Source organism: Streptomyces sp. NPDC033221, assembly GCF_055577005.1.
On the sequence record NZ_JBVIQN010000024.1, the window covers coordinates 1 to 56,100 of the forward strand.

The window sequence follows — 56,100 nt, forward strand, 5'->3', positions numbered from 1 at the left end:
CGGTGCAGGTCCGAGCCCGCCACCCGCTGCGCGGTCCGGGTGATCCGGCCCAGCGGCGACAAAACCCGGCCCGCCATCGCGTACCCGAAGGCGAATGCCACGACGGCCAGGCCCAGCAGCGCCAGCAGGGAGCGGTGGAGGAAGGTCTGCAGCACCGAGGCACGCTGGTCGTGGAGGCAGTTGCTGATGGCGTCGTTGATCTCGTCGATCGAGCCGACCGACGGCAGCGTCCGGCAGTTGACGTTGCCCACGCTGATGTCCGTGCCGAAAACCTCGAACTCCGGAGTGCCTTCCTTGAGGGTGTTGGCCGCGAACATGTAGATGATCGCGAGCAGCACGACCCCGGCCATCAGGAACATACAGCCGTACAGCAGGGTGAGCCGTATCCGGATGGTCGGCCGGAGCCATCGCACCGGGCGGAGCGCCGGCGCGGGGCTCGCGGACGGCTTCGGGGGCAGGTTCACCGGCAGGTGCGGCTCGGCGGGGGCAGCCACGGCGGTCAGCCTCCGTGTCCCGACGAGACGGGCACGGCGACCGGTACCGGGACAGGGAACGAGCCCACTGATGATCCTCCCTCAGGTGTCGCGCCCTGCGCGACCGACGTCAAAGCCCGCCCATCCTGCATGGAAGTGCGGTAAATCGGAGGTAAGGGTGGGCGCGCTCGCCGGAGCCACGGCCAGAATACGCCACTTTTGCCTGTTTCCGCTGGTCAGCTACGAGGTTCCGGGTGGTGGGGGCATCGGGCGGTACGCGGGGGAAGACTCGGTGGCCGGTCCGTGCTATCGCTCCAACAGCAGGTCGGCGGTGACGGGCAGGCCGTCGATGTGCGGATTGGTCACGACCGCCAGTTCGTAGTCATGGCGGCGGCCGGGCTGCCACTGTCCTCCGGCGAGCGGCACGGTGGCGACGTTTGGCACCGGCCCCGCCGTCCAGTCCAGCGGCCCCGCGACCGTGTCCAGGCGAGTGCGGCCGACCGCTTCGGCGACCGCCGCCGGGTCGGTGGGGTCGTCGGCGGTCCGCAGGGCGTGGGCGGCGACCTCGAACAGGGCGTGGGCCAGGCCGAGGGGCTGGAGCCACTGCCTGCCTGTGGCGTGTTCGTACGCGTCGGCCAGCTGGGCGGCGGTCGTGCCGTCCAGCGAGGAACGGTGGGGGTGGCCGGGTGTCCAGTAGACCAGGGTCGCCACGTTCGCCTGCGCGGGCCGCCGGCCGGCGCCGGTGGTCGAGGGAGGGTAGGCGAGCCAGCGCGAGCAGGTGATGAGCCGGGGCGTGGCACTCTGCTCGGCGGCGGTGGCGCGGAAGAGTGCCAGGTCGCGGCCGGTGGCCGCACTGGTGACGAGGTCGGCGCCGGCGGTGGTGAACGCCGTGACGTGGCCGGACAGGTCTGCGGCGGGTTCGGTGTAGGCAGGCGGGTCCACCAGGTGGTGGCCACGGGCCCGGGCGGTGGGGGCGAAACCTCGCTCCGCGTCGCGGGACCATGCCCCCTGCGGCCCGTCGTTCCACAGGCAACCCACCGTGCGTCCCGGGCCGTCGGCCAGTTCCCACAGATCCGCGAAGGTGCCGGCGATGGCGTCGAGTCCCCAGCAGAAGTGGTACGTGTAGCGGAACGGTTCGGTGTCGCTCGCGCCGCGTCCGTAGTAGTAGACCTGCCACGGGAACGCGCTCGACACGCACGGCACACCCGCCCTTTCGCAGGCGTCGGCGACGGCCGGCAGCACCTGGGTACCGGCCAGCGTCACGACGATCCGCGCGCCCTCGTCCACCACCAGCTCGCGTACCGCCTGCCGCGCGCCGTCCGCCGTGGACCGGCTGTCCCGGCACTCCAGGCGCACACCGTACGCGTGGCTTCCGTTGACGAGCCGGGTAAGCCTGGTCCGCAGGAACGACGCCGCGAAATCGAGGGGGTCGCCCAGGCTCGCCAGTCGTCCGGTACGTGCGGCGACGACTCCCACGACCAGGGTCCGGCGGACCGGATCTTCCGTACGGTCCTTCAGCTCCACTCGTGCCTCCATGCTCCCGTGCGCCGCTGCTGCCGTGCTCCGCTGCTTCGGAGCCTCGGCGCGTGTCCCGGACAACCGGGGGTGGGGCACGTGGGGCACGTGTGCTCACCCGACCAGCGGATCCACGGGGCGGGCGGAGGGGGCTTCCGGCAGGGAGCCGGCGCCGATCGGTGCGTGAGCAGGGCGGGATGGCCGACGGGTGGCGGATGATCGTGGTGGCGGCGACCGCGAGGATGGCCGGCATGGATTGCGAACTCGAAGCATTCATCCCCTTGTTCCCCCGGGCCGACCTGACCGACCCGATCGCCGAACGCAGGAACTTCGCCGGGTTGGCGGCCTCGGTGCCGGCACCGGACACCTCGGGCCTGGACGTCGAGGACCGTACGGTGCCCGCCGACCCGGACGTACCGGTACGCGTCTACCGTCCGCGCCGGGCGCAGGGCGCCATCATCTGGCTGCACGGCGGCGGCTTCGTCATGGGCGACGTGGAGACCGAGCACCCATGGGCCGCCCGGCTCGCGGACCTCTCCGGTGCGGTGGTGATCTCGGTGGGCTACCGGCTGGCCCCGGAAGACCCGTTCCCGGCCGCGTTGGACGACGCCTACGCCGTACTGACGTGGGCGGCCGGGCGCGCGGCCGAACTCGGCATCGAGGCGCGGCGGATCGCGGTCGGCGGCCACAGTGCCGGCGGAGGCATAGCTGCCGCGCTGGCCTTGCGGTCGCGTGACCGGAAGGGGCCGCCGATCTGCTACCAGCTGCTCAACCAGCCCGAGCTCGACGACCGGCAGGAGACCTGGTCGCAGCGGAACTTCACCTCGACCCCCTGGATGAACCGCGACAAGGTCGCCGCGACGTGGCGGCACTACCTGGGCTCCGCGCCCGCCACGCCGTACGCCGCTCCGGCACGGGCCACCGACCTGTCCGGCCTGCCGCCCGCCTACATCGCCACCGCGGAGCTGTGTCCGAACCGTGACGAGGACATCGATTACGCGCTGCGCCTGCTGCAGGCGGGCGTGTCGGTCGAGCTGCACCAGTGGCCCGGCACGTTCCACGGGTCGCAGGCGATCCTGTCGGCCGAGGTGTCGCAGCGGCAGCTCGCCGAGCTGGGTGCCGTGCTGCGCCGTGCTCTGGCCGGGTGAGGCACGGGTTTCGGCAGGCGCAGCGGCCGGTGCCGGTCAGCCGCCGGTGCCCGCCGGCGGTTGAAGATCACGAAGATCACCCGGACAGGTCGGCAGCTGGGGGAAGCCGGTGGCGGGCGGCGGCCGATGACGGCGGTGGCCGGTGACCGCCGCCGTCACTCGTCGTCGACCTGCCTCTGGAGTACGTCACAGGTGTACTGGAACTCGTCCATCAGCCGGGTGGCCTCCACCACGAGTACTCCGTAGGGGTAGGCCGGATCGGTGAGCGGCAGCTCGTCCTGCTCGGCCTGTTCGGTCACCCGGCGGCAGCACTCCTGCGCCTGGTCGGCGAGCCCGCAGAGTTCGCGGGCCTGGTCGGACAGCGATTCCTCGGTCAGCTGCCCCAGGACCTGGGTGATCCGGGAGAGGGACTCCAGAAAGTCGGCGTAGCAGCTCAGGAAGCGCCGGTCCCGTTCGCCGCCGTCCTGGCGCCACTGGTCGAGGCTGCGGGTGAGGGAGGCGAGCTGATACATGGTCCGCTTCAGCGCGTTGAGCACCGTGCCGTACCCTTCGAACCCCGTACGGCCGCGGTGGCGGCCCAGGCGGTTGCGCGGGTTGTAGTAGAGGCTTTCCCGCGCCGTCCGCAGCCCGTTCTCGGCCTGGGTGATCAGCCCGCCGGTCTGCTCGGCCCGGCCGCGCCAGTGGCTGATCCGCTCCTCCTCCATCTCGCCCTCCCGCATCGCCGGGTACATGTCGCTGACCAGGTCGCACAGGGCGCGGGCGAGGGTGTGGATACCGTGTTCGGCGCTGCGGTAGCGCAGTGGGGGCACCAGCGCGATGTTGACGATGACGCCGACACCGCACCCGATGAGGACCAGCAGGATGATCTGCCCGAGGTGGGTGATCTTGCCGAGGCCGGCCGGCGCCGAGACGTAGGTGGAGAAGGCGAAGAACGCCGCCGTCGCCACCTGGGATCCCTGTGAGCCCAGGGCCGGCCACCGGCCGATGGTCAGGGCCACCACCGCCACCAGCGCGAAGGTGAGCAGGTCCGGACCGGCCAGGTAGCCCAGGGCCGCCTGCACGGCGACCCCGGTCGCCACGGCGCCCACGTAACGCAGCGACTGCAGCAGGGACTGGTACACCGTCACCTGCATGATCAGGACGGCGGAGAACGGCGCGAACGCCGGGGACTCCGCGTCGAGCAGGTTGTAGGAGAGCACCCAGGCGACGGTCGCCGCCAGTGTGCTCTTGCCGATCAGCAGCAGTGTGTGGCGTTCGTGCCCCGCCGAGCCCCAGGCCCGGCTCCACCACTGCCGCACGCGGGCGACGCGTCCTTGCGCGGCGGGCTGCTCACGGTGCCCACCCGGGGACCGCTGCTTTCCGGACCTGGTCTCCCGTTGGTCCGTTCGACCGTTCTGCTTGCGCGCCGGAAGCTCCTGCTTCCGCGTCTGACCGGCCATGCACGCTCCGTTCCTCATCCGGTCCGCTTCTGTCGGTGGACCGTACGCTTTCACTCGGTACCCCGTCGGCGCGGCCACACCTCATGCCGGAACCCTTGCTCAGGCAGCCTTGCTCAGGCCGCCTTGCGGTACTTCTCCGCCGGGGCCCGCGTCGCCTCCGCCCGTATCCGGGACAGGGCCCGGTTGAGCAGGCGGGAGACGTGCATCTGCGACACGCCCAGCTCGGCCGCGATGGCGCTCTGCGTCATGTCCTCGAAGAACCGCAGATACAGGATGCGGCGGTCCCGCTCGGGCAGCCGGGCCAGCACCGGCTTGACCGTCTCCCGGTCCTCGACCAGCGCGAAGGCGTCTTCGAGCGCGCCGAGGACATGCATCAGGGTGTGCTCGTCGCCGCTCTCGCCGCCGTGGTCGAGGGCGGCGTCCAGGGACAGGGACCGGTAGGTCTCCAGTGCCCTCAGCCCGAGGGCGACGTCCTGTTCGGGCAGCTGGGTGTGCGCGGCGATCTGCTCCGCGCTGGGCGTGCGCCCGTCCAGTGTGGTGCTCAGTTCCTTGACCGCGGCCCGGACCTTGTTACGCAGTTCCTGGATGCGGCGCGGCACGTGCACATGCCAGGTGTGGTCGCGGAAGTGCCGCTTGAGCTCACCGGTGATGGTCGGCACGGCGAACTGTTCGAACGCGTCGGCGCGGTCGGGGTCGAAACGGTCGACGGCCTTGACCAGCCCCAGAGCGGCGACCTGCTTCAGGTCGTCGAGGTGCTCGCCACGCTCCCGCAGCCGGTACGCCAGACGGTGGGCCATCGGCAGCCAGGCAGTGATGATGCGTCGGCGTATCTGCTCCTTGACCGGCCCGTCCTCCAGCGTGGCCAGCAGACGGAACTCGTCGCTGGTGTCGACATCGTTGGCACCGCGCTCCCGGGGGCGCGCGGTTGCGGGGGTGGCCATCGCCGGCTCTCCTTTGCCGCTCAGGGGTGGGTGGTCCGCAGGCAGGCGAGAGGCCGGTCCGGAAAACGACAGACGGGCCCCTCGGCCGAAGAAGGGAAGGGTGCCTACGGATCCGAAGCACTGCCGCTCGTGTGTCCCGGGCGGAGACCCTTACACCCGGCATTCCGGCGTTGACGCTGTGGTGTGAGTCACGGGCCGGAACGGGGACGAGCGGGGTGGGAAGGGCCGGAGGGGCGGTCGAGCGGGGTGGGAAGGGCCGGAGGGGCGGCGCCGACCGCGGCCACCGGCCCACCGGTCACCGGTCACCGGTCACCGGTCACCGGTCCAGCAAAGCCTCCGCGACGATGGTCTGGGACGGGGCGAGTGCCGTCGCGCCGTCCTCGATGTCCCACAAGGAGTTCTGCAGCAGCCGTCCCAGCGTCCAGCCGGCCGCCCGCTCGCGGTCCAGGCCCAGTGCGTCGGTGAGCAGGTCGAACCGTCGCCGCACCACGCGGTGGGCGTCTCCCGTCGCCACGACGTCCTCCCACTGGCTGTCCAGGGCGGGCCACAGGTCGAACCCGGGGTCTCCGGACAGGGGTTCCGGGTCGATGGCGAGCCATGGTTCGCGCTCCCCGGCGAGCACGTTGCCGTAGTGCAGGTCCCAGTGCAGCAGCCGGTCCCCCGGCTCGCCGGCCAGGTCTGCCACCACCGATGCCCAGGTCCGCAGGTGTTGCTGGTCGGCGGGGCCGGGCAGCGCCGCCAGCGCCGTGGGCACCTGTTCCAGCATCTCGGCGGCGATGTCACCGAGTCCGCGCAGACCCTCCGGAGCGGGGACGGCGACCAGCCGCCGCAGCAGCCCGGCCAGGATGGTCATCGCGGTGTCGTCGTCCGCGACGGTCGCGAGCGTACGGGATCCGTCCAGCCGCTCCAGCAGCATGGCGCCGCGCGCCCTGTCGTGTGCGAGCAGCCGCACGGCGCCGTCGCCGTTCCAGGTCCGCAGTCCGATCAGCGCGGCGTCGGTCTCCTCCTCGGGCCGCTGGAACCGCATTGCGGCACGCGTCCCGTCCGTACGCACGACCGGCAGTACGAGTGACGCCATCCCGGAAGCGGTCTCGCCGTCCCGCCGCAGCTCCCAGCGGTCGAGGAATTCCGCGACCTGGGCGGGCAGAGCGGCGAGCCATGCTCTTCCGGCGTCACTCTTGTCGTACGTCGCGGACAGTGCGTCCGGGATGCCGATGTCCTCCGACGTGTTCATGGGGATCGTTCCTTCACCGGGTCCGGGGATCGCCCCGCGAACCTACCGGAGTTGTCCGTACGGCGATCATGTGTGGTGATTTTCCGGCCACGCGTCACGAGCCCTGCGCCGGGGCCGCCGAGTGATCCGAACCCGCTGTTGCGGAGGTTCGAACGCAGTGACTCCTCGTCACGCTCTGGCGGCCGGCCGCCGTACGGCATGGTCCGGCGCTCCGGTTTCCGGGGCAGACTGGGCCCGCCGCAACGGGCCACGAGGAGGCAGCATGGGACATCACCGGGGCGAACCGTCCGACAAGCCGTGGACGCCGCCGCCCGAGCCGCCCAGCCCGGACGGCGACAACCCGGGCAAGAAGAAGTAGCCGGTGCGCTGGCGAGACGTGGCACGCACCGCACTCGCCGCCAAGGGGGGCTTCCGCCAGCCGTGGCTGGCGGAAGCGTTCGACGTGGTGGACCGAGAACGGTTCGTGCCCTCCCGGTTCTGGGGCCTGCCCGCTCAGGACGACGGCCGGTACCCGCTGCTGGACCGCGACAAGGACGAGGAGCGGTGGCGGCGGGCCGTGTGGGACACCCACCGTTCCGCCATCGTGCAGATGGACGACGGGGCCACCGCCCCCGACGGGCCGGCCCGCGGCGACTTCACGTCGTCGGTGTCCGCGATGGACATCGCGTACGAGAAGCTGTGCCACCTGGATCTCGCACCGGGCCACCGCGTCCTGGAGATCGGCACGGCGTCCGGCTACAACACGGCGCTGCTGTGCGAGCGGGTCGGCAGCGCGCGGGTGACGACCGTGGAGGTGGACCCGGCGCTGGCCGCGTGGGGCGCGGGCAACCTCAAGCGGGCCGGGTACACGTCGGTGCGGGCCGTCTGCGGTGACGGGCTGGCGGGCGGCCCGGCGGAAGACCGGGCGAAGTCGGGGCCGTACGACCGCGTCATCAGTACGGCGTCGGTACGGCGCGTTCCGGCGGCGTGGCTGGAGCAGACCGCCGAGGGCGGGATCGTCCTCACGCCCTTCGGGACGGCGTACGCGAACGCGGGCCTGCTCAAGCTGCGGGTGGCGGGCGGCCGGGCGCAGGGGCGGTTCGTCGGCAGCGCCCACTACATGTGGGTCCGCGGCCAGCGTACCCGCCGCGTGCTCGACGTACCGGACGGCTCCCGCCTCCGTGCCTCTCCCCTCGACCCGGCGGAAGTGCTCAAGGGCAGTTGGCAGCAGGACTTCGCCATCGGCCTGCACGCGCGCGACGTCGACTACACCCACCGCGGCGAAGGGGCAGACGAGCAGGTCCAGCTCTGGGACGAGTCCGGTACGTCGGTCGCCGTCGTCTCGTACGACGCCTGGTGGCGGCACGGCTCGGTGCGCGCCTGGGGGCCGCGCGATCTGTGGCAGGAAGTGGTCACCGCGTACACCTGGTGGCGTGCGAACGGCCGCCCGGACCTTCCCCGGTTCGGCGTCAGCGTGGAATCCGATGGCAAGCACAGCATGTGGCTCGATGAGCCCGGGCATGGGGTCGGGTGACCGCTCGCCGTGCGCAGCCCGCCGTACACCGCACGCTGCCCGCCGCCCGAACCGTCGGCTTTGCCTGGGCCGCCCTGTCCGTCCGGACCGCCCGAACGGCCGGCCCGTCCGCAAGGTGCCGTGTACGCCAGATTCGGCGGCCAGAAGCACGAGTTGACTGGCCGGGGTCCGGCTCTCGGACACGCCCCACGGGCCTGTCGGCGGCCCGGCGCGAACAGGTTTCCGCCAGATCGCCCCGCCCTCCGGCGCCGCAGCCGGCACAGCGGGCCCTCGCCTCCCACCGGGAGGCGGCTTCGGGCACTCCCACGCGAGAACTTGGCGGACGGCGGCGCGCGGCGGCGGGTGGCTGCTTCTCCGGGCTGCGCACCGAGCGATTCAGACGGCGTCATTCCCCCTGCGGCCCCGTGCCCCCACCGGGCTAGCTTGACTGGCGGCCCGGGGAGCGGCCCCGAGGCCGGACCGAGGGGAAGACATGGCGAACGCGGACTTCCGGCCCAGGACTTCGATCCGCCGGAACCAGGCCTGGACATCCGGTGACGGCAACACCCTTCTGCGGCTGCAGGAGGACGGCAACTTCGTCGTCTACCGCCACGGCAAGGCGGCCTGGCAGGCCGAGAACGTCCACCCGAACGGCGAGACGGCCGCCTTCGAGATGGACGGCGACCTCGTCGTCTACGACTCCAACGGCAAGCAGATCTGGCACTCCGACACCACCGGGAACCACGGGGCCACGTTCTCCGTGCAGGACGACGGCAACGTCGTCATCTACAACACCAACGGCCGTCCGATCTGGGCGACCAACACCGCTGGCTGAGCCCGACATCACCCGGGGTGCCCGCCGGAGCACGTGCCGCGCCGGTCCGACCCCATGGCGAGCCCCTGTCGACGGTCCGCGACCGAGCGGCGGCAGGGGCTCGCGCGCGTGACGGGCCACCCCCTCCCCCAGGCCGTCAGGGGCGGTCGCCGAGCGCTTCCGCCATCCGGTCGAGGTCGGCGAGGAGGGCGGTCAGGCGCTGTTGCGGAATGGCGTCGATCATGCGCCGTTCGATGGCGTAGACGGCGCCGCGGGCCGCGTGGAGACGGTCACGGCCCGTTTCGGTCAGGGTGGCGGGGAGGGCGCGTCCGTGGTCCGTGGTGCGGGGCCGGGCGACCAGTTCCGCGTCCTGCAGACCGCGGAGCACGACGTTCATGGACTGCCGCGTGACGAACGTGCCGCGGGCGAGGTCGGCGTTGGACAGGCCGGGCTGCTCGTCGAGCAGTTCGAGACAGGCGTACTGCGGGACCGTCAGGCCGTACTCGCGCAGCGCCCTGTCCATGGCGCCGCGCAGGGCGGCGGCGGAGCGTTTGAGGCGGTACCCCACGTGCTCGGTGACGTCCTGGGCGGGGTGCGGCGGTGCCACGGGCTTCCGGTCGTTCATGTCAGGAGTTTGACACAGGTTCCCGTCGTACGTACATTCTCGACGCCGAAGCCCTGCCACACGACACCTCGTGCCATTCCCTATCACCCTATGTCACCACGTGACGCTGTGATCGTGCCGCGCGCGGGCCGCCGGTCCGTTCGCAGGGCCCGCCGCCGCCCTGGCGTACCGCTGGGCCAGTTCCTCACATGCCGCGGTGAGTTCCGGCGGGCCGATCACCTCGATGTCGCAGCCGAACGTGCCGATCAGGGCCGCCAGCCCCGGCCAGGACCACGCGCCGAGGCTGAGCCGGCAGCGGCTCGGGCCGACTTCTTCGACCACGGCGCCACCGGGTGCCCAGCGGGCGACGACCGCGGCGGGGGCGTCGAGGATCACTTCACCGTGGCAGCACCACTGGTCGGGGGTGTCTCCGCGGTCCAGCTGGCCGATGACGAACGTCGTGACGTCCGTGCCGGGCAGCTCCCGTGACGTGAAGCGGAGACCGGTGGGGGCGTGCGGCGTGATCCGGTCGACCCGGAAGGTGTGCCAGTGGGAGCGCGCCACATCCCACGCGACGAGGTACCAGCGGCCCGACCACATGACGAGGTGATGCGGCTCCACACGCCGCGACCGCTCCGGGCCTGGCCCACGGCTGTCCGCGTAGTCGAACCCGAGCACCTCGCAGTGGCGGACGGCGGTGCCCACGGCGAGTAGTACCCGGGGGTCCACCGGCGGCGCCGCGAGGTCCCAGGCGTTGTCGATCGAGGTCACCCGTACCGCGTCGACCCGTTGCCGCAGCCGCTGCGGCATGACCTGGCGGACCGTGGCCAGGGCACGCGCGGCCGCCTCCCCGAGACCGGCCACCGTGGAGGGGGCGGTCTGCAGCGCGACGGCGACCGCCATGGCCTGTTCGTCGTCGAACAGCAGGGGCGGGACCTTCGCCCCCGCGTCCAGGCGGTACGCGCCGCCCGGCCCCTTTCTCACGCGTACGGGGTAGCCCAGTTCCCGCAACCGGTCGATGTCCCGGCGCACGGTGCGCGGGCTCACCTCCAAGCGCTCCGCCAGCACCGATCCCGGCCATTCGCGCCGGGACTGGAACAGGGAGAGCAGGAGGAGCAGCCGTGCCGACGTCTCTGCCATGGCGCAACCCTGTCAGAGCCTGTCTTTGAACCCCCGCCTGCGCCCCGACGCCCGGCACGCACGCTCGCCGCACGGCGTCCCAGGACAGGTGGCTCCGCCACATGACCTGGGGCGCCGCACGCCGATCGCACGCACCGACCGCCGCTGCGCCCGCCCTTCGGGCGGACGACGGGGGTTCAAAGACAGGCTCTCAGGAATAGCGGCCGTTATGTGGCCGGTACTCCTGTAACGCTGACCTTCATGACCACTCCTTCCGACATGGGCGGCGGCGCGACGGCGGCCGCCCCGACAGATCAGGCGGCGTTGCCGCGCACTCCACACCCCTCACGAACGTCACCCCGGAAGGACGCCTCGGCGTCCGGTCCGGGAGGCGGGCGAGGACAAGAGCCGCGACCGGATGCGGGGGCGGCCGTCGTCTCCGGTCCCTCGGCGGTGGTCGCCCTCGTCGTGGTGCTCGTCGCCTCGTTCATGGAACTGCTCGACGCGACGATCGTCACGGTCGCCGCCCCGGCGATCGCCGAAGGGCTCGGGGCCGGCGAGGCCACGCTGCAGTGGACGGTCGCCGGGTACACCCTCGCGCTCGGCGCCGGGCTGATCACCGGCGGGCGCGTAGGTGACCAGTTCGGGCGGCGGCGCGTCTTCCTCATCGGGCTGGCGGCGTTCGCGGCCGCCTCGGCGGCCTGCGCGCTCGCGCCGGACCCGGTGGTCCTGGTCGCCACCCGTGTCGGTCAGGGCCTGGCGGGCGGCCTGATGGTGCCGCAGGTGTTCGGCATCATCCGGTCGTCCTTCGCGCCGGCCGCCCGGGCGAAGGCGTTCGGCGCGTACGGTGCGGTGCTCGGGCTCGCGTCCGTGGCGGGTCCGCTGCTCGGCGGCCTGCTCGTCGACGCGGACGTGCTCGGTCTGGGCTGGCGGACGATCTTCTGGGTGAACGTTCCCGTCGCGGTCGTCGGTTTCGTGCTCGGCGTACGGTTCCTGCCCGAGTCGAACGCTTCGTCGCGGCCCCGGCTGGATCTCCCCGGCGCGGCGCTCGCCGCGGCGGCCGCGGTGTGTGTCCTGCTCCCCCTGGTCCAGGGCCACGACTGGGGCTGGCCCTGGTGGGGCTTCGCCCTCCTGTCCCTGTCCGTGCCGGTCACGGCCCTCTTCCTCCGGCGGGAACGCCGCTTGGTCGCGCGCGGTGACCAGCCCGTCCTCGATCCGGGGCTGTTGCGCGTACGGGCCTTCCGCAGCGGTCTGGCCGCCTCCGCGCTGTTCTTCGGCGCCCTCGGCTCGTTCTTCCTGCTGCTGTCGCTCTATCTCCAGTACGGCACCGGACGCTCGGCCCTGGAGGCCGGATTGATCATCCTTCCTTACGCGATCGGCTCGACCCTCACGTCCGGGATCGGTGTACAACTGGCCGCTCGCGTCGGCCGTTTGCTGCTCGTGACCGGTTCGCTGGTCCTCGCCGCCTCGCAGCTGTTCCTGCTGCTCGTCGTACGGGACGGGGCCGCACCCTCGTACTGGCACCTGGCGTTGCCGCTGTTCATCGGCGGACTCGGGCTGGGCCTGACATCGCCCTCGCTGGTCAACGTCGTTCTCGCCGGCGTCCCCGCGCGGGACGCCGGTGCCGCCGGCGGCGTGCTCACCACTGTCGGCCAGGTCGGCAACGCGGTGGGAGTGGCCGTTCTGGGTGTGGGGTTCTTCGCCGAACTGGACGCATCGTCCGCGGCGAGGGCCTCGCCGCTGACGGCTTACGGAGACGCGTTCTCCTCCGTCCTCCCCTGGCAGATCGCGTTCTATGCGGCGGCGGCAGCGCTGATGCTGCTGCTCCCGAAGCACACGGACGCCCTGGGATCTCCCACGAAGGCGTAAGAGCCTGTCTTTGAACCCCCGCCTGCGCCCCGACGCCCGGCACGCACGGGCGGAGCGGCGGTGGCCGGGTTACGCGTGGGAGCAGCACGCGCAACCCGGCCGTACGGCGTCTTGTGGGGCGGCTGGCCAGGGGCGGGGTGCGCCGTCGATGATTTCTGCGCCCCCCGATGAGCACTCGTGCTCCGGTACGCGCATCGTGCGCCCGCTCTACGCGTCAGAGGCTTCGACGTAACCGTTCCTAGGGGGTTTTGTGATGTTTTTGTAGGCGCACCCTGTCCTCGGGGGTGTCATGTACTTCAGGGGCCGGGGGGAAGGGCATCATGAGTGGCAACCGGTACGGCGCCCAGGCCATCCAGAGGCCCGACGGCAGCTGGTCGTGCAACTGCGAGGCATCCGGATGACAGAGAAGCATGGTGTCCCGACGGAAGAAAGTGCGGGGGCGGCCGAACCGCTGTCCGTGTACTTCACCTCCGCCACGTGTCCGGAATGCCAGAGCGCGAACGACGGTCTCAACGGCCGTTTCGCCTGCGGCGCCTGCGGCACCACGTACGCACTGGAGCCGCCCACGCTCTGACTCCCGGGGCCTCAGGACTTCCGCCAGGGCCCGGCGCGGGCGGTGCGTCACCCTTCGGCCCGCTCCTGAGTGATGCTCCAGGCGTACTGCAGCCAGTCGGAGATCATCACGGTACTCAGTCCGCAGGCGACCAGCCGCGTGGCGCGCGGGGCGACGGCGTAACCGCAGACCAGTGACGTACCGATCCAGGCGGCGAGGCAGAAGGGGCAGGCGAGCAGCTCGCCGGTGGCCAGGCGCAGGCCGTGACCGCGGGGCTCGTCCATGACCTCACTGGCACTGACGGCCTCCTTGCGCCGGGTGAACGGCGCCCGCAACAGGCCGGTGATCTTGTCCTTCGCCAGCAGCCGCGACGCCTTGTACGTCGCCGCGCCCAGGAGCAGCACGTCCCACGGAGGGACACGGGAGGGCAGCGTACGTCCGGACTTCCGGAAGCCCAGCGCGAACAGGGCGGTGGCCGTCGTGTAGGTCCCGGCCAGCACGGCGTAACCGCGCAGGGGAATCTCCTCCCCCTGTGCGTACGTCCCGCCCACCGATTCCGCCCGGTCCCCGTGCCCGTGATCATCGCCGCCCTGCCGGCGCCCTTCCGGCGCCGGGCCGCCGCCCGCCGCGCCGACGCGGCCGGCCGTGCCGCCGGGTTTGCCTTCTTCCGGGAGCGGATTGAATGCCATGCTGCCTCCTAGGACGACGTCGCAGGCTGGACCGGTACCCCCGGAACCGCCCGGCGCACGTCGATGAGGCCGAGATCCGACCGAACGTGTCACCCGGGGGCGTACGTCCGCCCTAGAACCGGCGACGGCACGTCCACCCGCGGGCCCGGCGAGCGCCGCGCGACGCCCTTCCCGCCCCTTCGCCTACTGGGCCCACGGGGGCGGGAACGTCGCGTCCCCGAGCGTGGCCTGCATCCCGGCCGACGTGATGACATTGACGGTCGCGGGCGCATCGCCGTTGCGCAGGCACAGTTCCGTGTGGGCGGGCACGATGACGGCGTCACCGGGCCCGGCGGCGATCTCCTCGCCGCCCACGGTGGCCGCCATCCGGCCGTCCAGGACGACGAAGACCTCCTCGCGGTCCACACGGTGCGGCTCACTCGTGGCGCCGGGGGCCGCGTGCAGCGTCCAGACCGCCAGTTCCGTACTGCCGCGTGAGGGCACCGCGAGCGGGCGGAAGGTGAAGCCGGGGCGTTCAAAGGTCGGAGCGTCGGCTCCGGTGGCCAAAGGCATGGCAGATCCTCCACGGATGCGGTCGACAGGGGTCGGGCAACGGGGTCGGACAGGCTGATGGTCAACCCGGTTGACCACCTGAGGCTATGGCACCGCACCTCACATGGTCAACCACGTTGTCTACCGCTGTCGGACTGCCGCCGCCGTCGGTCGGCCGCGTCTGCCTGCGGACGGAGCGCCTACCGCTCCGGTGGTGGCCCGGCGTGAGCAGACGTCAGGAGGTGCGCGCCTTCATCTGGGCGCTGAGGTCCTTGAGCATCTGTATCAGGTCGGCGGTCTCCTCGGCGGGCGGCGCCTTCACCGACGCCTTGGTGCCGTAGTCGGAGTACTTCGAGGACATGCTGGTCGTGCCCTGCGGCGTCTGCACCCGCGTGTCCATCTTCACCGGGTACTCGTTCTCGTCGACCCAGACCTCGTAGTCGTAGCCCTTGATGCCGGTCTTCTGCATGTTCGCGAGCAGCTTCTCGCGGTCCTGGGGCGAGAGGGCTTCCATGCTCTTGCGGCCCTTGAGGGCCTCCTGGACCGTCAGCGATCCCCGGTAGTGCTCGACCTTCCGGCCGTCCACCTCGGCGGATCCCAGGTTCTTGATGTCCCGGGAGTTGAGCAGCATCGCGAGCTGCTGCGCCGGGTCCTGGTTCATGTCCTCCAGGCCGGCGGTCATCTGCTTGGCGAGCTTGCCGTCACCGGCCCCCGCCGCGGCCGCCTTCAGATCGATCTTGGCCCACTTCTTGTCACCGAGACCGGGCATCTGCTCGCCCATGCCCGTGCTCAGGTCCATGTAGGCGACGTCATCGGCCCAGATCACATGGTTCTTCTCGGCGCCATCGGCCGACGCCCCGGGCTTGCTCTCGCTCACCGTCACGTCCATCACCAGCGGGCCCCAGCCCATGACGCCGTTGATCCGCGTCTCGCCGCCGCCCTTCACCGACGCGGGCATCGACATGGTCATCGAGACCTTCGCGGACTTCGCCGCCGCGGTCTTCTTGTACGCCGCCGTGAGCGCCTTCACCGACGCGTCCTTGTCCTGGACCGGCTCGGCTTTCTGCTCGGCACCCTTGGCCGCCTTGGTCTTGTCGCCGCCGTCGTCGCAGCTCGTCAGACCCGCCACCACGGCCACAGCCGCCAGCGTCACTCCCACACGCCGCGCGATGTACTTCTGCACGTCCCACCCCTGTTGCTCCGCCGCGGCGTTTCTGTCGACCACGCCACCCAGGCCATTCCTGTCACTTACGCAACGCACAGTAATGCATAGGTCTGACATTCCGGTCCCCGCAGGGCAGACCCTGCCATCACTCCCCCGAGGGACGGCGGCGGCGATGCACGGGAGGACGGCGTCGCGAAGGACCACACGCCGCAGCCGCTCCGACGCTCCGATCAGGACCGCAGTCGCTCGGCCCAGGGGTGGGCCCCGTACGTATCGGTGATCGCGTCGGCGAGCCACCGCCGCTGCCGGTCCGTGAGTACGGGCAGCGCCGCGTCGAAGTCCGCTTCATTCTCGGGAAGTGGCGTGCGCGCCTTGGAGAAGAGCTGCACGTCCGGGGTCAGGAAGGGCACCCCGTCGGCGGAGCGGACACCCAAGGCGCCGATCGGTCTGCGTACGCGCGGGTTCCGGCTCGACACCCACTCCCGGCCCTGGCACGCGTCGAGCATGACCTGGACACGCCGGCTCACCGCCTGCCGACGGGTGCGACTGCGGGTTCGCGTCGGGCCGAGGCCATGGGGCTCGATGAATGTTCGGCACATCGGGACCGGCGCATCCGGCCCTCCGCCCGGCTGCTGCCGATGCTCCGCACGCTCCCGGTGCCGCCGGCGCCAGGGGCGTGTGTGCGGCAGCACAATGGGAACTGATTTTTGCGTACGTCGGCGGGGGCATGAGGCGGGCGTTGCCGGAGCACCCGGGAATTCGCGTGACCCACCTCCCGAACCGCTCCGACGAAAGGTGGCCGGCCATGACCTCGCCCGCCGCGGGTTCCCACTACCATCTGCTCGCCCTCCCCGGGCACGCCCCGACAGCCGCCGCACGCCTGGGCAGGGCCGTCCGGTTCGGCGCGACGACCCCGATGATCCTGGTGGACGTGGCGTCGGCCGCCGATCTGGACGTCGAGGCGCTGGGCGCGCTGGCCCGCCTGTCGATGCTGCTGCGCTCGACCGGGGGCGGGGTGGTGCTGATCGGCGCCGGTGCCGCGACCCGCCAGCTGACCGCCCGTACCGGTACCGCCTGGCTCCTGCCCGTCCACCGCGATGTCGAGTCCGCGGTGGCCGCCCTGCCCGCTTCCGGACAGCCCTGGACGGTCACCGAACTGGCTCCGGGGTGCGGCAGCGCCTTACCCGAGGCCGTGGAGGGAGGCTGAGAACCCGCCTGCGAACCTCCCTCGGCCTCCCGCCTCGCTATACGCCGTCGTCGAGGGCGTACAGGTCGCGGCTGCGCGGCAGGCCTTCGACCAGGTCCAGCATCGCCTCATGGAGCAGGCCGTTGGTGGCCAGCACCGTCATGTCGCCCTCCAGCACGGACCCGCCGCCCAGGTCGGTCACCCGGCCGCCGGCCTCCGACACGATGACCGGCATGGGGGCCACGTCCCAGTAGCCCATCGGCGGCCCGGCGATCACCAGGGCGTCCGCGCGGCCGGTGACGAGGTCCACGATGCAGCCCATCGAGGCCATCAGGAAGACCTGACGGTGGAGCGCGGTGAGGAGTTTCTCCGGCCAGCCGGCCGGGTTGAGCGCCTGGGTCCTCGCGCCGCGCACGCTGGTCCGCTCGGTGACCCGGGCGCGACGACCCGACTTCAGGTCCGGGTTCTCCCCGGTCAGCACCCAGCAGCCCAGGCCCCGCCCGGCTACGACCAGCTGCCGGCTCATGGGCATGTTGATCACCCCGACAGCAGGACCGTGCTCGTCCTCGTACGCGATGTCGTTCGAGAACAGTGGCCACCGGCGGGCGAACCCTGTGGTGCCGTTGATGGGATCGATGATCCACCGTCTCCCTGACGTCCCGGCCGTCGAGCCCGTTTCCTCCCCGTAGATGCCGTCCTCCGGCAGCCGGCGGGCCAGCTCGTTCCTGACCAGCTCCTCTACCGCGAGGTCGATCTCGGTGACCTCGCTGCCGTCTTCCTTCCGATGGCTGCCCCACTCCCCGAAGAATCCCCGCGCGGACACCTGCCCGGCACGCGTGGCCAAGTCGACAACGAAGGAAAGGAGCTCTCGATCAGCGGGCGGGGCGTCGAATATGTGATCCATCCGGTGAGCCTGCCACGACTCCCGGCACCACAACGCATTGCCCCTCAACCGACCGGTGCAGAACGGCGATCGGAGTCGCCCACGTCGGCGCAAAGACGGGTTCTGAGCGGCGGCGGCCCCGGAGAGTGCAGGGTCGCCCGGGGCAAGGTAGACGCGCGCGGGTGAGAATCGGCGGATGGACATCCGGCAGCTGGAGTACTTCCTCGCGATCGTCGACCAGGGCGGCTTCCACCGGGCCGCCGCGGCCCTGTACGTCTCCCAGCCGTCGCTGTCCCAGTCGGTCCGGGCACTCGAACGCGACCTGGGCAGCGACCTCTTCCACCGGATCGGCCGACGCGCGGTGCTCACGGAGGCGGGCCGGGCCCTGATCGAACCGGCCCGTGCGGCGGTCCGCGGCCTGGCGAGCGCGCGGGCCAGTGTCACGGCGGTGCACGAACTGCGTACCGGCCGGGTGGACGTGGCCGCGATGCCGTCCCAGGCGGTGGAACCCCTGACCACGATGATCCGTGCCTTCAGCGGCCGTCACCCGGGGGTGTCCGTGGTGATCAAGGCGGCGTTCACCTCCCGGGACGTGGTCGAGATGGTCCGTACCGGCGCGGTCGAACTCGGACTGCTGGCCACCGCGGGCCCGTTGCCGGACCGGGAGGTGGTGTCACTGCCCGCCGGGGAGCAGCGCTTCGTGCTCGTGGCCTCCCCCGACGGGCCGTTCGCCGGGCGGCGCGAGGTGGCCTGCGAGGAACTGGCGGGACAGCGGCTGATCGTGGGGCAGCGGGGCACCGGGATGCGCGCGTACGTGGACGGTCTGTGCGAACGGGGTGTCGCGTGCACCATCGCCGCCGAGACCGAACACCGGGTCGCCCTGCTCCCGCTGGTGCTGGCCGGGGTGGGGTCGGCGGTGGTGACGGAGTCCTGGCGGGCCATGGCCGAACGGGCCGGCGCCCGGGTGCTGGACATCGAGCCGCGGACCACGCTGAACATCGGGCTGGTCAGCCGCCGCACCGGGCTGTCACCGGCCGCGCGGGCCTTTGTGACGGCGGCCCTGCCCGGGGCCGCCGACTGACGCCCGCGCACGTTCCCGCCACCCACCGTACCCGGCCCCGGCCGGGTCCCACGTCCGCTGATAGTCCCGGCTGATCAGGCAGATCACCACTACGTCTTGGACGCTCCACCAACCCCGTTGCTGCAATCGGACGCATGACGAACCACCGCATTGCCCTGATCCCCGGCGACGGCATCGGCACGGAGGTGCTGCCCCCGGCGCGGCAGGTGCTGGACGCCGTCGGCCGCCGCCACGGCTTCGCGTTCTCCTACACCTCGTACGACGACTGGTCCTGCGCGCGCTACCTGCGCGAGGGCGCGATGATGCCCCCGGACGGCCTGGACCGGCTGCGCGACAAGGACGCCGTGCTGCTCGGCGCGGTCGGCAGCCCGGACGTACCGGACCACGTCTCGCTGTGGGGGCTGCTGATCCCCATCCGCCGCGGCTTCCGCCAGTACGTCAATCTGCGGCCGGTGCGCGTCTTCGAGGGGATCGACAGTCCCGTGCGGGGCGCTGCGGCCGGGGAGGTGGACTTCGTCGTCGTGCGGGAGAACGTCGAGGGTGAGTACAGCGAGATCGGCGGGCGCCTGCACCGCGGGTTTCCCGAGGAGGCGGCCGTGCAGGAGTCGGTGTTCACCCGGGCCGGGGTGACGCGGGTGCTGGACTACGCCTTCGAGCTGGCCGCGAGCCGCCGGGGCAGGCTCACCTCGGCCACCAAGTCGAACGGCATCGTGCACACGCTGCCCTTCTGGGACGAACTGGTCGCCGAACGCGGTGCCGCCCGCCCGGAGGTGGCGTGGGACCAGGAGCACATCGACGCGCTGGCAGCCAAGTTCGTGCTCGAACCGGCACGTTTCGACGTGGTGGTGGCCTCCAACCTCTTCGGCGACATCCTCAGTGACCTGGCGGCCGCCGTGGCGGGCTCCATCGGCATCGCGCCGGCCGCCAACCTCAACCCGGAGCGCGAGTTCCCCTCGATGTTCGAGCCGGTGCACGGCTCGGCGCCCGACATCGCGGGGCGCGGCATCGCCAACCCGCTGGGCGCGGTCTGGTCCGCCGCCCTGATGCTGGAGCACCTCGGACACCCGGGAGCGGCCAAGGAGGTCACCGACGCCATCGCGGCGGTCCTCGCCAAGACGGACGTCCGTACGCCCGACCTGGGCGGTTCCGCCACCACCGCGGAGTTCACCGAGAAGCTCCTCGAACTGCTCTGATCCGCCCGCCCTTTCGCGGGTTCGTTCTTTCGCGGTCCTGCCCCCGCATCCTGCTGTGCCCGTTCCCCGACGAGGTGATACGCCATGGCACCACCCGAGCCCGCCACACCGGCCTCCCCTCCGATCGCTGCTCCCGGTCCGGCTCCGACCAGGCCCTGGTACCGGCAGCTCTACTTCTGGGTGCTGACCGCGATCGTCACCGGCATCGCGACCGGCTGGCTGTGGCCCGCGGCCGGAGCGGCGCTGGGCCCGGTCGGCACCACCTTCGTGGCGGCGATCAAGATGCTCATCGCGCCGATCGTCTTCCTGACCGTCGTGGCCGGGATCGGCAGCGTCGACAGCCTCGGCCGGGTGGGCCGCGTCGGTCTGAAGTCGCTCGCCTACTTCCAGGCGGGCACCCTGCTCGCCCTCCTTTCGGGCCTGCTCGCCGTCAACGTCTTCCGGCCCGGTGCCGGCGTGCACGCCCACCCCGGCGATCTGCGTCTGGAAGGCGACGCCGCCCGGTACGCGGAGAGCGGGTCGGGGCAGAGCTGGTGGCACCTCCTCACCGACCTGGTGCCGTCCAGCGCGGTCGGCGCCTTCACCGAGGGCAACATCCTCCAGGTCATCTTCCTCTCGGTGCTCTTCGGTGTGGCCTTGAAGACGGTGGGCCCCGTCGGGCAGCCGATCGTGGACGGTGTGGCGCGGCTCAGCGCCGTGGTCTTCAAGATGCTGCATTACGTCATGCTGGCCGCCCCCGTCGGCGCGTTCGGCGCGATGGCGTACACCATCGGTACGTACGGCATCTCCACCCTCACCAGCCTCGGCCGGCTCATCGCCCTTTTCTACGGAACGTCCCTGTTCTTCGTCGTCGTGGTCCTCGGCGGTGTCACCACGCTGCTGAGAATCAGCATCTTCCGCCTGCTGTACTACCTGCGCGAGGAGTTCCTGCTGGTCCTGGGCACTTCGTCCTCCGAGAGCGCGCTCCCCCGGCTCATGGCGAAGCTCGAAGGGCTGGGCATCCGGCGCGACATCGTCGGGCTGACCGTCCCCACCGGCTACTCCTTCAACCTCGACGGCAGTTCGATCTACCTCTCGCTGGCCGCCGTGTACCTCGCCCAGGCCACCGACACCCCGCTCGGCCTGGGGCAGCAGCTGGGCCTGCTCGCGGTCATGCTGCTGACCTCCAAGGGCTCCGGCGGCGTCACGGGAGCGGGCTTCATCGCCCTGGCCGCCACCCTTTCGACCGTCGGTACGGTCCCGGCCGCGGGCATCATGCTGATCTTCGGCATCGACAAGTTCATGTCCGAGTGCCGGGCCCTGACCAACCTCGCGGGCAACGGCGTCGCCACCCTCGTCGTCGCCCGATGGGAACGTGTGCTGGACAGCGCTCGGGTCAACCGGGTCCTGCGTACGGGCAGGCCGCAGCCGGCGGCCCCGGAGCCGCGGCGCGCAACTGAGAGGGCCGCCCGGTCCCGGGCGGCCCTCGGTGTGCGGAAATCCTGACGCATGTGCTGATCGGACTCGTCATGGCTACGGTGCGAGGCGCCTTTCCATCAGGTCAGCGAGTTTGCCGGTCTTGGGGGGGGCGGCGTCGGCCGGTCGCGGTGCTCAGCAGGGCCGGGCGAACCAGACCGGCGTCCAGCCGGCGGTGCCGGAGCTGAAGGCGCCGCCGGTGTTCCAGCGCTCGCTGCGGTCCTTGTTGTAGAAACGGCCGACGGTGCCCGGCGTCTGGTTGTTGACCCAGGTGCCGTCGCCGACGAGGTTGGGCAGCTGGTAGAAGCCGCAACGGTAGTAGTCGAAGCTGTTGCCGTTGCCGCCCGCGCCGTTGGCCCAGCCGCACAGGTGTCCGTAACCACACGCGGGCTTGACGTCGCCCTTGGACGGACCGGCCGCCAGGTCCTGCGCGTACTTCTGGCCGGGGGCCCGGACGAGCATGCTGCCGCCGGGTACGAGGATCTTGTTGGCGGAGACCTGCTTGCCGCCCAGGTCGGCGACATAACCGTCGACCTGCGACTGGAGCCGCGCGGACTGGGCGTCGGTCAGGCCGGCCCGCTCGGCCTGCGCGGCATAGGTGGTCGGCGCACCGGTGCCGGCGGAGGCCGTGCCGGTGATGCCGAAGACCGATGCCGCGGCGAGTGGCCGGCGGCGAGGAACATCGCGGATCTTCTGCGTAAGGCCATGGGGGATCTCCTACGGGGTCCGGGTGGGCGAGCCGGTACCGTCCGGCTCTCCCGACCAAGGTGCCCCGGAGGGCCAACGGCGGACCACCCGATTCAGGTCCACCTCCCGCACCCGTGCCACCACGTCACGACCGTTCCCGGGAGCGGGTGCTGACCAGTCCGGATGTGCCGGGCGCCGTCGGGGGCGCGGCTGCCCGGCGCACCACGCCGCCCACGGTGACCAGCGGTACGTTACGCCGCACCGACGCCCGAAAACGTCACTTGCGGCATCCCGGAAATTCGGTCACAACCCGGTCGGCGGTCTGTACGCCGCCTGATGTTCACCCCGGCGGCATGCCGTGGAATGCCGTGGGGCGACCTTGAAGTCCGGCCGTCCGTCGTGCCGTTCACTCGAAGCCCAGGCCCGGCTCCACTCCGGTCAGCTCGCAACTGGCGTCCCACAGCCGTGACGCGACGGCGGTGTCCTTCAAATGGTCCCACAGCGACTCGGCCCGCGGCTCGCCGCGCAGCCCGAAGGCCCGGGGCCCCCACAACTGACCGCCCGTCGCCCCCGGGTCGAGCACGGCCCGCACCACGGGCCACGCGCCGGCGTCCTTGCCCTGGACGAGCAGTCCCGCGGGCAGGGCACGCAGCCGCTCGCCGGATGTCCGCACGTGCACCGGCGGGCGCGAGGGAGTGAGGGAGTCCAGTGCGCCGCCGGGATGGGCCACCAGGCTGCGCACGGGGCTGCCGATGGCCCGCAGCCGGCGGTCGAGGGCGAAGCCGAAGTGCATCTGCGCCAGCTTCGAGCGGCCGTAGGCCCGCTTCGGCCGGTAGTCCTCCCCGGCGGACTGCAAATCGTCCGGGTCCAGCCGTTCGGACTTCGCCGCGAAGCTGCCGACGGTCACCACGCGCGCGGCCGGCGCGGCCGTGAGCAGGGGCGCGAGCCACCGGGTCAGGGCGAAGTGGCCGAGGTGATTGGTCCCGAACATCAGCTCGTGACCGTCCGCGGTCACCCGCCGGGGCGGATCGTCGAGCGCCACCCCGGCGTTGTGGACCACCGCGTCGAGGCGGTCGGCTGCGAGGGTGTCCACGGCGGTCTTGAGTGACGGCAGGTCGGCCAGGTCCAGCAGGATGTGGCGTACGTGTGCGTCGGGGACGCGGGAGCGGATGCAGTCTGCCGCGGCGGCTGCCTTGGTGCGGTCGCGGCTGCCGAGGACGACGGTGGCCCCCGTCGTGGCGAGCTGTTCCGCGGTGAAGTAGCCGATGCCCGCGTTGCCGCCGGTGATCAGGAAGGTCTTGCCCTCGACGGGCGGCAGCCGGTGCACGTCCCATTCCCGGGACGGCGGCCGGTACCGGCTCCGGTTCGGAGACTGACTCGGGGGCTGGTTCTCGGCAGGCATGGTGACTCCTCGGTCGCGTCCGGTGGGCCGCCGCGGCGGCGGGCGGTCCCGCTCCGGCGCCGGGCCACCCCGTACGCCAAGATCGCAGCGGCCTCCGACACGCCACCGACACGGCCCCTGCACGCGCCCGTCACCGCGCCGACGGGCGTGATCCGGGCCGGTTGCCGGGGGATGCGAGGATGGGCCGTATGGACATCCTGCGCAGGAACAACGTCACCGTCACCGGTAACCCGCAGGGGCCGGTGGTGGTGCTGGCGCACGGCTTCGGCTGTGACCAGAACATGTGGCGTCTGACGGTGCCTGCCCTGACCGATGCCTACCGGGTGGTGCTGTTCGACTACGTCGGCTGCGGCCGCTCCGACCTGTCGGCGTTCCAGGAGGAGCGTTACGCCTCCCTCGACGGCTACGCCCAGGACGTGCTGGATGTCGCCGAGGCCCTCGACCTGCGCGACGCCACCTTCGTCGGCCACTCGGTCAGCGCCATGACCGGCGTGCTCGCCGCCCGGCGGGCCCCGGAGCGCATCGGCGCCCTCGTGATGGTCGCCCCGTCCCCGCGCTACATCGACGACGAGGGCTACCACGGCGGGTTCACCGCCGAGGACATCGACGAGCTGCTGTCCTCGCTGGACTCCAACTACCTGGGCTGGTCGGCCGCCATGGCACCGGTGATCATGGGCAATCCGGACCGTCCCGAGCTGGGCGAGGAGCTGACCAACAGCTTCTGCGCCACCGACCCCGACATGGCCCGCGTCTTCGCCCGTACCACCTTCCTGTCCGACTCCCGCGACGATCTGAAGACGGTCGGGGTGCCGACGCTGGTGCTGGAGTGCGCCCAGGACGTGATCGCCCCGCGCGAGGTGGGCGCGTACGTGCACGGACGGGTCCCCGGCTCGAAGCTGATCACTCTGGACGCCACCGGCCACTGCCCGCACCTGTCCGCGCCCGAGGCCACCAACGAAGCGATCACCGGCTTCCTGGCGGGGCTGCGGTCATGAGCCGCCCCACCGGCCAGGAGGGCCCCGATCCGCACGGGGCGGGCGGCGACGGCAGCACGGACGCCGCGTTCGCCGCCCTGCTGGAGGACAGCGCCGAGGAGCTGTACGACTCCGCCCCGTGCGGCTATGTGTCGACGCTGATGGACGGCACCATCGCGAAAATCAACGCGACGCTCCTGGACTGGCTCGGCCTGGCCCGGGAGGCGGTGGTGGGGCGGATGCGGTTCACCGACCTGCTCACGGTGGGCGGCAAGCTCTACCACGAGACGCACTTCGCGCCGCTGCTGCGGATGCAGGGCGAGATCAACGGCATCGCGCTGGAGGTCCGGCGCGCCGACCGCACGCGGATACCGGTCCTGGTCTCCTCGACCGTCAAGTTCGGCAGCGAGGGCGAGCCCCTGCTGATCCGTACCACCCTCTTCGACGCACGGGACCGCCGCGCGTACGAGGAGGAGCTGCTGCGGCGCCGGCAGGAGGCGGAGGAGGCCCGTAAGCGGGCGGAGGCCGACCGTGCCCGGCTGCAGGAGGCGCTGGCCGCCCTCCAGCAGAGCCTGCTACCGGCCGTGCTGCCCGACATACCCGGCCTCGAAGTGGCCACGTACTACCACACCGCCTCTCCCGACCGGCTCGGCGGCGACTTCTACGACCTGTTCGCGCTGGACGGCAAACGCTGGGCGTTCTTCCTCGGCGACGTGAGCGGCAAGGGCCCCGGGGCCGCCGCCCTGACCTCGCTGACCCGCTACACCCTGCGCGCCGCGGCCCTGCACGACCCGGACCCGGTGGCCGCCCTGGCCACCTTGAACACGGTGCTGCACGAGCGGTACAGCGGCGGCGACCCGCGTTACTGCACCGCCATATTCGGCGTACTGGAGCCGGACCAGGCCACCGGAGAGGTGACCGTACGGATCGCCTCCGGCGGCCACCCTCCGGCACTGATCCTGCGCGCGGGCGGCGGGTGCGATTTCCTGCCCACCCCGGGCGGGCTGCTCGTCGGCATCCTGCCCGACCCGCGTTTCACCACCGCCACCACCACTCTCGCGCCGGGCGACAGTCTGCTGCTCTACACCGACGGCATCACCGAGGCACGTACCGGTCCCGACCGCGCTCTGTACGGGGACGACGCGCTGCGTACGTTCGCCACCGGCCACGCCGGGTCGCCGCCGCACGCCGTGATCCAGGCGCTGAGCGGGCTGCTGGACGGCTTCGGCGACGGCCTGGACGACGACACGGCCCTGCTCGCTCTCGGAGTTCCGGCCGGCGCCCGGCCCTGAACCCCGCCCCCTGCCCCTGTCCCTTCGACCCCACCCCAGAGATGAGCTCGCTGACGATAACCCCCCGAGACGCCGCCACCGGTCCCCTGCTGGAGATCGCCGGTGATCTCGACTACGACCACGCCGACGAGCTGCGCTCCGTCGTCGCCGACCTCCCCCTGGAGCCGGGCCAGCGCCTGGTGCTCGACCTGGGGGCGATGGAGTTCTGCGACTCCAGCGGCATCACCGCCCTGCTGGCCGCCCGCCATCGCGCCATCGCCGCCGAGGCGGACGTCGTGCTGGCCGCCGTGCCCGCCAACACGTTGCGCGTGCTGCGTTACGTCGGCCTCGACCAGGTCTTCACCTGCCATCCCGACAGCGAGGTCGCGACCACGCCCTGACGCGGGGCGGGTCCTGCCGGAGAGCACGCAGCCACACATCACATTGCCCGACTTATCAACGTTTACTCCTCCCTGTGGGGGCGCTCCGGTGCCGGGTGTGAACGAGCTGATCGCCCTGCTGCGCCCGGTACTCGCGCGGCTGGCCCGCGACACCTTCCGCGGCCTCGCCGCCTTCTCCCTGCCCGGCGACGACGCCTGCTCCCGCGCGCAGGGCACCCCGCGCGGCCGGGCGGGCGGGGTCGCCGCCGAGGCCGGCGAACTCGTCGCGTCCGCGTTCGACCAGTACGTACCGTTCCCGCAGGAAGTGGCCCGGCCACTGGCCATGGCGACGGCAGACGTGGGCATCGCGCTGCCGCGCCGGCTGCCGCTGGAGCTGGGACGGCTGGACGCCGCGCTGCGCCTGCTGCTGCGCGGCGACGAGAAGACCCCCCTGTCGCTCGTCACGGCCGTGCTCCTCGGTCTGCTCGCCACACGGGTGCGTCCGGTAGCGCTCGACGGTCCTTTCCTCTCCCCGTTCTGCCGGCTGTCCTACCGCGACAAGACCCGCGTGTTCGAGCTGCTGGAGCACACCGACTCCGACCTCGTCGCCCTGCTGGACACGCACCTGCCGCAGCCGCTGCGCGGTTCCGTGTCCGGGCTGCTGAAGTACCTGGGCAGCGGGCTGCTGGCCGTCACCTCGTTCGGCTGCTTCACCGAGCAGGCCGTGTGGGACGCCGGCCGGCGCGGCATCACGGCGCTGCCCGTCGGCTGGCAGCTCACCGGCTACGACGGCCGGGCCGACGGGCGCGCCGACTTCAAGGGTTACTACCAGGGCCGCAAGGAGGCCGTCCGTGCGTGATGTCATCGTCGTCGGCGCGGGCGGCGGCGGCCCGGTGGTCGCCAAGGAACTCGCGGACGTCCGGACGGCTCCGATGGGCACCAAGGAAGAGGTCTATTTCCGGGGGTGCGAAACGCTCGGGATTCCCGTCCAGACGGCCCTGACCACCACCGGCCACTCCTACCGGCCGCAGCAGAACGCCATCCTGCCGCCCGGCGGCCACGCCGGACACACCGAGGACCCCCGGCTGCTGGTCTTCCCACGATCAACCGGCTGTACGTTCTGCGGCCACTGCGCCCAGGGCTGCATGGAGCCGGTCCGGGCGCCGCGCAACCGGTTCGCCAAACGGTCGACGGACAACAGTTACGTCCCCATGGCACTGACCGCCGCCGCCTGGGCACCCGGCGGCAGAGCCGCCGAACTGGTCACCGACGCGTTCGTGACCCGCGTGCACACCGAGGCGGGCGCGGCGACCGGCGTCACCTGGCGCACCGGCGCGACCGGCGAGTCGCACCGGGAGGACGCCCGGGCAGTGGTCCTGGCCGGAGGCTGTACGGAGAATCCGCGGCTGTGCCACAACAGCGGCCTGCCCGACCCGAACGGCTGGGCCGGCCGCGGACTCACCGACCACCACCTCGACTTCGTCATCGGCGTCTTCGACCACGACGTCGGCAACAGCCGCGGCCCCGGTTCCGCGGCCCGGTGCGAGTTCCCCGGCCGCGGCGCGCTGGAGCAGACCGGTCTCCCGCCCGCGCTCCAGGCCCTGGTCCTCACCACGTCCGACAGCGGCATCCGTGGCGCCCACGCCAACGGCCGTGGCCTGCGCGGCCCCTGGGACGGGCCCACCGGCCGCGTCCACGGGCCCCGGCTCGCCGACCTGCTGAAGGACGGCGGACACGACCGGCTGCTCAATGTCCTGATCCTCACCGAAGACGATGTCGAACCCGGCAACCGCGTCCTTCCCTCCGCGTTCCCGGCCGACGCCCACGGCCCCGTACCGAAGGTCGAGGTCCACCACCGCCGCCGCAGCGCCCGTACGCTCGCCAACCGCGAGTTCCTGGCCCGCAAGGCGACCGCGCTGCTCCGGGGCGCGGGCGCCCGCACGGTGCTGCGGATCGACACGTTCCCGATTCCGCTGCACGTCCACTCCTCCATGCGCACGGGCCTGGACCCCCATACCTCCGTACTGGACACCGACTGCCGCAGCCGGGCCGTCGACCGGCTGTACGTCGCCGACAACTCCGCGCTCGCCAACTCCCTGGGCGGCCCGAACCCGCCCCTGACCGCCCAGGCCCTCGCGACCCGCACCGCCGAGCGGGTCTTCGGACAGGTCTTCGGCGGGGATCCCTGGGTCCGCACCGGCTCGCCCGTCGAGTCGACCGACGTACGGATCAGCCGCCGCCTCGCCGAACTGGGCCTGTGAACCGCCACGTCCACACGGTGTCCCCCTCGGCGTTCACTCGTTTGAAGGAGGACAGCGCCCTGCAGCCCTCAGCCCTCGGGAGGCACCCCGCTCCATGGTCACGTCGCAGCGCCGCTCTCCGGACGGCCGTGAACGGATAACGCTCGACGAAGCCGAGGCCGGCCTCGTCGAGCACTACACCGCGCTGGTCCGGCTCGCCTACCTCACGCTGCCGCCCTCGCTCAGCAGGCACCGCAGAGTGCTGACCGCCCACGGCCTGGTGCAGCGCGCACTGCCCGGGTTCCGCCTGCGGAAGGCCGTTTCGCGGGAACCGGCCCAGCGCCCGGGGCCGGAGCGGCTCGGCCCCGAACGGTTCGGGCCGGCGTGGGTACGGGAGCGCGTGCTGCGCGGGGCGCTGGCGTACGAGCGGCGCCCGCGCGGGTGGCCGGGGAGCCTGCCACCGCCACGTGCGCTGCGTCCCGCGCTGCCGGTGGTATGGGGACTGCGACTGTTTCCGCGCGCGGGCGGCCGGGAGGAGATCGCGCTGGGGCAGACCCTGTCCGGGCTGTCCGCCGACGTGCGGGCCGCGTTCGTGCTCTCCCGCGCGGACGAACTGCCCGACGCGCAGGTACGGGCCCTGCTCGGTGCCGCCGGCGTCGACCACCCGGACCGGGCCCTGCGGGTCGCACGGCAGCTGGACGCCCCGGCGGTCTCCGCCGCGCAGACCCTGCTGTGCTCGACGGAGTTCGACGCGTGCTCGGTGCAGACCCGCCCCACCGACCTGGTGCGGCGCAGGCAGCGGTGCCGCCTCGCCTGGGCCGTGGTCGCGGTGGTGGCGGTCGGTGCCCTGGTGCTGACCGCCACCGGTTCGACGACGGGCCGACGGGCCACGCGTCCGGCCGCCGGCGCCGGCCCGGTCACCGCCGCGGGTCTGGTCCGGGCTCCCCGCGGGGAGTGGGCCGACACCGCGCGGGTCGACTTCACGGCCTGGCCGCCCCGCGGCGGGCGGACCGAGGACCGGGGCCTGCTCGCCCGAGCGCTCGCCACCTGGTCGCAGCCACCGCGCGGCACCCGTGTCAGCCGTACGCCCGGCACGTTCCCGGGCCCTCCCCCGCTCGGCACGCAGTTGCTGTACGCGGGCGAGGTGGACGGCAACGCCGTGGTGCTGCTCCACGACGGCCTGCGGACCGTCCGCTACAGCGAGCCCCTCTCCCCCGGTGGCGCTGCCACCCTCGACTTCGCCCGTACGGACAGCAGCGACATGACGACGGCCGCCACGCTCGTTCTCAGCCGGGCACACGGCGCGACCCGCTACCTGACCGCCCCCTGGATCACCGACCCGCAGGTACGTGACCTGCGGCGTCCGGGCGTGCCCGCGCGGCCGGTGCGGGTATCGGCGGAAGGCGTCACCGAGCCGTTGCGCGGCACCGCCGCACCGGGTTCCTGTGGTTCCCGGCCCACGCTGCAACTGCGCTCCTCGGCCCGCGTCGACGAGAATCTCACCTTCGTCGTCACCGACCTCGGCGGCCTCGTCCCCGCCCACCTCACCCACACGCCGCTGCCCGGCGGCTCTCCGGCGCGCCAGCCCCGCGAGACCACCGGTGCGGCGGCGCCGGCGAGTTGGGCGCGCACGGCGTGCCACCTCGCAGAACTGCCCGGCGGCGTACGCGCCGTCAGCGTGTGGGATTTCGCCGAGCAGGCATTGCCCGAGGGCCGCGGCAAGGCCGTGTGGTCCTGTGTCCGGGCCGACACCTGGCGCGGCCCGGGCGAGGTCAGCGTACGGTTCACGGCCCCCGGAGCGGCGGCGCGAACGGTGGCCCGGGGACGGTCGACCGCGGCGTGCAGCCGCTTCGGCCGGCACGTCGTCGCGAGCACCCGGTGGCGGGCCGACTCCGGGCATACGTATCTGCTGGCCGCGGGCAGCCAGGCGGTCACCGGAATCGAGGTGGCGGGGGCGGTGCGGGCTGCGAAGAAGGGACGGGTCTTCGCCGTACGGGCGCCTGCGAAGGCGCGGACGCAGGTGAGCGGACGCCTGGCCGGGGGCGGGAAGCTGACCGAGGTCGGGCGCCCGGCGGACGGCTGAAGGGTGGCGGCCGGGGCGGCGGCCGGACGGGAACGGTACGGCCGCCGGCCCGCGGCAGAAGCGAGCAGGCTCACTCCTGACGCAGGGGTGTACGTCGTTCGTCCCTCCGTGACGCGCCGCGGTCCGGTGGTGGCCGGACCGCGGCGCGGACATGACCGACGGGATCAGGTGCCGGTGAGGCTGACGGCCACGTCCGTGACGTTCAACGGGAACCGGCCGATGGAGGTGGCCTGGCCGGTGAGGATGTTGACGCTGTAGAACGACGGGTTGCCGGAGCCGTTCGGGGGGAGGGTGGCGAAGGCGGCGTTGTCGACCGTCTTCCCTCCGGACAGGGTGCTGTAGATGTCCAGGCCCGCGTTCAGCCCGGAGTCGACGCCGAGGCCGCCGGTCGGAACGAGCGTGCCGTTGTTGGCCGGGGACTGGAGGACGACCTGGTCGCTGGTCGTGTTGATGTCGGCCAGGGTGGCCCCGGTGGCCGCGCTGAGGTCGTTGTTCGTGTACGCGGCGGCGGTGACGCCCTTGGTCGTACCCTCCTCCGTCGGGGTGTTGAGGTTCAGGTCCTGGACGGTCGTGTGATTGTTCAGGTTGTGCCGCAGGTTCTGGCCGTTGTCGCTGATCACGCGGAGCCGGTCGGCCGCCGGGTTGAAGTCGACGCCGAACGTCGTGCCGCGCAAGTCGTACTGCAGCTGGGACACCTTGGTGACCACGACGTCCTCGGTGCCCGTCGGAGTCTTGATCGTGTAGATGCCGCCCTTGTTGCCGACGCCGTACAGCAGGCCGTCCTGCACCCGGAAGTCGATGCCGATCAGGCTCGTGTCGCCGCTGAGGCCGTCGACGGCCCTGACCCAGTCGAGGATCTGCGGCCGGTCGGTCTTGAACGCGGCCATCAAGGTGCCGTCGCCGCTGATCCCGAACGCACGCAGGCCGGGGGCGGCGGGCGCGGCCGTACCGGTGCCCGACGTGCCGAGCAGGAGCGCTGCTGACGTGCCCATGGCCGCAACCGCCGCCATGATTTTCCTTCCCGTGCCTGCTTTCATCGGAGCATCCCTCCGGTCAGAGCGAGCGCCGTGGTGCGGCGCCTGGCTGAGAATTTCCGTACGTCCGCCCGTACTGATTACCGGAGCCATGCCGAAGTCGCGCCAAGAACGGCTGCCGCGGTCTTCCTCCGCGGGCGTGTACGCGGTTCTCATTAAGGCCACTTCATGACTCCTGCACAAGCGGAAGAGGCGACGAGAACGCCCCGATCCGGGGATTTTGCGCGCTGTGACAAAAGCCGGTTCGCATACTTGCCGCCGATTTATGCGCAGTGATGAACTCCGGCCGGATGCCACCTGTCGGCCGGTTCATCCGGAATGACATGCTCGGGTTCGTGGGAAGCCTCTTCGTCGAACTGGCCCGGCAGGCGTCGGCCAACGCCCGCCGGGAGGTCGAGGCGTACACGCGCGAGATCCCGGAGTGCGCGTTCATGGACAAGGGCCCCCGAGCCCGGGCCCAGACGCTGGAGCATTCACTGTGGCTTCGGCGTCAAACCATCGATCTGCCGCCGGACGAGGCCGAGTTGACCGGCGACGACCTCGGCTACATCGCATCGATGGGGGAGCTGCGGGCCGAGGCGGGAATGTCGCTCGACACACGGCAGCGGGTCCTGCGGCTGCACACCGCCCTCATGCTGCGCGAGATCAACGAGGCGACCGAGGCTCAGCGCGGCTGCGGTGTCGAGGAAATCATGCTCATGATGAACTGGTTCGCCCCGCAGGGCGAACGCGGCATCGTCGCCTACTGCGAGGGATTCGTGCGGGTAATGCGCCGCCGGATGCACTATCTCGAACAGGTCGCCCTGTTGGCCCGGTCACTGCTGAACGGAGATCCCATTTCGGCGGAACTCGCCCCGGCCGTCGGCATGGAACTGCCGGACCACTGGGCGGTGACGGTGTTCCGGATGCCGGACCACCCCGCCACCGACCGTTTCCTGGAATACGAGATCGAGACACTGGTGAAGAGCCACCAGGTGCCTGTCATGTGGGGCCCGCAAGACGGGGACGGAGACGGAAGTGGTGAGCTGATCGCCCTGGTCCCCCTGATTTCCGGCACGGCGGGAACGGAAACCGTATCGCCGCAACCCCTTCTTGACCTCTTACCCGATCTCGCCCCCGACCACTTGACCGAACTCGTACGGGACTTCGCCCAGGCCCTCGGCCGCCCCTGCGCCGTCGGCACCGCCACCGCACCGCTGCCCGAACTGGCCGACGCCCTCCACCGGGCCCGGCGGATCAGCCGAGCGGCCCCGCTGCGCCGGGCGTCCGCCCGGCTCCGGCCGCACACCCTGGCCGACGTGTTCGTCGAAATCGCTGTCGTGGACGTGCCGTTCGCCGACGCATGGCTGCGCGACGTGGCCAGACGACTGGACTCCGGCCCGGACCTGCTCGTCACCCTCGACGCGTACTACCGCCACGACATGCACCGCGGCGCCACGGCGACCGCCCTCCACGTCCACACCCGCACCCTGGACTACCGCCTCCGCCGCGTACGGGAACTCACCGGCATCGACCCCGGCTCGACGCGCGGCGTGCGCACGCTCAGCGCGGTCGTCACCCGACGCCTGTCCGGAGCGTGGAGCTGAACCCACCGGGCACGCCGGGCCGGGGTGGCCGCCGTCCTGTCCGTGTCGCCGATACGACCTCCCACGGGGGAATCACATCGTGGGGAGCGCGGCGGCTGACGCGTACGAAAAGAACAAGACTGCCGTCGGAAGGCTGATTGCGGGACCCTGGCGGCCCCACCCCACGGCAGGAGACCGCAGATGACGATGCCATCGGGTTCCCCCGCACCCCTGCACCTCTCGGGCAACAACGCGCCGATCGCGGCTGAGGTCACCCACCGGCCGAGCAAGGTGACCGGTACCGTTCCCAAGGAGCTGTGCGGCCAGTACTTCCGCAACGGGCCCAACCCGCGCAGCGGCTGGTCGCCCCACTCCTTCGCCGGCGACGGCATGCTCCACACCATCGCGCTGGCCGACGGCCATGCCACCTGGTACCGCAACCGCTACGTGCGCACCCCGCTGCACGCACAGCCGGGCGCCTCGCGTCTCGCGCTCGCCTACGACCCGGCCACCTCACGGATCGACTACCGCGTCACCACCGCCAACACCCACCTGATCGCCCATGCCGGCCGGCTCTTCGCCCTCGAAGAAGGCGGCTTCCCCTACGAAGTCACCCCTGACCTGGCGACCCTCGGAGTCTTCACCTTCGACGGGGAACTCACCACCCCGATGACCGCCCACCCCAAGACCTGCCCCCGCACCGGGGAGCTGCACTTCTTCGGCTACCGCCTCCGGCCGCCCTACCTGACCTACTACCGGGTCTCCGCAGCGGGAGAAGTGCTCCAGAAGCAGACCGTGGACCTGCCGCGGGCGGTCATGATGCACGACTTCGCCATCACCGCCCACCACGTCGTCTTCATGGACCTGCCCGTCGTCTTCGACGCCGACCGCGCCGCCACGGGCGGCCCGCCCTGGCGCTGGGACGACGGCCACCGCGCCCGTTTCGGCGTTCTGCCCCGGGCCCAGGAGGGCGCCCGCGTACGGTGGTTCGACGTCGCCCCCTGCTACGTGTGGCACACGATGAACGCCTTCGAGACCGACGGGACGATCACCCTCACCGGCACCCGCGTCCCGTCCCTGTGGCGTCAGGGACCGCGGGACCTCAGCGGTGGCCTGCCCGCCCTGCACCAGTGGGTGCTCCACCTGGCCACCGGCAAGGTCACCGAGACCCCGCTGGACGACACACCCAGCGAATACCCCCGCATCGCCGACACCGGTATCGGCTTGCCCCACCGCTACGGCTACACCGCCGGATTCACCCTCGACGCCGAGCCCCGGCACGCCGAGATCCACAAGTACGACCTGACCCACGGCGCCCGGCGCAGCACCCACCACTTCCCCGCCGGCCACACCTGCGGAGAGCCCGTCTTCGTCCCCCGCTCCCCCACCGCACCCGGCCAGGAAGACGACGGATACCTCCTGACGTTCGCCCACGACCGCTCCCGCGGCACCAGCTACCTGGCCATCCTGGACGCCGCCGACCTCGGCGCCGCACCGGTCGCCGAGGTCCACGTACCCGTCCGCATACCGGCAGGATTCCACGGCAACTGGGTCCCCGGCGCTCCGCATGACACGGCGCCCTGAAGCACCGTCCTGGCCAGCTGCCGGCTGCCTTCACCCGTCCGTCTCGTTTGCCGGTGCCGGCCTGCCCGCGGGCAGCAGCCTCCGTACGGCCGGGGCCTCCGGGGAGCCCAGTGCCTCGTACGTCTCCAGGGCCTTCTGCCAGCAGACCCGGGCCCGGTCCGCGTGTCCGGTCCGCTGGAGGGCGTGGCCGAGGGCGGTGAGAGCGTTGGCGCGGGCCCATTGGCCGCTGGGGCCGTGCAGGATGGCCAGGGCCTCCTCGGCCCGCCCCGCGGCCTGCGCGGGCCGGTCCGCGGCGAGGTGGGCCTCGGCCATCCGCCAGTACGTCATCGCCTCCCACAGGCACTGCCTGCTGTCCTGGAAGATGGCCACGGCTTGTTCGAGCTGCGGCAAGGCGTCTTCCGGGCGCCCGGCCTGCGTCAGGACCACGCCGAGTTGATAGTGGCCGGTGGCCAGCCGCACCGTCGCGCCGATCTCCCGGTACAGAGCCAGGCACTGCTCGGCCAGGCTCACCCCTTCGTCGATGCGGCCGGTGTCCTGGTAGGTACGTGCGAGGTTGGCCAGCGCGCTGGCCGCGCTGTTCTGGTTTCCGTAGCTGCGATAGGCGGCAAGTGCCTGCTTCAGCAGTGACTCCGCGGCTTCGTGGCGGCCCTGCAGACCCGCGATGATGCCGCTTTCGTTGAGGGCATGGGAGGACAGCACAAGGTCCGCGCAGCGCTGCCGGAGCGCCATGGCGGCCCGCGCCTGCCGGTCCGCCTCCGCCAGGCGGCCGGCCATGACGTGGACGTGGATCATGATCAGGCGCAACCGCCCCTCGGCCTGCACGTCCTGCGCTTCCAGCGCGGCCGTCAGCAGGCGACCCACCGTCTGCTCGTACTGCCGGGCGCCCGTACCCGAATCGGACAGGTCCCTGGTCACCAGCAGGAGGTCCGCCGCACGCCGCAGCATGCTCCCGGCGGCTCCGGCCGCGACCCGGGCGCACGCCAGCAGATTCCCGGCCTCCGTGTACAGCCACTCCAGCGCGCTTTCCCGGTCCTCGAAGGCCAGGCCCGGGTACCGGGTGGCCTCAAGGTGGTCCAGCAGGGGGTCTCCGGGCCGGTTCATCGTGTACACGCGGGCGGCCGTGGCCAGGTAGTGGTCCAGCAGCCGTGACCGCGCCGCCTCGCACTGCTGCGGGGGCTCGTCACGCTCGGCACAGGCACGGGCGTAGAGGCGTACGAGGTCGTGGTAGCGGTAGCGGTCCGGCGCGGGAGACTCCAGCAGCGAGGTGTCCACCAAGAACTCCAGCGTCCTTCTGGCATCTGCGGTGCCCAGGCCGAGTACGGCCGCGGCGGCGCCCAGCGAGATGTCCGGCCCGCACGGCAGCGCCACCAGCCGGAAAGCGCGGGCCTGCCCGGGAGCCAGCTGCCCGTATCCCAGCTCGAAGGTGGCCTCGATCCCGAGGTCGCCGGCCTGCAGTTCGTCCAGCCGGCGCCGTTCGTCGGCCAGTTTGCGCACCAGGTCGGCGACGGTCCAGGAGCGGCGTGCCACCAGGCGGGCGGCGGCGATCCGGATGGCCAGCGGCAGACAGCCGCACGCCGCCACCACCTGCTGCGCGTCCTCGCCTCCTTCGCCGGTGATGCGGGTGAACAGGGCAAGGGCCTCTTTGGGCCGCATGACGTCCAGGGCCACCACATGGGTCCCCGTCAGGTGGGCCAGCCGGTTGCGGCTGGTGATCAGGGCGGCACAGCCGTCCGTGCCCGGCAGCAGGGGACGGACCTGGGCGGCGTCACGGGCGTTGTCCAGCAGGACCAGGACGCGGCGGCCGGCGAGTACGGACCGGTAGAGCGCGGCGCGCTCGCCGACCCCCTCGGGAATGGCGCAGTCCGATACCCCCAGGGCCCGCAGGAAAGCACCCAGGACGGTCTCCGGCTCGACCGGACGCGGTCCGCAGCCCTGAAGGTCGACGTACAGCTGCCCGTCCGGGAAGAACGGCCGGATCGTATGCGCGACATGCACCGCCAAAGCGCTCTTGCCGACACCGCCGATGCCCCCGGCCACACAGATGGCCACCCCGCTCTCCTTGCCCGCGCCGAGGTGCGCGACCAGCTCCTCGACCAGCGCGGCCCGCCCGGTGAAGTCCCGGGTGTCGTTGGGAAGCTGAGCGGGCCGGCCCTGTGCCGCGCCCCCGCCCACAGGGCTCGGACGTCCCCCTGCAGGGGCGGGCAGGTGGGGATCGGCCCGCAGGATACGCCGATACAGTTCGCGGAGCCCGGGCGAGGGGGCGGCGCCCCCTTCCTCGGCGAGCAGGCGCCGGGTGTCGGCATAGGTGGCCAGCGCCTCGGCCCGCCGGTTGCCGCGGTAGAGCGCGAGCATCAAAAGCTCCCGCAGCCGCTCGCGCAGCGGGTGTTCGGCGCTCAGCGCCGTCAGTTCCGCCACCACCTGCGCGTGCTGCCCGGCCTCCAGGTCCAGGGCGAGACGGCTTTCCACCAGGCTCAGGCGACGCTCTTCCAGACGGGCGCGCCAGGTCGCACAGTACGGGCCCGGCACATCGGCCAGCGGCTCACCTGCCCACAGCCCCAGCGCCTGGGCCAGCAGTTCGCGGGCGCGCGCCGGGTCACCGGAGCGACGCGCCCGCTCGGCCTCGGCCGCGAGCCGTTCGGCACGTGCCAGGTCGAGCGCGCCCTCGCCGACACGCAACGCATAGCCATCGGCCTCGCCCACCAGCATGCCGGCGTCCGGCCCCAAGACCTTGCGCAGCCGACACGCATACCTGCACAAGGCAGTCATCGCGTCCGGCGGCGGGTTCCCACCCCACAGAGCACGAATCAACTCCGGCGCCGATGTGCCCCGCCCGTCCCGTAACAACAAGACGGCGAGCAACGCCCGCTGCCGCGGCGAACCCGCATCGAGCTGCCGCTCCCCGCGCCGGACCGCGACCGGCCCCAGCACCGTGAACCACACGTGCCGCTCGTCCCCCGCAGCGCCGGCCATGGACGCCTCACATCCCGCGTTCGATGCTTCGGCTTGCCAGTCTTCCACGCGAGCCACCGGAAAGACACGTGAGGACGGTCGATGAATCCACCGGTTTGTGCAGGTCGGACGATTTTGAAAGGGACGGAACCTCTCTCGGAGAAGGCACGTCGTAGCCCGTAAGCGCGGCGCGTCGGGGGATGTGCGCCGCCGTGACGCATCGGGGGTGCGGCCATGCAACAACCATTCGCCGAAACATCACCGGGTTACTGCGTGGTGGGGTGCTCCTCGCCTCCTGCGGCCTGGCGCTGGGCCTGCCGCAGGGGGCCTTCGGCGCCGAAGGGCGTCATGTCTCGGCGGTCATTGGTGGCCCGAGCGTGACGGTCGACAAGAACACGGTGCAGCCGGGTGAGGCCCTGGAGGTACACGGAGCGCACTTCGACTGCGGTGCACAGGTGGAGCACGACCGTTCAGGCCCGTTGACGGTGACGCTTGAGGGCAGCAGCACACCCGCGCAGGTCGACGCGGACGGGGTCTTCACCGTCACCATCACCGTGCCCGACCGCGTCGGGCCCAAGCAGTCCTCCGTCACGGCGCTGTGCGACGACGCGGTCAAAGGTGCGCAGCCGGCCACCACCCCCTCGTCATCCCCGCGGCCCCCCACGCCGGTGGCATCGCCCTGTCACCGACAAGCGGCAAGCCGGGTACGTCTCTGACCGTCACGGGCTCCGACTACTGGTGCGCGGAAGGAGATCCTCCAGGTTCCGGCCCCCTTGATGTCTTGTGGGACGGCACGGTCATGTCCCGGTCCACACCCGATGCCGGGGGCGCGTTCACCACGGCTTTCAAGGTGCATGAAGCTGCCGAATCGGGCCAACACCGGGTCGTGGCCGCATGCGCGGTTCCGGCGGGGCCCCTCGCATGCGGTATCCGGACTCGTACGCCAGCTGCGCACCCCGGCCGATGTGTCCTGGGCCCTGAAGGACTGGGCGGGCGCGGCGGGCATGGCCCTCTGGTTTCTGCTGTTGGTCTTCCTGCTGGAGCGGGCCTTCCCGGCCCACCTCGTGAACAAGGTGGTCGGACGGCTGTGGAAGCGGTACCGGGAAGACGTCCGGCCGCTCAGGCGGCGCCGGAGCGACGTTCCAGGGTGGCTGCGGCTGAGCGCGTTCAGTTTGTCGGGCGGAGCGCTGCTCACGTGGGCTGATGTGGAGAACAGCTGGTCGGCCATGACGGCGGTGAAGATCCTTGCAGCATCGGCCGGACTGCTGCTGGTACTGATGGTCTACGAAAGCTCCAAGGAGTTGCTACGGGCCGACCGCCCAACCGCCCCCGTCCAGCTGCGTGCGGTACCTGCCGGCATCGCCATGGCGGCAGGGCCCGCCGCTCTTTCGCGGGCCCTGGGATTCCCGGTTCCGTACGTGTACGGCCTGGTCGCCGTGTACCTGGTCATAGGCCGACCGCGCGGGGCGCCTCTCACCCCCACCTCGGGCAGCGCGGCAGGCATACCGGTGTTCATGGCGGCGGTCCTCGTACTGGCCACTTCTCTGATCACTTGGTACATGGGGGCGCCGGTCATCGAACGCGCTCGGAACGCTCCGGCCGACAGCTTCGACTACGCCTGCGCCTATGCGGTCGGGCTGCTGGTCATCACCGGCGTCCAGACGGTGGTCTTCGGCATCCTGCCGATAGCGCGGATGGACGGGGACATTCTCAAGAAATGGCAGCCCGCCGCCTGGTGGGCCGTCTATTCCGTGGTGCTGGTCCTCTTCTTCCACGTTGTCCTGGACACACTCCACCCGGATGTCGGATCCGGCCCTGCGGTCTCCGACGATCTCCGGTGGCGAACCCTGGGTTTCGCCACGCTCTTGTTCGCGATCGCCTGGGCCTTTTCTTTGCTCCTCCGTGCGTTCGGTAAACGGGCCGAGCAGTACCTGGAGGTGCAAGCCGCGCGTCGACCGCATTCGTAGCCGAGATTCGGCACGTACGGCGCGGCTGGCGCTCTGCCAGGCGTGTACGGCCTCGCCCAACTGGGCCTGGGACTGGCGCAGGACGCTCGGCGCGATGTCGTCAGTGACCGCCGGAGGCGAATAGGGGTGTGACGGCCGAGTCGTACGGCAGGGTGGAAATGGCGTCGGCGTAGCCTCGGTCGAGCGTCTGCCGTTGGTATGGGGTGTGCGGGCCTGCGGGGCGGGCAGCGAGGCGCGCTACGCGTGCCTCATGTGCCTCGGTGATTTCGGCGGCGCTCGCCCGCCAGTCGGCGTCGTCCGGTACGCGGGTCAGTTCCACGCAGGCCGGTGGTGTGCCCTCCGCGAGCGCGGCCGCGGCCCGGTCGTGTCCGTCCAGGAGCAGCCAGCCGTCCAGGAAGGACACCCACCACAGCAGGACGGGCGCGAGGGTGTTGTCGTGTGCGTGCTTACGGTACGCCTTCACGCGCGGAGTGTCCGGTGCCGGGAGCGGTCGCAGCGGCAGGATTCCGTGCCAGCCGCCTCCGCAGAGCAGTTCGAGGGTGGTGCCCGGCCAGTCCCGGACGAGGTCGCAGCTCCAGACACCTGGTGCGAAGGTGGTCCGTGGGGACAACCGCCAGCGCCCGTGGTGCAGTGGGCCGTACTCGGTGTCCTCCAGCCACCGCGCGTACCGGTGGGCCCAGTTGCCCCCGGCTCTCATGGTCGCGGCCGTCACGGGCGGCAGCGGGGAACGGTGGCCGGGCAGGCGGCGCAGATGGAGATCGCGGCAGCATCCGTCGCCCTCCGACCGTGCCTCGATCAGCGTCTGTCCGCCCTGCCGGAGGCGCCAGTGGCAGCCCGCCGCTCGCTCGAAACGCAGTGCGGGCGGGCCCGGCCGGCCGCCGGGCACGGTCAGGACGAGTCCGCCGTCCGGCAGTGGTTCTCGCGTCGCGCTGGTCATGGCGTCATTCTCGGCTACGGACGCCCGCCAGAACATCGCTGTCCTCGCCACCGCCACCGTCCCCGATGCGGGACCCGGGCCCGCCCGCCCCGCCAGGCCGGGTCAGAACTGCTGGGGCACCTTCGGCGCGCGCGGCCGCGGCAACCGGATGGCGGGGCGGTTTTCCGTACGGCTGTAGAGCGCGGGCGATGTGCCGTGCGTCGACGGCCGCCTGGTACAGGGCGCCGCTGGCTGCCCGTGTGCGGACAGGTCCGGGACGAACAGCCGCCGCATCAGGCCGGCGGCCCGGTCCCCCCAGGCGGGCGGGAGGCGGTGTGCCCAGAGGCCGAGGGCCTGCCAGCGGCTGCTGCCCTTGGGGACGATGTTCGGCGGGGTCCGTACGGAGAGCCGGACGTGCGCCGCCCGGGCCCGGCTGACGGCGAAGGCGATCTCGGTGCCGCTGTTGCCGGGCCCCACGACGAGCACGCTGCGGCCACTGTAGGGCTCGGTACCGCGGTGGTCCCGGGAGTGCAGCAGGCGGCCGGTGAAGGTGGCGAGGCCGGGCCAGTCGGGTACGTACGGGACGCGGTTGCGGCCGGTCGCCAGGACGACCGCCGTGCGGGGAGTTCGCCGGTCCCGGTGCCCACGTACCAGCGGGCCGTCGCCTGCGCGGGCGGGGTGGCCGCCGTGGGTGCCGGTGCGGGCCGCAGGTGGTCGGCGGTGGTGTGCGTACGGATGTCGAGCTGGTGGTGGGCGGCGTAACGCTCCAAGTAGTCCGCCCAGTCGTCGCGACTGATCCACGTACCGCGGCTGCGGGGTGCGGCCAGGCCCGGCAGCCCGGACAGGGCGCGGGTGGTGTGGAGCCGCAGGTGGTCGTAGTGGCCACGCCAGCTGTCGCCGATGCGGGCGCCGCTGTCGACGACGACGGCGGGTACGCGAGCGCGCCGCAGCATCGCGGCGGTCGCCAAGCCGCTGGGGCCGGCACCGATGACGACGACGGGCGGGCGCGCGGAGTCTCGGGAAGCAGCCATGGTGCACTGCAAACGAGTGGCCCGGGGCACGGACGGTGCGGGAGCGGTGGCGCGGGCGCAGCACTTCAGCGCGCACCGAACGTGCCCGGCGACCGGGCACGCCCGTACCCGGTCGCGGACGCTCAGGCGATTCCGGTGCCGGCCGGCGACGCGGCCACGGCTCCGGCAACGGCCCTCCGAGCGGTGCTCAGGCGCTGTCCGGGGTGCGGGGTGCACGCCGCATGGACCACAGCGTCGGGCCGCCGCCCGGCAGTTGCAGCTCCTCGCGTACGGCGAATCCGAAGTGCTCGTACACGGGGAGGTTGGAAGGCTTGGAAGACTCCAAATAGACGGGCAGGCCCGCCGCGTCGGCCTGGGCCAGGCCCGAGCGCAGCAGGGCGGATCCGTGTCCCTGGCCCTGGGCGGCCGGGTCGGCGCCGATCACCGCGAGGTACCAGTGCGGTTCCTGGGGAGCGTGCTCGGCCGCCGCCATGACGGCATCGCGGAACAGCGGCGCCCGGTCGCCGAGGATGTCCTGGAGCTGCTGGATGGTCTCCGCGTCGGGTACGGCCTTCTCGTGGCCCTCCGGCGGCACCCAGAAGGCCGCCGCCGCGTCGGTGCGTTCGCACACGCCGTGGAGGGCGTACTGCCGGGTGTAAATGGTGGTGAAGTAACGGACCAGTCCCGCGTCGCGGGAGGAGTCGTCGGGGAAGAACCAGCGCATCATCGGGTCGTCGTCGAACGCGGCAGCCAGCGTGCGGCTGACCTGTGCGGCGTCGTCCACCGTCGCCCTCTTCGGGGTGTTCATTATCGGCACATCGGTCATTCTGCACCCTTGGTGATCTTCGCCGGCCGGCGGGTGGCCAACTCGCGGGAGCGGCTGGGGAACAGCCGCGCCGGGAGGTCGCGCGGCCTCCGCGACCGGCCCGTCACCAGGGTCACGATCGTCGGGCCGGGAGCCCTGATACCCGACGTTCACCTCTTGCGTCTGATTCTGATGGAGTCCGGGCCGTCCTGCCGCGCCGGTGCCTCAGCCGCCGCTCAGGGTGGCCCGGATCGTCTTGCCGCCCGCTGGGTCGTCGAGGACGTCCAGGGAGTTCGCGAGGGCGTACACGATCAGCAGTCCGCGCCCGCTCTCCTCGCCGTCGGCGGCCGGGCGGAGCCGCGGCCGGTCCGGGCTGTCGTCGCTCACCTCGACCGTCAGGGTGCCGTCCTGGACGCACAGGCGCAGCCGGCAGCTGCTGCGGGTGTGGCGGGTGACGTTGGCGACCAGTTCCGTGACGACGAGGAAGGCGTCGCCCGGGTCGGCGGGGCAGGTCCCGGCGGTGCCGTCCCGGGTCAGGAAGGCGGCGGTCAGCCAACGGGCCCAGAAGACGGTTTCGTGGGCGTGGGGTAAGAGGTATTCGACCCGTGTCGTCCGGACACGGGTGCGACGACGGGTACGCACCGTTCGGCTCACTCCCCCCAAAGGCCGCCCGGTCCCCGTGGGTTACGCCGCGGTGGCCGGATCGCGGAGGCTGGTCTGTACCACCCATGCCCCGTTCGAGTGATGGCCACGCACGGTTTCGCCGTAGCGCGTGTCGTACGGAGGCGTGAAGTGCCGTCTGCGAACGCCGGAGGACCGGCCGGCGGCCGGCTTCGTACAGTGACGGGGCGGCCGTTCAGGTGTCCGGGTGCCGTGTGCCTCCGGTGGGACTCCGGCCCGACGCGTGCTTGTCCCCGCGGAATCGGGGGCATCACACCGGATGAGGCCGACGGGCGGGTCGGCGAACACCCTGGACAGCGTCGGACCGCCCACCGCGCTCGGCCACGACTGCCCGGCCGCCTCCCTACGGGCCGGGACTCGTCCACCGACGGAGGAGACGCCTGTGTCCGGTCTCTGCGCACGCTTTCGTGGCCGCGGTGCCCCCCGCCGCCCCGCCCGTACCGGTGCCCGCTGGTGGCGGCCCGGCCGCGGGCCGCGCAGGCAGTCGGCCGGCTCGTACCCCGGCGACGGCGGACCGTGCTGGCGCGCCCGGCGGGACGGGGCGACGCTGCTGCTGTCCGTCCGCGGTGACCTGGACCTGGAGCTCGCCCGTCGCCTGGGGCACGCCCTGCCCCAGGTGTCCTCGCCGTCCGTACGCACGGTGGTGGTGGACCTGAGCCAGGTCACCTTCTTCGACTGCAGCGGGCTGCAGTGGCTGTGCGAGGTGCGGTCCCGTGCGGCCGCGCACGGCGGGCAGACCTATCTGCGCCAGCCGCCCCGATGCGTCTACCGCGTGTTGCAACTCGTACCGCTGTCCCGCCCGTTCGCCTTACTGCCCGCCTCAGGCCCTGGACCCGCCGGCCTGACGGGGACAGCGGGAAGCGGCCTTTCGGCGGGCGCCGGTTCCCGCCGAAAGGCCGTGCGCCGCCGGAGGACCTCCTTCGGGCCCGCACGGCCGCACGGCATCTGACAGGCCCCCGCGGGCCCGTCCCGCCGGCCGCTGGTGGGTCCGCGCCCGGCGTCCGGGCGGCGGGCCGTTCTCCCGGGGTGGCGCAAGTCGCCGCCTCCGGGCCGGACACGCCTGGTCCCCGTGCCCTCGTACGGATAGCGTGGTCGGCCCGGCCCCATGGGTGTTGGTGCGAACGCGCTCGGAGGTGCGACATGCCGCACGCTGACGGGTTGCTGGTCAACATGGTCGCCGACTGTGAAACCTGCGCGGTGATACGCGTCAGCGGAGCTCTCGACCACACCGGGGAACAGTTCTTCCGTACGACGATGGGCGCCCATGTCGACGTCGGTTACCGCTACGTGGTCCTGGACTGCTCCGCGCTGGTTTACTGCAACTCCCGCGGCCTGAACTGCCTGCTCGGGCTGCACTGGCTGCTCAGCCGCCGCCGCGGCCGCCTCCTGCTGGCCGGTGTGGGCCGCCGTGTGCTGTGGATGCTGGAGCACACCGGCAGCAAGGAGGTGCTGGCCGTCTTTCCCACCGTGACCCGGGCGCTGGCCAGTCTGCCCGTGGGCCACCGCCCCGCCTGGCCGCCTCCGCATCCGGTGAGCGCCGACCCCGGCGCCTGACGCCGGTCGCAGGGCCGGGCGCCAGCGGTTCGCCGGATCACCGGATCACCGGATCACCGGTCAGCAGCCCACCTGTCATCGGAATCCAGCGGGCCACCGCGCCGGGCGTCCGCGACGCTGGTGTAGCGCGGGAAATATTCCGCGTACCCGGTCAGGCGGAGCAGCAGGTCGATGGCCTCATGGTCGTAGACCAGGCGTACCCAGCCGCCGGCCGCCTCGCAGCGCGTCTGGGCGGTCCGCAGTTCCTGCAGCCCGCTGCTGTCGATGAAGGTCACGCGCCGCAGGTCGGCGACCACGAAGGCCGGAAGTGCAGCATCGTTCCCTCTGAGCTGGTCCCGGAACGCCGGCGCCGTCGCCAGATCGATCTCGCCCGCCGGGCAGACCACCCGGCAGCCCTCCCTCAGTCCGGGACACCGAGTGTTCATGGCGGCCAACTCCTCCGGGGCGCGACGCGGCCCGCACGGCCAGGTCTGCGGCGGGGCTGCTGGCAGCTTATGGACACCACACGCGCAGACGAAGCAGAAGGTTCAGGAATCAATGAAACCTTCGCGAAGTTCTCCTATTGATCTTCCAGCGACCGTAATTGCCCATCTGCCACCGCAGTTCGATCGCCAACTGCGGACCGATCATCCAATAATCCGTGCACCGGTTCGAGAGACGATACGGGGGACGGTCCGGACACCGAAATCGGCGCCGCCCCGTCCCCCGTCGAGCGCGTAGCGGCACTCACGCTTCGGCGGCCGCCCGGTAGGTACACACGTTCACGCCCGTGGCGCTGGTGACCGTGGAGATGAGTTCGAGCGTGCGCTTCACGCCGTCGTCGGGGAAGACCGTCTTCCCGCCTCCGAGCAGTACGGGCATGACCATCAGCCGCAGCTCGTCGGCCAGGCCCTCGGCCAGGAGCGTACGCGCGAGTGTGGGGCTGCCCATCACCAGCAGGTCGCCGCCCTCGGCCGCGCGCAGGTCCCGGATCCGGGCGACCGCCTCGCCGCCCGGGATGCGGATGGTGTGGTCCCAGGTCAGCTCATCGTCCTTGAGGGTCTCGGAGACGACGTACTTCCTGATGGAGTTCATCCGGTCGGCGAACGGCTCCCCGCCGCGGCCCGGCCAGGCCGCGGCCATCGTCTGCCAGGTGCGCCGGCCGAACAGCAGGGCGTCGGCCGACCGCAGGGCCTCGTCGAAGGCGCCGCCCACGACCTCCGGGTCGAAGAACGCCTGCGACCAGCCGCCGTGGGCGAACCCGCCGTCGCTGTCCTCCTCGGCGCCGCCGGGTGCCTGCACGACACCGTCCAGGCTGATGAACTCGTTGATCGCGATGCGCATGGGACTCGCTCCTCGTGTCCGGCCCGGGTGTCCGTGGCTCCGGGAGCCCGGGTGTCCGGCGCCGCGGATCGCCGCGCCGCACCGGAATCATCGCGCCCCTCCCCGGCTGCGCAGCTCCCGGCACCTGCTCAGCACTCAGGAGCGGGCCCGTGGTGGCGGTGGGCCCGCTCCTGAGGTCGTGCGACGTGACGTGCGTCAGACCGACACGTGTCGTCCGGTCAGCACTTCCCGCCCCATCAGCACTCGTTGTCCGGTTTGTCGGAACCACCGTCGTCGAGGTTCTTGTTGTAGACCCAGCCGTCGACGTTCAGGCCGTCGATGCGCACGTGCGTCCACCTGTTGCCCGCGGAGTTCTTCACCCAGCAGTGGTAGAACAGCACCCGGGAGGTGCCGACCGTGGCGACCACACCGCACTCCTTGTTGGGGCCGGTGCGGACCTTGACGGAGGCGCCCTTCGCCGTGCCCTTGCCGGAGGACTTGTTCGACCAGCCGGGGTGGGTACACGCGTCCGCACCGGAGGGCGCGGCGCTGGCGACCGGCGCCGCGACGGTGAGCGTGGCGCCTGACAGGAGGAGCGGCGCGGCGAGGGCCGTGACGATTCTCGCGCGCTTCTTGAGTGAGCCCATGGACTTCCCCCTTGCTCAACGGGCGCCCCGTGCGGCTGGCCCGGTTGCTCTGAGGATGGCGTGCCTGAGCGTGATGCGCGGGACGCAAGGGCCATTTGTCCAAAAGTCGCACTGGAGGGGCCAGTTCCTGGTTGCTCCCGGTGTCGGCCTGTTGCGCCCGCCTCTGACGGGCACGGGAGGGCGGCCCCTCCCGCGTCCGCCTTCCGGCGCGGGAGCGGGGCCGCCTCCGTCCATCCGCTGTTACGGCGCCATCTCGTACGCACCGGACAGGGCCTCGACGCGCTCCCAGACACGCGCCGAGCGGGCCTCGTCGACGACCGGGCGGCGGACCGCGGACAGCGCCCAGCTCTGCTGCGCCTCGGTGGCCGAGTCCTTGCCGTGCAGTTCGACGGCGTGCGCGGAGAAGTCGCGTACGAGGACGGCGAAGAGTTCGTCGAGGACGTCCGCGTCGAGGCCGCTCAGACGGGCCTGTTCGAGGATCAGCTGACCGTGGACGACCAGGGCGAACAGCTGGCCGACGGCGAGCAGCAGGTCGAGGTCGCGGCTCTGCTCCTCGTCGGGGGCGGCGGTGGTGACGAACTCGCACAGGGCGTCCGCCTGCTCGCGGAAGCGGGCGACGTTGGACACCTCGGCGTACGCGTCGTAGGCCGCGCGCCAGTCGTGGAACCGTACGGCGCCCAGGCCGCGGGCCGGGCCCTGGCGGAAGAGGAAGGCGTCGTCGGCCGCGTCGAGGCGGGTCGGTACGGGCGCGTACTCGGCCGGGTTCAGCAGGTGGTTGCCCATGAACTTGAGGATCAGCGCGAGGTTGACGTGGACGGTGCCCTCCAGCTTCGGCAGGCCGCGGATCTCGGTGGCGGCCTGCGCGAAGTAGGTGTCCTTCTCGAAGCCCTTGGCCGCGATGACGTCCCACATCAGGTCGATGACCTTCTCGCCCTCGGTGGTCACCTTCATCTTCGTCATCGGGTTGAAGAGCAGGTAGCGGCGGTCGTCAGGGCCGGCGGAGCGGAAGTAGTCGACGGCGCGGTCGCTGAACAGCTTCATCCCGACGAGGCGTACGTAGGCGTCGGTCAGCTCGCGGCGCACGTGCGGGAACGCGGTGACGGGACGGCCGTACAGGATGCGGTTGCTCGCGTGGGTGACGGCCTCGTACATCGCGTGCTCGCAGATGCCTATCGAGGCGGTGCAGAGGTTGAACTTGCCGACGTTGACGGTGTTCAGGGCGGCGTCGAAGGCGGCACGTCCGGTGTGCAGGACGTCCTCGGCGGCCACCGGATAGTTCTCCAGCCGGAACTCGCTGACATACTTGGACGAATCGACGACGTTCTTCACCAGGTGGTACGCCGGGTGGCGGCTGTCGGCGGCGAAGAAGACATAGCCGTCCGGGCCCTCGACGTCGCTGCGGCGGCCGAAGACGGAGACGAGTCCGGCGGCGTTGCCGTTGCCGATGTAGTACTTGGAACCACTGGCGAGGAAACCGTCGTTGCCGTCGGGCTCCAGCAGCATGTCGGTGTTGTAGATGTCGGCACCGTGCGTCTTCTCGGACAGGCCGAAGGCGAACACCTCGCCCTGCGCGAGGAGTTCCGCCGCGCGGGCGCGGGCGGCGGCGTTGTCGCTCTGCCAGACCGGTCCCAGGCCGAGGATGGTGACCTGCCACGCGTACCAGTAGTCGAGCCCGTAGAAGCCGAAGATCTCGTTGAGGGCGGCGATCCGGGCGGTGTCCCAGCGCTTGTCCGGCTGCCCCTCCGCCTGCTCACCGGCGGAGGCCGGGGTGAGGAAGGTGGCGAACAGTCCCTCCTTGGCCGAGAACGCGAGGAAGTCCGCCAGCCAGGCGCGGGAGCGGTAGTCCTCGATCAGCCGTCGCTTGCCGCGGTCCTCGAACCAGTCGACGGTGGCGCGCAGCAGCCTGCGGGTCTCCGGGTCGAAGTGCGCCGGGTCGTAGGTGCGCGGGTTGAAGAGCAGCGGGTCGGCCATGGGGTCCGCCTTTCGCGGTCGGGTGGGGCTCGGGGGTCGGAATACGGGTGGGGCGTGCGGGCAGCCCCCGCTCATCCCTCGGTTTCGAGGCCGTGGAGGGTGGCGAGCACGTCCTCCAGCCAGGCGATCGTCATCCGCTCGTACGCGATGCCGCCGCGCAGTACGGCGTGCTGGAGCTGCTGTCCGGCGTCGAGGGCGGCGGGCGCTTCGGGGCCGGTGAAGTCGCGCCGCTCCCCCGCCAGGTAGTGCGCGAGCCGGTCGGTGTGCACCTGGTGGTGCCGTTCGACCTCGCGGATCAGTGCGGCCGGGTCGTCGAAGGCTGCGCCGCGGATCTTGACGGCGAGGTCGTGCCGTACGCTCTCGGGCTCGATCGGCTCGTGCAGCCAGGAGGAGAGGGCGGCCCGGCCCAGGGCGGCGACGGAGTACTCCTTCTTGTCCGGCCGCGCCTGCTGCGGCACCTCGCGGACGTCGACCCAGCCGTCGGCCTCCATACGCTTGAGCACGCGGTAGATCTGCTGGTGGGTGGCGGTCCAGAAGTAGCCGATGGACCGCTCGAACCGCCGGGCCAGCTCATAGCCGGAGCCCGGCTTCTCCAGCAGGGAGACGAGGATCGCGTGTTCGAGCGCCATGCCCCGATCCTGCTATGCAACGAGTTGCATAGACAAGCGGCCCCGCGCAGGTGAGACGCGGGTCACCCGACCGGCTCCCCGGCCCGTCAAAGATCGGGAAGACCGTTCCGGGCACCCGGGCCGGGCAGCTGCGGTCCGCGCCACTCCTTGCGGTAGGGGCGGAGAGGGTCATACGAAGCGCTCGCCGCGCCGGCAGCCGGTACGGAACGGCCTCGCGAGCCGGACCTGCCCCGAGCGTCCTGCGGCGGCACCGTCGGGCAGGACTCGACCAGGATGAACGCGACGTCGTCGGCGAGGGCGCCGTCCGTATGGCGGAGCAGCGCCTCCTGGAGCGCGTCGGCGGCCTCGTCGAGCACCGCCCGGGAGCAGGCGGGCCGCAGCTCGGCAAGATCGACCATGACGCCCTGGGGGCTGCGGGCCTCCGCCAGGCCGTCGGTGTAGAACAGCATGCGGTCACCGGGGCCCAGGACGACCTCCTGGACGACCGGCGCGGGATGCAGGCCCAGCGGGGTGGTCGGCTCGGCCGGGGCGAGCAGCCGGGGCGGCGCGTCGGCCGGCAGGAGCAGGGGCGGGTGGTGGCCGCAGTTGGCCAGCCGGACCCGGGTGGCGGCGGGCCCGGCGGTCGCGGCGAACTCGGCGGCCAGGGCGGTGACGAAGTCCTCCGCGCCGAGCAGCGAGGCCAGGCGGCGGTCGGTGGCGTCCACCACGGTGGGCAGGTCGGAGTGGGCATAGGCACTGTCGCGGAAGAATCCGATCGCGGCGGCCGACAGGCGCACGGCCTGCAGACCCTTGCCGCGCACATCGCCGATCAGCAGGCGGAGGCCGGCCGCGGTGTGCGCGAAGGCGTACAGGTCTCCCCCGATCAAGGCCTGCGGCGAGGCCGAGTGGTAGCGGGCGCACACGGCCACGCCGCCGAGCCGGAAGGAGGTGGGCTGGAGGATGGCACGCTGGGCCACGGACGACGTCTCGGCCAGCTCCCCTTCGCGCGACACCCGCTGAGCGGCGCTCCAGGTGGCGTACGCACCGCCCAGCACGAGCGCGGCCAGCCGCACCAGAACGTCCCGCTCCCCGAGATCGCCCTCCCACATCGCGACACCGGCGGCGAGCAGCACCGCGTACAGGGCGACTGCCCCGGTACGGGGCCCGTCGAGCCGGGTGGCGGCCAGCAACGCACAGATCAGCAACAGCCCGACCAGACTGTGCTCCGCCCCCAGCACCAGGTCACCGACCACAATGGGAACGCCTGCGAACAGCGCGAGCGCGAGCCACGTGCGATCGCGGTCCAGGCGCATACGCCCTCCTCCTGCCTCGCGGTGCGGACGGTCACCGTGGGCAGCCACGCCACCATCCGACCCGCCCGGACCAGATGTCACCATCCGAACGGAATCGACGGGCGCGGATCACGCGAAGGGCACTACCGACCGGCCTTGACCTTTCCTGCACCTTGCGCAGGAGATATGCCCGCTGGCCAGTCCGCTTGCACATGCGGTACGGGGGGACGTTCGTGGGCCGGCACCGGTCACGGACTCGTGCGCGCAGGAGCCCGCCGGCCGATCAGCAGGTACGCCGAAAACGGGCGGCAAACGTCACCCGGCCAGCGCAGCCAAAGCGTTGGCAAGGGCCTCACCTCCTTGCTGCACCACCGTCCCGGCGACCAGCACCGGAAGCTCTCGCGCCATTCGCCGCAGCGCACCGGACCGCTCATCCGGTGCCTCCAGCGAGGCATCGATGTCATCGGCCATGGCGCGAAGCGTCCTGGCATTGTGCAGGCCGCCTTCGTTCCGCGTCACGTCCGTCCGGAACATGGCGACGAGTGCGCGTACGGACGCGACGTCCACGGCTCCGTGGACCGAGGCCGACTGGTACACCTGGGAGATGTTCTGGCCCACGACGTTCTGCAGCGGAGCGTTGTTGTCGCCGCCGATACTGATTCCCGGGTTCTGCCCCTGCCCCTCGGTACGGCGCCTTCCCACAGCCATCAATTGCCTCCTCGTTCCCTGCCGTTCTGCCCCACCTCACTGATGCCGCTGCCAGCGACGTTCTGGATGGGAGCATTGTTGTCGCCGAACACCTGAATGTTGGTGATGACCGCAGCCACCTGTTTCTCGTACGCGGCGGTGTCGATGCCCAATTCGTCGAGGTACACGGCGACGGTCCGGAACACACAGGTCTGCATCAGCACGACATGCCGCTTGGCGTCGTCGCTCTGATGCATGTCCGCGACTTCTTCGGTCGCATACCGGTCACGGAGGCTCACCGGGTCCTTCTCCGCCACACGCGCTTCGGTTTTCTCACCGAGCCTCGCGGCCAGCCGCCACAGCGACACCGGGCCCGCCACCGCGTCCAGCAGGGACTGCACGGTCAGCCAGCCGAGCAGGCGCAGCCCACGCTTCCCGACGGGATTCACGGTCACCCGCAGTTCATTGTAGAGCGGTGTGTTCACATGCGGCCGTACCGTCAGCCGCAACTCGCGTGCCTCCAGCGCGGCATGGACGAATACGCTGACCACGACTTGCCCGCTCCAGCTGACGCACTGAGCCCGCAGATACAGCCGGTCCGGCACACCAGAGGAGGAGCCGCGCCCGAGTCCTCTGAGATCGGGGGGTTCCGGCTCTGCGTCACGGGCGCGTTGCAACCACAAGGCGGACGGCAGGCCGATCACCTTCTTCATGGAAAAGCCGGGGAGCGGATCGGTCATTTCCCGGGCACCGTGCCCCAGCTCGCTCAAGTCCGTCCCGATCCGGTGCAGCAGCTCGGACTGCCCGAGCCGCCCCGGCGATCTGTCCGGATCCTTCGCCTTCAAAGGGATGCCGACATGTGCGGGTCCCCAGACATCGCGCCCGGCTCCGACAAAACGTTCCGGTGCGTCGTACGGCAGCTCTGGCCGCGTCTGGTCCTTGCCGATCGCGGACAGCCTGCGGCCGGCCCTCCGGGCGACCCAGGGGCCCCGGCCCACGGGAACATCCTCCCGGCTCAGCACGGCGAGCGTCGCCCGGGCCACGAGCCGGTCTCCCGCGCACACCAGTCCGGTGGCGGCCAACAGCACGAACGGCAGCAGCCCCAGCGACCACCGCAGTCCGAGCACTCCACCGCTGCCGGATTCGAACGGCACCACTGCCAAGGCCCACGGCACGCACAGTACGAAGTACGCCAGGCGCGGTGTGCGGGCCGGCCGGCTCGTCCTCCCTCTGCGTATCGCCCGATACGCGGACCATCGCATGCCCAGAGCCACGAGGACCGCACCGCCCCAGATCGCGGTGGCCCACGGCGCGACGTATCCGACGAGTGCGGCCAGAAGGCAGACGCACGCACGCCGCGACCACCGCCGTCTGCGCGCGCGAAGGCTGTGCGCCACCACCGGCACCAGGTCGAAACCGTACGACGGAACGGGCAGCCGCGGCCCATGGAGCACATGGTCGACGACCCACTGTGCCGCGGGCTCCCCCAAGGGCGGGCAGTCGTCACTGCCCTCCAAGTAGATGGGGCGCCGTGTACTGCGGCGCGCCTTCTTCGGGGCCGCTTCCTTGTGGCGGACCTTGCGCCACCACGCCTGGACATCTTTCACCCGGTCCCGGCGGGCATGAACGGCCTGGCACAGGAGCCGCGTCACCTCGGACTCCGCGGGGTCCTCCCGCGTCGTACCGGCTCCGCCGCTTCCCGGCCCGGTCTGGACCGGCACGGACGGCCCGTCCTCCGTACCCTCTCGCGCCCTCCCGCGAGTACGCAACCATAACGTCCCCATGCCGCCCCCCGTTCAACGGTACGGCGGGCATCCTGGCGGCGAAGGGCACGGTTCGCCAGCCTCAAACACGACAACGGGCGGGCGGACGGAAACGCCGAAGGCGGCCTCCCCACCGCCCCCCGCGACGGCACGGCTTCACCCCCTCCCCCGCGGAGGGTGAGAAGCCGTGCAGCGAGCGAGCCGGGATGCGGGGGCGCCGTGCCGCTCGGCAGGGAACCGATCTTGCGCAGGCCGTCGGGCCGTGTCAACCAATAGGCGGAAGCTGTTCGGAAAGGGCAGGTCAGCGGCGAGAACAATCTTGAGAAGCGTCTACTACCGTTTACTTTTGGGGCGTTGAGGGGTACTGGTGTCCGGGTGTGCGGGCTAGGATGCCGCCATGTCGTCCCTCCCCGAACCGGACGCGGCGCTGTTCGCCCAGCGTCTGCGGCGTCTGATCGACGTGATCTATCCGGCTGCCCAGGGGCGGCCGTACACGGACATCGAGATCGGCAGGCACACCGGGATGTCCAACCAGTACGTGGGCAAGCTCCGCAAGGGGCAGTCCGTGCCGAGTCTGGTCAACGCCGGGCGGTTGGCGCGGCTGTTCGGGGTGTCCACGGACTACTTCCTCAACCCGCCCGACCACCCTGCCGTACGGGCCGTCGAACGCAATCTGCGGATGATCGAGACGCACCGGGCGGGCAGGCCGCAACAGGTCGCGCACCGGGCCGCCGGGGGTGCCGCGGACGCGGGGCACGCCGGGCTGCTCGACGACGAAGAGGTGCGGAAGATCGCCGAAGGGGCCGCGGAGTTGCCGCCGGCCATGCGCGGGCCCGTGCGAGCCGTCATCGAGCAGTTGCGCAAGGCCATCGGGTTGGGGGGCGGGGATGAGGCCGTGCGGGGGTGAGGGGTGAGGGGTGAGGGTTGGCGGTCCGGGTGCGGGTGGTGGGGCTGGTGTGGTATGTCGTTGAGTTCCAGGAGACCGGAGGAGATCCGTGAGCGCCTCGCATTTACCCGTCGGGCGTGCGGTTCACTGGCGATTGCCCGAGGAACAGGAGAGCGCGTTCGTGGGGTTACGTGGTGCCCGGCGCAAGTGCCGGGCCCTGCTGGAGCAGGCCGATCTGCCGCCGTACTCCACCGTACGGGAGTTGTGCGAGGGGCTCGGGGAGCGGCGTGGGCGTCCGATCGTGCTGGTCGCGCGGGAGGCGGCGCTCGGTGAGCGGTCCGGGCAGTTCGAGCAGCATCTGACCGAGGACCGGATCTCCTACCCGCTGCACACCAGCGAGGCGCACCAGGCGCACATCATCTGCCACGAGATCGCCCACCTCCTGCTCGCCCACATCCCCGAACTCGACGCGCTGGACCCGGACGTGGCCCGGCTGGTGCTGGGACGCTCGCACTACGCCGACCCGGCGGAGGAGCAGGCCGAGATCCTCGGCACCCTGTTGTGGCAGCAGCTCGCGCTGGCTCCCGACGAGGCGGCGAGCGCCTCGGTGGTCACTTCGCTGGAGCACCGCAGGAGCCGGCATGTATGACCTCGTCGCCAACTGCCTGTACCTGGCCATCGGCGCGCTGTGGGTGGTCCTGGCCGTCTTCAAGGCGCGTGCCTGGCGCCGGCAGCGCTTCCCCGCGCTGCTCGTCATGGCGGTGGCCTCGGCCGCCACGGCCGTGTCCTTCTTCTGCTCGGCCCCCGCCGTGGCGGCCGAGGTCAACGGTTCGTCCGGGATCAGCTTTCTGGGGCTGCTGATCGTGTACGTCGCGAGGCTGCTGTTCAGCGCCGGTGCCGTCGTACTCGTCCTGCTGTGGGCGCCGCCGTCGCGGCGCCGGGCCGGGCAGGAGGCGTGGGCCGTTCCGTACGCGGCGGTGCGTACGGAGGTCCGGCGCAAGGTCGGGTGGGTGTACGGGCCGGTGATCGCGGCGATGGTCGCGCTGTTCGCGCTCTTCCCGCCGGGCCTGGACAGTTCGCTGCCCCTGGACACCACGTACGCAGCGGAGCCGCCTGTCCTCGCCTTCCTGCTGGTCTACCAGGCGGCGTTCGCGTGGGGGCTGTGGCAGTTGGGACGTACCTGCTGGCGCCATGCGACCGCCGCGGCCGCGCACCGGCTGCTGCGCCGGAGCCTGCGGTGCCTGGCCGTGGGCAGCGGCCTGATCGGCGGATACTGCCTCACCAAGTTCGTCGCCATCGGTGCCGCGGCGACCGGCACCCACGTCCTGGATCCGGTGGGCTCCGTCATCAGTCCGCTCTCGGGCTGTGCCGGCTGTCTGGTCCTCGCCGTGGGCTGGGCGGGCGCCGCCGCTGCCGGCTGGCGTCAGCGGCGCGCCGATTACCGTGCCCTGCGGCCCCTGTGGGCGGCAGCCATGCAGGTGGACGGGCGGCTGGCGCTGGACGGGCTGCGGCAGCCGTGGGCGGAGTGGCTGACCGCGCGGGACCTGGAGTGGCGGCTGACCCGCCGTACGCGGGAGATCCGCGATGGGCAGCTCGCCCTGCGCCCGTGGGTTCCCGAGGACGTCGTCGCGGCCGCCCGCCGGTGTGCGGACGAGTACGCGGACATGGCGCCGCAGGAGAAGGAGGCCGCGGTCGCGGCGGCGGCCTTCGTCGGCGGCCTGCGGGCGCTGCGGGCCCGGCAGCGTCCGGAACGGCACTGCGAGCACACGCCCGGGGTGAATGTCGCGCCCGGTGACGAGCGGCGACATCTTGTGCTCGTGGCCCGGCACCTTGAGGGGCCGTTCGTGGCGCGTGTATTGACCGAGATCGGTGGAGAGGGGACGCGGTGAATTCCTCGTACGGTGTGCCGCGCTCCTCGTACGGTGGTGGGGCCATGCCGCTGGCGGAGGCCGAATCCGTCTACCGGCGTCTGGTCCGGCACGAGTTCAGTGAGGACCTCGCGTTCGGGCTGAACATCGGCTTCTACCGGACCTTCGCCATCCCGGAGATAGCCGAACTGCTGCTCTCCACCGGCAAGATGACCGGTCGGCCGGAGGTCCGCGCCAAGACCACCGGGCTGATGATGCACCAGCTGTTCGCCGCGGGGCTGGACAGTCCGCAGGGTGCCGAGACCGTGGCCGCCCTGAACCGCATTCATGCCCGCTGGGCGATCAGTGGCGACACCTTCCGATACGTGCTTTCCTGTTTCGACGTCGCGCCGATGCGCTGGTGCGACGCTTATGCGTGGCGTGCCACGACCGCGGCGGAGAAGGCTGCCTCACATACGTTCTATCTCGGTCTGGCCGACCGGATGGGTGTGCGCGGAGTTCCGGATACGTGGGGCGAATTCGCGGACTGGGCCGACGGTTTCGAAGGGCGGCAGTTCGCTGCCAGCGCCGCGGCGGCGGAGTTGTGGGCC

Annotated in this window: 52 protein-coding genes and 2 pseudogenes (1 of these 54 only partly in view); 25 read left to right on the plus strand and 29 right to left on the minus strand. The window is 71.7% G+C overall.

The features are described from left to right. Together ACZ53K_RS27325 and ACZ53K_RS27330 are read right to left on the minus strand one after the other, a co-directional pair. Positions 1-494 (minus strand): annotated as a pseudogene (locus tag ACZ53K_RS27325) (two-component sensor histidine kinase); the annotation flags it as partial. 285 nt (positions 495-779) lie between these two features. Further along, the gene (locus tag ACZ53K_RS27330; RefSeq protein WP_468841417.1) at positions 780-1,997 is read right to left on the minus strand and encodes an ABC transporter substrate-binding protein; all 1,218 of its coding nucleotides are present in this window, start codon (positions 1,995-1,997) and stop codon (positions 780-782) included. Between the two features lie 242 nt (positions 1,998-2,239). On the opposite strand from ACZ53K_RS27330, the gene ACZ53K_RS27335 reads away from it, so the two are divergent. After that, the gene (locus ACZ53K_RS27335; protein WP_468841622.1) at positions 2,240-3,136 is read left to right on the plus strand and encodes an alpha/beta hydrolase; all 897 of its coding nucleotides are present in this window, start codon (positions 2,240-2,242) and stop codon (positions 3,134-3,136) included. Between the two features lie 155 nt (positions 3,137-3,291). Here the strand turns inward: ACZ53K_RS27335 and ACZ53K_RS27340 are convergent, their stop codons facing one another. The 3 genes from ACZ53K_RS27340 to ACZ53K_RS27350 all read right to left on the minus strand — a co-directional run bounded on the left by ACZ53K_RS27340 (position 3,292) and on the right by ACZ53K_RS27350 (position 6,750). Further along, positions 3,292-4,575 carry an FUSC family protein gene (locus tag ACZ53K_RS27340; RefSeq protein WP_468841419.1) on the minus strand — a complete coding sequence of 428 codons (1,284 nt, stop codon included), beginning with the start codon at positions 4,573-4,575 and terminating at the stop codon, positions 3,292-3,294. A gap of 113 nt (positions 4,576-4,688) precedes the next feature. Then, entirely contained in the window at positions 4,689-5,516 is an 828-nt protein-coding gene (locus ACZ53K_RS27345; protein ID WP_468841421.1) for a SigB/SigF/SigG family RNA polymerase sigma factor, read from the minus strand. Positions 5,517-5,832: 316 nt separating this feature from the next. Next, positions 5,833-6,750 carry an aminoglycoside phosphotransferase family protein gene (locus tag ACZ53K_RS27350; RefSeq protein WP_468841423.1) on the minus strand — a complete coding sequence of 306 codons (918 nt, stop codon included), beginning with the start codon at positions 6,748-6,750 and terminating at the stop codon, positions 5,833-5,835. A gap of 376 nt (positions 6,751-7,126) precedes the next feature. Here ACZ53K_RS27350 and ACZ53K_RS27355 point away from each other — a divergent pair, with 376 nt between their 5' ends. Both ACZ53K_RS27355 and ACZ53K_RS27360 read left to right on the plus strand, forming a co-directional pair. Beyond that, on the plus strand, positions 7,127-8,263 hold the full coding sequence (locus ACZ53K_RS27355; protein WP_468841425.1) for a methyltransferase domain-containing protein: 1,137 nt from the start codon (positions 7,127-7,129) through the stop codon (positions 8,261-8,263). A gap of 472 nt (positions 8,264-8,735) precedes the next feature. Further along, on the plus strand, positions 8,736-9,077 hold the full coding sequence (locus tag ACZ53K_RS27360; protein WP_468841427.1) for a hypothetical protein: 342 nt from the start codon (positions 8,736-8,738) through the stop codon (positions 9,075-9,077). Positions 9,078-9,213: 136 nt separating this feature from the next. Here ACZ53K_RS27360 and ACZ53K_RS27365 read toward each other — a convergent pair whose 3' ends face one another. Beyond that, positions 9,214-9,681: a MarR family winged helix-turn-helix transcriptional regulator gene (locus tag ACZ53K_RS27365; RefSeq protein ID WP_468841429.1), complete on the minus strand. Its 468-nt coding sequence runs from the start codon at positions 9,679-9,681 to the stop codon at positions 9,214-9,216. 93 nt (positions 9,682-9,774) lie between these two features. Further along, positions 9,775-10,800 (minus strand): helix-turn-helix transcriptional regulator, encoded by a 1,026-nt coding sequence (locus ACZ53K_RS27370; protein WP_468841431.1) that lies wholly within the window; start codon positions 10,798-10,800, stop codon positions 9,775-9,777. Positions 10,801-11,040: 240 nt separating this feature from the next. On the opposite strand from ACZ53K_RS27370, the gene ACZ53K_RS27375 reads away from it, so the two are divergent. After that, positions 11,041-12,648, plus strand: coding sequence for an MFS transporter (locus ACZ53K_RS27375; RefSeq protein ID WP_468841433.1), 1,608 nt, complete (start codon positions 11,041-11,043; stop codon positions 12,646-12,648). A 397-nt stretch (positions 12,649-13,045) separates the two neighbouring features. Beyond that, on the plus strand, positions 13,046-13,222 hold the full coding sequence (locus ACZ53K_RS27380) for a transposase family protein (RefSeq protein ID WP_468841435.1): 177 nt from the start codon (positions 13,046-13,048) through the stop codon (positions 13,220-13,222). A 47-nt stretch (positions 13,223-13,269) separates the two neighbouring features. Here ACZ53K_RS27380 and ACZ53K_RS27385 read toward each other — a convergent pair whose 3' ends face one another. From ACZ53K_RS27385 to ACZ53K_RS27400, 4 genes are all read right to left on the minus strand, one after another. Continuing rightward, a complete protein-coding gene (locus ACZ53K_RS27385; protein WP_468841437.1) occupies positions 13,270-13,890 on the minus strand; it encodes a DUF1360 domain-containing protein in 621 nt (206 codons plus the stop codon). A gap of 183 nt (positions 13,891-14,073) precedes the next feature. Beyond that, positions 14,074-14,442: a cupin domain-containing protein gene (locus ACZ53K_RS27390; RefSeq protein ID WP_468841439.1), complete on the minus strand. Its 369-nt coding sequence runs from the start codon at positions 14,440-14,442 to the stop codon at positions 14,074-14,076. A gap of 214 nt (positions 14,443-14,656) precedes the next feature. After that, complete coding sequence (locus tag ACZ53K_RS27395; RefSeq protein ID WP_468841441.1) at positions 14,657-15,646, minus strand: SCO4651 family lipoprotein; 990 nt, start codon at positions 15,644-15,646, stop codon at positions 14,657-14,659. A gap of 170 nt (positions 15,647-15,816) precedes the next feature. After that, the gene (locus ACZ53K_RS27400) at positions 15,817-16,113 is read right to left on the minus strand and encodes a hypothetical protein (RefSeq protein ID WP_468841443.1); all 297 of its coding nucleotides are present in this window, start codon (positions 16,111-16,113) and stop codon (positions 15,817-15,819) included. Positions 16,114-16,391: 278 nt separating this feature from the next. Between ACZ53K_RS27400 and ACZ53K_RS27405 the strand changes: the two genes are divergently transcribed. Continuing rightward, entirely contained in the window at positions 16,392-16,793 is a 402-nt protein-coding gene (locus tag ACZ53K_RS27405) for an STAS domain-containing protein (RefSeq protein ID WP_468841445.1), read from the plus strand. Between the two features lie 37 nt (positions 16,794-16,830). Here the strand turns inward: ACZ53K_RS27405 and ACZ53K_RS27410 are convergent, their stop codons facing one another. Continuing rightward, positions 16,831-17,676 (minus strand): inositol monophosphatase family protein, encoded by an 846-nt coding sequence (locus ACZ53K_RS27410; protein WP_468841447.1) that lies wholly within the window; start codon positions 17,674-17,676, stop codon positions 16,831-16,833. A 175-nt stretch (positions 17,677-17,851) separates the two neighbouring features. Between ACZ53K_RS27410 and ACZ53K_RS27415 the strand changes: the two genes are divergently transcribed. The 3 genes from ACZ53K_RS27415 to dctA all read left to right on the plus strand — a co-directional run bounded on the left by ACZ53K_RS27415 (position 17,852) and on the right by dctA (position 21,414). Further along, positions 17,852-18,736, plus strand: a complete 885-nt coding sequence (locus ACZ53K_RS27415) for a LysR family transcriptional regulator (RefSeq protein ID WP_468841449.1) — start codon at positions 17,852-17,854, stop codon at positions 18,734-18,736. Positions 18,737-18,870: 134 nt separating this feature from the next. Further along, a complete protein-coding gene (locus ACZ53K_RS27420) occupies positions 18,871-19,929 on the plus strand; it encodes a tartrate dehydrogenase (protein ID WP_468841451.1) in 1,059 nt (352 codons plus the stop codon). Positions 19,930-20,013: 84 nt separating this feature from the next. Further along, a complete protein-coding gene (gene dctA, locus ACZ53K_RS27425) occupies positions 20,014-21,414 on the plus strand; it encodes a C4-dicarboxylate transporter DctA (protein WP_468841453.1) in 1,401 nt (466 codons plus the stop codon). A gap of 105 nt (positions 21,415-21,519) precedes the next feature. On the opposite strand, the gene ACZ53K_RS27430 is transcribed toward dctA, so the two are convergent. Further along, entirely contained in the window at positions 21,520-21,846 is a 327-nt protein-coding gene (locus ACZ53K_RS27430) for a hypothetical protein (RefSeq protein ID WP_468841455.1), read from the minus strand. 631 nt (positions 21,847-22,477) lie between these two features. Then, positions 22,478-23,473, minus strand: a complete 996-nt coding sequence (locus ACZ53K_RS27435) for an SDR family NAD(P)-dependent oxidoreductase (protein WP_468841457.1) — start codon at positions 23,471-23,473, stop codon at positions 22,478-22,480. 188 nt (positions 23,474-23,661) lie between these two features. Between ACZ53K_RS27435 and ACZ53K_RS27440 the strand changes: the two genes are divergently transcribed. The 6 genes from ACZ53K_RS27440 (at position 23,662) to ACZ53K_RS27465 (ending at position 30,421) form a co-directional block, all read left to right on the plus strand. After that, positions 23,662-24,468 (plus strand): alpha/beta fold hydrolase, encoded by an 807-nt coding sequence (locus ACZ53K_RS27440; protein ID WP_468841459.1) that lies wholly within the window; start codon positions 23,662-23,664, stop codon positions 24,466-24,468. Continuing rightward, positions 24,465-25,739 (plus strand): PP2C family protein-serine/threonine phosphatase, encoded by a 1,275-nt coding sequence (locus tag ACZ53K_RS27445; protein ID WP_468841461.1) that lies wholly within the window; start codon positions 24,465-24,467, stop codon positions 25,737-25,739. Before ACZ53K_RS27440 ends, ACZ53K_RS27445 begins: the two co-directional genes overlap by 4 nt. A 41-nt stretch (positions 25,740-25,780) precedes the next feature. Beyond that, on the plus strand, positions 25,781-26,119 hold the full coding sequence (locus ACZ53K_RS27450) for an STAS domain-containing protein (RefSeq protein ID WP_468841463.1): 339 nt from the start codon (positions 25,781-25,783) through the stop codon (positions 26,117-26,119). Between the two features lie 97 nt (positions 26,120-26,216). Further along, on the plus strand, positions 26,217-26,957 hold the full coding sequence (locus ACZ53K_RS27455; protein ID WP_468841465.1) for a hypothetical protein: 741 nt from the start codon (positions 26,217-26,219) through the stop codon (positions 26,955-26,957). Continuing rightward, on the plus strand, positions 26,950-28,359 hold the full coding sequence (locus ACZ53K_RS27460) for a GMC family oxidoreductase N-terminal domain-containing protein (RefSeq protein WP_468841467.1): 1,410 nt from the start codon (positions 26,950-26,952) through the stop codon (positions 28,357-28,359). The genes ACZ53K_RS27455 and ACZ53K_RS27460 overlap by 8 nt, the downstream gene beginning before the upstream one ends. Positions 28,360-28,453: 94 nt before the next feature. Then, positions 28,454-30,421, plus strand: a complete 1,968-nt coding sequence (locus tag ACZ53K_RS27465) for a hypothetical protein (RefSeq protein WP_468841469.1) — start codon at positions 28,454-28,456, stop codon at positions 30,419-30,421. Positions 30,422-30,585: 164 nt separating this feature from the next. Here the strand turns inward: ACZ53K_RS27465 and ACZ53K_RS27470 are convergent, their stop codons facing one another. Continuing rightward, a complete protein-coding gene (locus ACZ53K_RS27470; RefSeq protein ID WP_468841471.1) occupies positions 30,586-31,431 on the minus strand; it encodes a DUF4394 domain-containing protein in 846 nt (281 codons plus the stop codon). A 359-nt stretch (positions 31,432-31,790) separates the two neighbouring features. Between ACZ53K_RS27470 and ACZ53K_RS27475 the strand changes: the two genes are divergently transcribed. Beyond that, positions 31,791-33,041, plus strand: a complete 1,251-nt coding sequence (locus ACZ53K_RS27475; RefSeq protein WP_468841473.1) for a PucR family transcriptional regulator — start codon at positions 31,791-31,793, stop codon at positions 33,039-33,041. A 180-nt stretch (positions 33,042-33,221) separates the two neighbouring features. After that, positions 33,222-34,604 (plus strand): carotenoid oxygenase family protein, encoded by a 1,383-nt coding sequence (locus ACZ53K_RS27480; protein WP_468841474.1) that lies wholly within the window; start codon positions 33,222-33,224, stop codon positions 34,602-34,604. Positions 34,605-34,634: 30 nt separating this feature from the next. Here the strand turns inward: ACZ53K_RS27480 and ACZ53K_RS27485 are convergent, their stop codons facing one another. Next, positions 34,635-37,574: an AfsR/SARP family transcriptional regulator gene (locus ACZ53K_RS27485; protein WP_468841476.1), complete on the minus strand. Its 2,940-nt coding sequence runs from the start codon at positions 37,572-37,574 to the stop codon at positions 34,635-34,637. A 191-nt stretch (positions 37,575-37,765) separates the two neighbouring features. On the opposite strand from ACZ53K_RS27485, the gene ACZ53K_RS27490 reads away from it, so the two are divergent. Further along, positions 37,766-38,269 (plus strand): hypothetical protein, encoded by a 504-nt coding sequence (locus ACZ53K_RS27490; protein ID WP_468841478.1) that lies wholly within the window; start codon positions 37,766-37,768, stop codon positions 38,267-38,269. Between the two features lie 138 nt (positions 38,270-38,407). Then, positions 38,408-39,520, plus strand: a complete 1,113-nt coding sequence (locus ACZ53K_RS27495) for an FGLLP motif-containing membrane protein (RefSeq protein ID WP_468841480.1) — start codon at positions 38,408-38,410, stop codon at positions 39,518-39,520. Between the two features lie 100 nt (positions 39,521-39,620). Here the strand turns inward: ACZ53K_RS27495 and ACZ53K_RS27500 are convergent, their stop codons facing one another. The 5 genes and pseudogenes from ACZ53K_RS27500 to ACZ53K_RS27520 form a co-directional block, all read right to left on the minus strand. Continuing rightward, positions 39,621-40,457, minus strand: coding sequence for a hypothetical protein (locus ACZ53K_RS27500; RefSeq protein WP_468841482.1), 837 nt, complete (start codon positions 40,455-40,457; stop codon positions 39,621-39,623). 102 nt (positions 40,458-40,559) lie between these two features. After that, positions 40,560-41,237, minus strand: coding sequence for a SidA/IucD/PvdA family monooxygenase (locus tag ACZ53K_RS27505; protein ID WP_468841484.1), 678 nt, complete (start codon positions 41,235-41,237; stop codon positions 40,560-40,562). Further along, positions 41,213-41,467, minus strand: a pseudogene (locus ACZ53K_RS27510) (NAD(P)-binding protein); the annotation flags it as partial. The pseudogene ACZ53K_RS27510 and the gene ACZ53K_RS27505, both read right to left, overlap by 25 nt. Before the next feature lie 187 nt (positions 41,468-41,654). Next, positions 41,655-42,272 (minus strand): GNAT family N-acetyltransferase, encoded by a 618-nt coding sequence (locus ACZ53K_RS27515; protein ID WP_468841486.1) that lies wholly within the window; start codon positions 42,270-42,272, stop codon positions 41,655-41,657. Positions 42,273-42,476: 204 nt separating this feature from the next. Next, complete coding sequence (locus tag ACZ53K_RS27520; protein ID WP_468841488.1) at positions 42,477-42,893, minus strand: ATP-binding protein; 417 nt, start codon at positions 42,891-42,893, stop codon at positions 42,477-42,479. A gap of 421 nt (positions 42,894-43,314) precedes the next feature. Here ACZ53K_RS27520 and ACZ53K_RS27525 point away from each other — a divergent pair, with 421 nt between their 5' ends. Together ACZ53K_RS27525 and ACZ53K_RS27530 are read left to right on the plus strand one after the other, a co-directional pair. Next, the gene (locus ACZ53K_RS27525; RefSeq protein ID WP_468841490.1) at positions 43,315-43,881 is read left to right on the plus strand and encodes an STAS domain-containing protein; all 567 of its coding nucleotides are present in this window, start codon (positions 43,315-43,317) and stop codon (positions 43,879-43,881) included. Between the two features lie 191 nt (positions 43,882-44,072). Continuing rightward, the gene (locus ACZ53K_RS27530; protein WP_468841492.1) at positions 44,073-44,486 is read left to right on the plus strand and encodes an STAS domain-containing protein; all 414 of its coding nucleotides are present in this window, start codon (positions 44,073-44,075) and stop codon (positions 44,484-44,486) included. A 53-nt stretch (positions 44,487-44,539) separates the two neighbouring features. On the opposite strand, the gene ACZ53K_RS27535 is transcribed toward ACZ53K_RS27530, so the two are convergent. From ACZ53K_RS27535 to ACZ53K_RS27570, 8 genes are all read right to left on the minus strand, one after another. Next, positions 44,540-44,911, minus strand: coding sequence for an STAS domain-containing protein (locus ACZ53K_RS27535; RefSeq protein ID WP_468841494.1), 372 nt, complete (start codon positions 44,909-44,911; stop codon positions 44,540-44,542). Positions 44,912-45,212: 301 nt separating this feature from the next. Beyond that, a complete protein-coding gene (locus ACZ53K_RS27540) occupies positions 45,213-45,809 on the minus strand; it encodes a dihydrofolate reductase family protein (RefSeq protein ID WP_468841496.1) in 597 nt (198 codons plus the stop codon). Positions 45,810-46,045: 236 nt separating this feature from the next. Next, positions 46,046-46,435 (minus strand): SH3 domain-containing protein, encoded by a 390-nt coding sequence (locus ACZ53K_RS27545; RefSeq protein WP_468841498.1) that lies wholly within the window; start codon positions 46,433-46,435, stop codon positions 46,046-46,048. A gap of 240 nt (positions 46,436-46,675) precedes the next feature. Further along, entirely contained in the window at positions 46,676-48,406 is a 1,731-nt protein-coding gene (locus ACZ53K_RS27550; protein WP_468841500.1) for an acyl-CoA dehydrogenase family protein, read from the minus strand. A gap of 71 nt (positions 48,407-48,477) precedes the next feature. Next, on the minus strand, positions 48,478-49,035 hold the full coding sequence (locus ACZ53K_RS27555) for a PadR family transcriptional regulator (protein WP_468841502.1): 558 nt from the start codon (positions 49,033-49,035) through the stop codon (positions 48,478-48,480). A gap of 86 nt (positions 49,036-49,121) precedes the next feature. Beyond that, complete coding sequence (locus ACZ53K_RS27560) at positions 49,122-50,327, minus strand: PP2C family protein-serine/threonine phosphatase (RefSeq protein ID WP_468841504.1); 1,206 nt, start codon at positions 50,325-50,327, stop codon at positions 49,122-49,124. A 294-nt stretch (positions 50,328-50,621) separates the two neighbouring features. Then, the gene (locus ACZ53K_RS27565; RefSeq protein ID WP_468841506.1) at positions 50,622-51,014 is read right to left on the minus strand and encodes a hypothetical protein; all 393 of its coding nucleotides are present in this window, start codon (positions 51,012-51,014) and stop codon (positions 50,622-50,624) included. Further along, positions 51,014-52,147, minus strand: coding sequence for a hypothetical protein (locus ACZ53K_RS27570; RefSeq protein ID WP_468841508.1), 1,134 nt, complete (start codon positions 52,145-52,147; stop codon positions 51,014-51,016). The genes ACZ53K_RS27565 and ACZ53K_RS27570 overlap by 1 nt, the downstream gene beginning before the upstream one ends. A 1,006-nt stretch (positions 52,148-53,153) precedes the next feature. Between ACZ53K_RS27570 and ACZ53K_RS27575 the strand changes: the two genes are divergently transcribed. The 4 genes from ACZ53K_RS27575 to ACZ53K_RS27590 form a co-directional block, all read left to right on the plus strand. Further along, entirely contained in the window at positions 53,154-53,663 is a 510-nt protein-coding gene (locus ACZ53K_RS27575; RefSeq protein WP_468841510.1) for a helix-turn-helix domain-containing protein, read from the plus strand. Positions 53,664-53,823: 160 nt separating this feature from the next. Beyond that, a complete protein-coding gene (locus tag ACZ53K_RS27580) occupies positions 53,824-54,291 on the plus strand; it encodes a hypothetical protein (protein ID WP_468841512.1) in 468 nt (155 codons plus the stop codon). Beyond that, complete coding sequence (locus ACZ53K_RS27585; RefSeq protein WP_468841514.1) at positions 54,284-55,531, plus strand: MAB_1171c family putative transporter; 1,248 nt, start codon at positions 54,284-54,286, stop codon at positions 55,529-55,531. The genes ACZ53K_RS27580 and ACZ53K_RS27585 overlap by 8 nt, the downstream gene beginning before the upstream one ends. Further along, positions 55,528-56,100 carry the 5' portion of an oxygenase MpaB family protein gene (locus ACZ53K_RS27590; RefSeq protein ID WP_468841516.1) on the plus strand. 243 nt of this gene lie beyond the right edge of the window, so 573 of the gene's 816 nt are visible here — the first part of the coding sequence; it begins with the start codon at positions 55,528-55,530; its stop codon lies off the right edge, out of view. Before ACZ53K_RS27585 ends, ACZ53K_RS27590 begins: the two co-directional genes overlap by 4 nt.

Coding starts and splice junctions, on each gene's coding strand:
- ACZ53K_RS27335 (WP_468841622.1), top strand. CDS start 2,240: ATGGATTGCGAACTCGAAGCATTCATCCCCTTGTTCCCCCGGGCCGAC.
- ACZ53K_RS27340 (WP_468841419.1), bottom strand. CDS start 4,575: ATGGCCGGTCAGACGCGGAAGCAGGAGCTTCCGGCGCGCAAGCAGAAC.
- ACZ53K_RS27345 (WP_468841421.1), bottom strand. CDS start 5,516: ATGGCCACCCCCGCAACCGCGCGCCCCCGGGAGCGCGGTGCCAACGAT.
- ACZ53K_RS27350 (WP_468841423.1), bottom strand. CDS start 6,750: ATGAACACGTCGGAGGACATCGGCATCCCGGACGCACTGTCCGCGACG.
- ACZ53K_RS27360 (WP_468841427.1), top strand. CDS start 8,736: ATGGCGAACGCGGACTTCCGGCCCAGGACTTCGATCCGCCGGAACCAG.
- ACZ53K_RS27365 (WP_468841429.1), bottom strand. CDS start 9,681: ATGAACGACCGGAAGCCCGTGGCACCGCCGCACCCCGCCCAGGACGTC.
- ACZ53K_RS27370 (WP_468841431.1), bottom strand. CDS start 10,800: ATGGCAGAGACGTCGGCACGGCTGCTCCTCCTGCTCTCCCTGTTCCAG.
- ACZ53K_RS27375 (WP_468841433.1), top strand. CDS start 11,041: ATGACCACTCCTTCCGACATGGGCGGCGGCGCGACGGCGGCCGCCCCG.
- ACZ53K_RS27380 (WP_468841435.1), top strand. CDS start 13,046: ATGACAGAGAAGCATGGTGTCCCGACGGAAGAAAGTGCGGGGGCGGCC.
- ACZ53K_RS27385 (WP_468841437.1), bottom strand. CDS start 13,890: ATGGCATTCAATCCGCTCCCGGAAGAAGGCAAACCCGGCGGCACGGCC.
- ACZ53K_RS27390 (WP_468841439.1), bottom strand. CDS start 14,442: ATGCCTTTGGCCACCGGAGCCGACGCTCCGACCTTTGAACGCCCCGGC.
- ACZ53K_RS27405 (WP_468841445.1), top strand. CDS start 16,392: ATGACCTCGCCCGCCGCGGGTTCCCACTACCATCTGCTCGCCCTCCCC.
- ACZ53K_RS27410 (WP_468841447.1), bottom strand. CDS start 17,676: ATGGATCACATATTCGACGCCCCGCCCGCTGATCGAGAGCTCCTTTCC.
- ACZ53K_RS27415 (WP_468841449.1), top strand. CDS start 17,852: ATGGACATCCGGCAGCTGGAGTACTTCCTCGCGATCGTCGACCAGGGC.
- ACZ53K_RS27420 (WP_468841451.1), top strand. CDS start 18,871: ATGACGAACCACCGCATTGCCCTGATCCCCGGCGACGGCATCGGCACG.
- dctA (WP_468841453.1), top strand. CDS start 20,014: ATGGCACCACCCGAGCCCGCCACACCGGCCTCCCCTCCGATCGCTGCT.
- ACZ53K_RS27430 (WP_468841455.1), bottom strand. CDS start 21,846: ATGCTCGTCCGGGCCCCCGGCCAGAAGTACGCGCAGGACCTGGCGGCC.
- ACZ53K_RS27435 (WP_468841457.1), bottom strand. CDS start 23,473: ATGCCTGCCGAGAACCAGCCCCCGAGTCAGTCTCCGAACCGGAGCCGG.
- ACZ53K_RS27440 (WP_468841459.1), top strand. CDS start 23,662: ATGGACATCCTGCGCAGGAACAACGTCACCGTCACCGGTAACCCGCAG.
- ACZ53K_RS27445 (WP_468841461.1), top strand. CDS start 24,465: ATGAGCCGCCCCACCGGCCAGGAGGGCCCCGATCCGCACGGGGCGGGC.
- ACZ53K_RS27450 (WP_468841463.1), top strand. CDS start 25,781: ATGAGCTCGCTGACGATAACCCCCCGAGACGCCGCCACCGGTCCCCTG.
- ACZ53K_RS27465 (WP_468841469.1), top strand. CDS start 28,454: ATGGTCACGTCGCAGCGCCGCTCTCCGGACGGCCGTGAACGGATAACG.
- ACZ53K_RS27470 (WP_468841471.1), bottom strand. CDS start 31,431: ATGGCGGCGGTTGCGGCCATGGGCACGTCAGCAGCGCTCCTGCTCGGC.
- ACZ53K_RS27480 (WP_468841474.1), top strand. CDS start 33,222: ATGACGATGCCATCGGGTTCCCCCGCACCCCTGCACCTCTCGGGCAAC.
- ACZ53K_RS27485 (WP_468841476.1), bottom strand. CDS start 37,574: ATGGCCGGCGCTGCGGGGGACGAGCGGCACGTGTGGTTCACGGTGCTG.
- ACZ53K_RS27495 (WP_468841480.1), top strand. CDS start 38,408: ATGAAGCTGCCGAATCGGGCCAACACCGGGTCGTGGCCGCATGCGCGG.
- ACZ53K_RS27500 (WP_468841482.1), bottom strand. CDS start 40,457: ATGACCAGCGCGACGCGAGAACCACTGCCGGACGGCGGACTCGTCCTG.
- ACZ53K_RS27515 (WP_468841486.1), bottom strand. CDS start 42,272: ATGACCGATGTGCCGATAATGAACACCCCGAAGAGGGCGACGGTGGAC.
- ACZ53K_RS27530 (WP_468841492.1), top strand. CDS start 44,073: ATGCCGCACGCTGACGGGTTGCTGGTCAACATGGTCGCCGACTGTGAA.
- ACZ53K_RS27535 (WP_468841494.1), bottom strand. CDS start 44,911: ATGAACACTCGGTGTCCCGGACTGAGGGAGGGCTGCCGGGTGGTCTGC.
- ACZ53K_RS27540 (WP_468841496.1), bottom strand. CDS start 45,809: ATGCGCATCGCGATCAACGAGTTCATCAGCCTGGACGGTGTCGTGCAG.
- ACZ53K_RS27545 (WP_468841498.1), bottom strand. CDS start 46,435: ATGGGCTCACTCAAGAAGCGCGCGAGAATCGTCACGGCCCTCGCCGCG.
- ACZ53K_RS27550 (WP_468841500.1), bottom strand. CDS start 48,406: ATGGCCGACCCGCTGCTCTTCAACCCGCGCACCTACGACCCGGCGCAC.
- ACZ53K_RS27555 (WP_468841502.1), bottom strand. CDS start 49,035: ATGGCGCTCGAACACGCGATCCTCGTCTCCCTGCTGGAGAAGCCGGGC.
- ACZ53K_RS27560 (WP_468841504.1), bottom strand. CDS start 50,327: ATGCGCCTGGACCGCGATCGCACGTGGCTCGCGCTCGCGCTGTTCGCA.
- ACZ53K_RS27565 (WP_468841506.1), bottom strand. CDS start 51,014: ATGGCTGTGGGAAGGCGCCGTACCGAGGGGCAGGGGCAGAACCCGGGA.
- ACZ53K_RS27575 (WP_468841510.1), top strand. CDS start 53,154: ATGTCGTCCCTCCCCGAACCGGACGCGGCGCTGTTCGCCCAGCGTCTG.
- ACZ53K_RS27585 (WP_468841514.1), top strand. CDS start 54,284: ATGTATGACCTCGTCGCCAACTGCCTGTACCTGGCCATCGGCGCGCTG.